This is a genomic window from Bradyrhizobium sp. MI1.3, from assembly GCF_055811695.1.
This window is the reverse complement of sequence record NZ_JBVVPQ010000026.1, coordinates 1-56,131: the sequence shown is the minus strand read 5'-3', so window position 1 is coordinate 56,131 and position 56,131 is coordinate 1. Positions and strand designations below refer to the sequence as shown.

General features: G+C 64.2%; 51 protein-coding genes and 1 pseudogene (1 of these 52 cut by a window edge). 19 read left to right on the top strand and 33 right to left on the bottom strand.

Annotated features, from left to right (window positions below):
- On the bottom strand, positions 1-251 hold the 5' portion of the coding sequence (locus AC0L3A_RS20255; protein ID WP_007593979.1) for a hypothetical protein. 16 nt of this gene lie to the left of the window's left edge; 251 of the gene's 267 nt are visible here — the first part of the coding sequence; its start codon is at positions 249-251; its stop codon lies off the left edge, out of view.
- Positions 252-741: 490 nt separating this feature from the next.
- Between AC0L3A_RS20255 and AC0L3A_RS20250 the strand changes: the two genes are divergently transcribed.
- From AC0L3A_RS20250 to AC0L3A_RS20230, 5 genes are all read left to right on the top strand, one after another.
- Positions 742-1,788 (top strand): LysR family transcriptional regulator, encoded by a 1,047-nt coding sequence (locus tag AC0L3A_RS20250; protein ID WP_007593980.1) that lies wholly within the window; start codon positions 742-744, stop codon positions 1,786-1,788.
- A gap of 29 nt (positions 1,789-1,817) precedes the next feature.
- Positions 1,818-2,189 (top strand): helix-turn-helix domain-containing protein, encoded by a 372-nt coding sequence (locus tag AC0L3A_RS20245; RefSeq protein ID WP_026233304.1) that lies wholly within the window; start codon positions 1,818-1,820, stop codon positions 2,187-2,189.
- Positions 2,190-2,563: 374 nt separating this feature from the next.
- Positions 2,564-3,913, top strand: a complete 1,350-nt coding sequence (locus AC0L3A_RS20240) for a L,D-transpeptidase family protein (RefSeq protein WP_219682744.1) — start codon at positions 2,564-2,566, stop codon at positions 3,911-3,913.
- 111 nt (positions 3,914-4,024) lie between these two features.
- Positions 4,025-4,846: an enoyl-CoA hydratase gene (locus tag AC0L3A_RS20235; RefSeq protein WP_354163189.1), complete on the top strand. Its 822-nt coding sequence runs from the start codon at positions 4,025-4,027 to the stop codon at positions 4,844-4,846.
- A 191-nt stretch (positions 4,847-5,037) separates the two neighbouring features.
- Positions 5,038-5,319 carry a hypothetical protein gene (locus tag AC0L3A_RS20230; protein ID WP_007593987.1) on the top strand — a complete coding sequence of 94 codons (282 nt, stop codon included), beginning with the start codon at positions 5,038-5,040 and terminating at the stop codon, positions 5,317-5,319.
- A 28-nt stretch (positions 5,320-5,347) separates the two neighbouring features.
- Here AC0L3A_RS20230 and AC0L3A_RS20225 read toward each other — a convergent pair whose 3' ends face one another.
- From AC0L3A_RS20225 to AC0L3A_RS20215, 3 genes are all read right to left on the bottom strand, one after another.
- Positions 5,348-6,427: an isocitrate/isopropylmalate dehydrogenase family protein gene (locus tag AC0L3A_RS20225; protein WP_007593989.1), complete on the bottom strand. Its 1,080-nt coding sequence runs from the start codon at positions 6,425-6,427 to the stop codon at positions 5,348-5,350.
- Positions 6,428-6,557: 130 nt separating this feature from the next.
- Positions 6,558-7,625, bottom strand: a complete 1,068-nt coding sequence (locus AC0L3A_RS20220; protein WP_007593991.1) for an alcohol dehydrogenase — start codon at positions 7,623-7,625, stop codon at positions 6,558-6,560.
- Positions 7,626-7,782: 157 nt separating this feature from the next.
- Positions 7,783-8,979 (bottom strand): CaiB/BaiF CoA transferase family protein, encoded by a 1,197-nt coding sequence (locus tag AC0L3A_RS20215; protein ID WP_473255069.1) that lies wholly within the window; start codon positions 8,977-8,979, stop codon positions 7,783-7,785.
- A 195-nt stretch (positions 8,980-9,174) separates the two neighbouring features.
- Here AC0L3A_RS20215 and glgA point away from each other — a divergent pair, with 195 nt between their 5' ends.
- A complete protein-coding gene (glgA, locus tag AC0L3A_RS20210; protein ID WP_219682748.1) occupies positions 9,175-10,590 on the top strand; it encodes a glycogen synthase GlgA in 1,416 nt (471 codons plus the stop codon).
- A 143-nt stretch (positions 10,591-10,733) separates the two neighbouring features.
- Here glgA and AC0L3A_RS20205 read toward each other — a convergent pair whose 3' ends face one another.
- The 3 genes from AC0L3A_RS20205 to AC0L3A_RS20195 form a co-directional block, all read right to left on the bottom strand.
- On the bottom strand, positions 10,734-11,684 hold the full coding sequence (locus AC0L3A_RS20205) for an oxygenase MpaB family protein (RefSeq protein WP_354127766.1): 951 nt from the start codon (positions 11,682-11,684) through the stop codon (positions 10,734-10,736).
- Positions 11,685-11,778: 94 nt separating this feature from the next.
- A complete protein-coding gene (locus AC0L3A_RS20200; RefSeq protein WP_473255068.1) occupies positions 11,779-12,924 on the bottom strand; it encodes a patatin-like phospholipase family protein in 1,146 nt (381 codons plus the stop codon).
- A 69-nt stretch (positions 12,925-12,993) separates the two neighbouring features.
- Positions 12,994-13,809 (bottom strand): 3-hydroxybutyrate dehydrogenase, encoded by an 816-nt coding sequence (locus AC0L3A_RS20195; RefSeq protein ID WP_354163356.1) that lies wholly within the window; start codon positions 13,807-13,809, stop codon positions 12,994-12,996.
- Positions 13,810-13,982: 173 nt separating this feature from the next.
- Here AC0L3A_RS20195 and AC0L3A_RS20190 point away from each other — a divergent pair, with 173 nt between their 5' ends.
- Positions 13,983-14,870 (top strand): LysR family transcriptional regulator, encoded by an 888-nt coding sequence (locus AC0L3A_RS20190; protein WP_007594001.1) that lies wholly within the window; start codon positions 13,983-13,985, stop codon positions 14,868-14,870.
- Between the two features lie 24 nt (positions 14,871-14,894).
- On the opposite strand, the gene AC0L3A_RS20185 is transcribed toward AC0L3A_RS20190, so the two are convergent.
- Positions 14,895-15,611: a peroxiredoxin-like family protein gene (locus tag AC0L3A_RS20185; RefSeq protein WP_473255066.1), complete on the bottom strand. Its 717-nt coding sequence runs from the start codon at positions 15,609-15,611 to the stop codon at positions 14,895-14,897.
- A gap of 80 nt (positions 15,612-15,691) precedes the next feature.
- Entirely contained in the window at positions 15,692-15,976 is a 285-nt protein-coding gene (locus AC0L3A_RS20180; protein WP_007594003.1) for a hypothetical protein, read from the bottom strand.
- A gap of 242 nt (positions 15,977-16,218) precedes the next feature.
- Between AC0L3A_RS20180 and AC0L3A_RS20175 the strand changes: the two genes are divergently transcribed.
- Entirely contained in the window at positions 16,219-16,701 is a 483-nt protein-coding gene (locus AC0L3A_RS20175; protein ID WP_473255065.1) for a cupin domain-containing protein, read from the top strand.
- 100 nt (positions 16,702-16,801) lie between these two features.
- Entirely contained in the window at positions 16,802-18,004 is a 1,203-nt protein-coding gene (locus AC0L3A_RS20170) for an MFS transporter (protein ID WP_473255064.1), read from the top strand.
- On the opposite strand, the gene ccoS is transcribed toward AC0L3A_RS20170, so the two are convergent.
- The 10 genes from ccoS to AC0L3A_RS20120 form a co-directional block, all read right to left on the bottom strand.
- Positions 18,001-18,168, bottom strand: a complete 168-nt coding sequence (ccoS, locus tag AC0L3A_RS20165; RefSeq protein WP_007594007.1) for a cbb3-type cytochrome oxidase assembly protein CcoS — start codon at positions 18,166-18,168, stop codon at positions 18,001-18,003. The genes AC0L3A_RS20170 and ccoS overlap by 4 nt on opposite strands.
- On the bottom strand, positions 18,168-20,360 hold the full coding sequence (locus AC0L3A_RS20160; RefSeq protein ID WP_473255063.1) for a cation-translocating P-type ATPase: 2,193 nt from the start codon (positions 20,358-20,360) through the stop codon (positions 18,168-18,170). Before AC0L3A_RS20160 ends, ccoS begins: the two co-directional genes overlap by 1 nt.
- A gap of 11 nt (positions 20,361-20,371) precedes the next feature.
- On the bottom strand, positions 20,372-20,857 hold the full coding sequence (locus AC0L3A_RS20155) for a FixH family protein (protein ID WP_219682755.1): 486 nt from the start codon (positions 20,855-20,857) through the stop codon (positions 20,372-20,374).
- 15 nt (positions 20,858-20,872) lie between these two features.
- Complete coding sequence (gene ccoG / locus AC0L3A_RS20150) at positions 20,873-22,339, bottom strand: cytochrome c oxidase accessory protein CcoG (protein ID WP_007594014.1); 1,467 nt, start codon at positions 22,337-22,339, stop codon at positions 20,873-20,875.
- A 111-nt stretch (positions 22,340-22,450) separates the two neighbouring features.
- Positions 22,451-23,326, bottom strand: a complete 876-nt coding sequence (gene ccoP, locus AC0L3A_RS20145) for a cytochrome-c oxidase, cbb3-type subunit III (RefSeq protein ID WP_473255061.1) — start codon at positions 23,324-23,326, stop codon at positions 22,451-22,453.
- Between the two features lie 6 nt (positions 23,327-23,332).
- Positions 23,333-23,497 (bottom strand): CcoQ/FixQ family Cbb3-type cytochrome c oxidase assembly chaperone, encoded by a 165-nt coding sequence (locus AC0L3A_RS20140; protein WP_007594016.1) that lies wholly within the window; start codon positions 23,495-23,497, stop codon positions 23,333-23,335.
- Positions 23,498-23,509: 12 nt separating this feature from the next.
- Positions 23,510-24,244 (bottom strand): cytochrome-c oxidase, cbb3-type subunit II, encoded by a 735-nt coding sequence (ccoO, locus tag AC0L3A_RS20135; protein WP_007594017.1) that lies wholly within the window; start codon positions 24,242-24,244, stop codon positions 23,510-23,512.
- Positions 24,245-24,254: 10 nt separating this feature from the next.
- Positions 24,255-25,904 (bottom strand): cytochrome-c oxidase, cbb3-type subunit I, encoded by a 1,650-nt coding sequence (ccoN, locus tag AC0L3A_RS20130; protein WP_007594018.1) that lies wholly within the window; start codon positions 25,902-25,904, stop codon positions 24,255-24,257.
- Between the two features lie 344 nt (positions 25,905-26,248).
- A complete protein-coding gene (locus AC0L3A_RS20125) occupies positions 26,249-26,674 on the bottom strand; it encodes a CBS domain-containing protein (RefSeq protein WP_007594019.1) in 426 nt (141 codons plus the stop codon).
- Positions 26,675-26,712: 38 nt separating this feature from the next.
- Positions 26,713-27,546: a universal stress protein gene (locus AC0L3A_RS20120; protein WP_473255060.1), complete on the bottom strand. Its 834-nt coding sequence runs from the start codon at positions 27,544-27,546 to the stop codon at positions 26,713-26,715.
- 205 nt (positions 27,547-27,751) lie between these two features.
- Here AC0L3A_RS20120 and fixL point away from each other — a divergent pair, with 205 nt between their 5' ends.
- From fixL to AC0L3A_RS20100, 4 genes are all read left to right on the top strand, one after another.
- A complete protein-coding gene (fixL, locus tag AC0L3A_RS20115; RefSeq protein ID WP_007594022.1) occupies positions 27,752-29,269 on the top strand; it encodes a sensor protein FixL in 1,518 nt (505 codons plus the stop codon).
- A gap of 3 nt (positions 29,270-29,272) precedes the next feature.
- Entirely contained in the window at positions 29,273-29,890 is a 618-nt protein-coding gene (fixJ, locus tag AC0L3A_RS20110; RefSeq protein WP_007594024.1) for a response regulator FixJ, read from the top strand.
- A gap of 58 nt (positions 29,891-29,948) precedes the next feature.
- Complete coding sequence (locus AC0L3A_RS20105; RefSeq protein WP_035993149.1) at positions 29,949-30,371, top strand: response regulator; 423 nt, start codon at positions 29,949-29,951, stop codon at positions 30,369-30,371.
- A gap of 103 nt (positions 30,372-30,474) precedes the next feature.
- Positions 30,475-31,176: a helix-turn-helix domain-containing protein gene (locus AC0L3A_RS20100; protein WP_473255059.1), complete on the top strand. Its 702-nt coding sequence runs from the start codon at positions 30,475-30,477 to the stop codon at positions 31,174-31,176.
- A gap of 39 nt (positions 31,177-31,215) precedes the next feature.
- Here the strand turns inward: AC0L3A_RS20100 and AC0L3A_RS20095 are convergent, their stop codons facing one another.
- Genes AC0L3A_RS20095 through AC0L3A_RS20080 form a run of 4 tightly spaced genes read right to left on the bottom strand, consistent with a single transcriptional unit; the run spans position 31,216 to position 37,121 of the window.
- Entirely contained in the window at positions 31,216-32,529 is a 1,314-nt protein-coding gene (locus AC0L3A_RS20095) for an MFS transporter (RefSeq protein WP_219682760.1), read from the bottom strand.
- 23 nt (positions 32,530-32,552) lie between these two features.
- Positions 32,553-33,074 carry a PRC-barrel domain-containing protein gene (locus AC0L3A_RS20090; protein WP_219682761.1) on the bottom strand — a complete coding sequence of 174 codons (522 nt, stop codon included), beginning with the start codon at positions 33,072-33,074 and terminating at the stop codon, positions 32,553-32,555.
- 22 nt (positions 33,075-33,096) lie between these two features.
- On the bottom strand, positions 33,097-35,301 hold the full coding sequence (locus tag AC0L3A_RS20085; RefSeq protein ID WP_473255058.1) for an amylo-alpha-1,6-glucosidase: 2,205 nt from the start codon (positions 35,299-35,301) through the stop codon (positions 33,097-33,099).
- 56 nt (positions 35,302-35,357) lie between these two features.
- Positions 35,358-37,121, bottom strand: coding sequence for an ABC transporter ATP-binding protein (locus AC0L3A_RS20080; RefSeq protein ID WP_473255057.1), 1,764 nt, complete (start codon positions 37,119-37,121; stop codon positions 35,358-35,360).
- Here AC0L3A_RS20080 and AC0L3A_RS20075 point away from each other — a divergent pair.
- Positions 37,044-37,289, top strand: a complete 246-nt coding sequence (locus AC0L3A_RS20075; RefSeq protein ID WP_354127791.1) for a hypothetical protein — start codon at positions 37,044-37,046, stop codon at positions 37,287-37,289. The genes AC0L3A_RS20080 and AC0L3A_RS20075 overlap by 78 nt on opposite strands.
- A 110-nt stretch (positions 37,290-37,399) precedes the next feature.
- Positions 37,400-38,470: a glycosyltransferase family 4 protein gene (locus AC0L3A_RS20070; RefSeq protein ID WP_007594036.1), complete on the top strand. Its 1,071-nt coding sequence runs from the start codon at positions 37,400-37,402 to the stop codon at positions 38,468-38,470.
- Positions 38,471-38,603: 133 nt separating this feature from the next.
- Here the strand turns inward: AC0L3A_RS20070 and AC0L3A_RS20065 are convergent, their stop codons facing one another.
- The 6 genes and pseudogenes from AC0L3A_RS20065 to AC0L3A_RS20040 form a co-directional block, all read right to left on the bottom strand.
- Positions 38,604-40,538 carry an alkyl/aryl-sulfatase gene (locus AC0L3A_RS20065; protein ID WP_473255056.1) on the bottom strand — a complete coding sequence of 645 codons (1,935 nt, stop codon included), beginning with the start codon at positions 40,536-40,538 and terminating at the stop codon, positions 38,604-38,606.
- A gap of 66 nt (positions 40,539-40,604) precedes the next feature.
- The gene (locus tag AC0L3A_RS20060; RefSeq protein WP_473255055.1) at positions 40,605-41,771 is read right to left on the bottom strand and encodes a diguanylate cyclase domain-containing protein; all 1,167 of its coding nucleotides are present in this window, start codon (positions 41,769-41,771) and stop codon (positions 40,605-40,607) included.
- A 119-nt stretch (positions 41,772-41,890) separates the two neighbouring features.
- Positions 41,891-43,183: a TRAP transporter large permease gene (locus AC0L3A_RS20055; RefSeq protein ID WP_311985860.1), complete on the bottom strand. Its 1,293-nt coding sequence runs from the start codon at positions 43,181-43,183 to the stop codon at positions 41,891-41,893.
- A gap of 210 nt (positions 43,184-43,393) precedes the next feature.
- A pseudogene (locus AC0L3A_RS20050) lies at positions 43,394-43,867 on the bottom strand (TRAP transporter small permease); the annotation flags it as partial.
- Between the two features lie 151 nt (positions 43,868-44,018).
- The gene (locus tag AC0L3A_RS20045) at positions 44,019-45,032 is read right to left on the bottom strand and encodes a DctP family TRAP transporter solute-binding subunit (RefSeq protein ID WP_473255054.1); all 1,014 of its coding nucleotides are present in this window, start codon (positions 45,030-45,032) and stop codon (positions 44,019-44,021) included.
- Between the two features lie 210 nt (positions 45,033-45,242).
- On the bottom strand, positions 45,243-46,013 hold the full coding sequence (locus AC0L3A_RS20040) for a methyltransferase domain-containing protein (protein ID WP_007594041.1): 771 nt from the start codon (positions 46,011-46,013) through the stop codon (positions 45,243-45,245).
- A gap of 168 nt (positions 46,014-46,181) precedes the next feature.
- Between AC0L3A_RS20040 and AC0L3A_RS20035 the strand changes: the two genes are divergently transcribed.
- Positions 46,182-46,925, top strand: a complete 744-nt coding sequence (locus tag AC0L3A_RS20035) for an SDR family NAD(P)-dependent oxidoreductase (RefSeq protein WP_473255053.1) — start codon at positions 46,182-46,184, stop codon at positions 46,923-46,925.
- A 40-nt stretch (positions 46,926-46,965) separates the two neighbouring features.
- Here AC0L3A_RS20035 and AC0L3A_RS20030 read toward each other — a convergent pair whose 3' ends face one another.
- The 3 genes from AC0L3A_RS20030 to AC0L3A_RS20020 all read right to left on the bottom strand — a co-directional run bounded on the left by AC0L3A_RS20030 (position 46,966) and on the right by AC0L3A_RS20020 (position 49,837).
- Positions 46,966-47,937, bottom strand: a complete 972-nt coding sequence (locus AC0L3A_RS20030; RefSeq protein WP_219682770.1) for an ABC transporter substrate-binding protein — start codon at positions 47,935-47,937, stop codon at positions 46,966-46,968.
- A gap of 192 nt (positions 47,938-48,129) precedes the next feature.
- Positions 48,130-48,408 carry a hypothetical protein gene (locus AC0L3A_RS20025; protein WP_473255052.1) on the bottom strand — a complete coding sequence of 93 codons (279 nt, stop codon included), beginning with the start codon at positions 48,406-48,408 and terminating at the stop codon, positions 48,130-48,132.
- A gap of 367 nt (positions 48,409-48,775) precedes the next feature.
- Complete coding sequence (locus tag AC0L3A_RS20020; RefSeq protein ID WP_473255051.1) at positions 48,776-49,837, bottom strand: isocitrate/isopropylmalate dehydrogenase family protein; 1,062 nt, start codon at positions 49,835-49,837, stop codon at positions 48,776-48,778.
- A gap of 169 nt (positions 49,838-50,006) precedes the next feature.
- Between AC0L3A_RS20020 and AC0L3A_RS20015 the strand changes: the two genes are divergently transcribed.
- Entirely contained in the window at positions 50,007-51,395 is a 1,389-nt protein-coding gene (locus AC0L3A_RS20015; RefSeq protein WP_007594048.1) for an MFS transporter, read from the top strand.
- A gap of 4 nt (positions 51,396-51,399) precedes the next feature.
- Here the strand turns inward: AC0L3A_RS20015 and AC0L3A_RS20010 are convergent, their stop codons facing one another.
- Complete coding sequence (locus tag AC0L3A_RS20010; protein WP_219682773.1) at positions 51,400-53,019, bottom strand: B12-binding domain-containing radical SAM protein; 1,620 nt, start codon at positions 53,017-53,019, stop codon at positions 51,400-51,402.
- Positions 53,020-53,278: 259 nt separating this feature from the next.
- On the opposite strand from AC0L3A_RS20010, the gene AC0L3A_RS20005 reads away from it, so the two are divergent.
- Positions 53,279-53,728: a (2Fe-2S)-binding protein gene (locus AC0L3A_RS20005; RefSeq protein WP_007594050.1), complete on the top strand. Its 450-nt coding sequence runs from the start codon at positions 53,279-53,281 to the stop codon at positions 53,726-53,728.
- A gap of 11 nt (positions 53,729-53,739) precedes the next feature.
- Positions 53,740-55,926: a xanthine dehydrogenase family protein molybdopterin-binding subunit gene (locus AC0L3A_RS20000; protein ID WP_473255050.1), complete on the top strand. Its 2,187-nt coding sequence runs from the start codon at positions 53,740-53,742 to the stop codon at positions 55,924-55,926.
- Positions 55,927-56,131: the final 205 nt, after the last annotated feature.

Genomic DNA, 56,131 nt, shown 5'->3' with positions numbered 1-56,131 from the left:
AGCAGCGGACGCCGGGGCTGGTCCTGCGTCTGCTTGGAGGGGGGCTGCGGTTCGTTCGTGGCCGTCCGCAGCATTTCGTCGCACAGTGCCTTGAGATCGGCACTGTCAATTCCTTTGAGTTTCATCCGCACGTCCAGGATGACAATGGACAGCAGCTCGGCCGACTCGCGGCTGTTGCTCTCGTTGAGCACCCTGCGGCACTCTTCGAGCGTTTCCAGCACCGACTGCAACTGTTCGTCTGAATGCGACACGGCGTTCTTTCCGCTAATTCGGCCTGTGAGACGTGGTTGTGACGACCCTTTTGGCCCCCATGGAGCGTTGAGGATAACACGAGGCCGCTGCGCCCCCGAACAGGATTTCAGTGTGTTTCTGCCTTGAAACCGCGGTTCCCGCGCGTATCGCGTCGCCCCGCCGACCGTCGTCGAAACGCTCAGTCGTAAAACGCCTGGCGTGCTGCAATCGATCCATCGCGGAACGCGGCGCCGGGTCTCGCCCATGGACGTTCATCGCGGACAGCGCCGACGATCCCGCAGCCATGTCACGGCTCACAACGGAACTCACGCCACACCCCTCATACGGGCGATGGTTTGCCCGATTCCCAGCCCTTGTTCCCAGCCCTGGCAGCACCGGAATACCACCTGCGGCGTAGTAAGGATGACGTTCAAAACTCGTCGTTCCCCAACCCGCAGTGGTTGTGGTTTGCGCCAGATTCTGCCAGTTTAGCGACCCGAAGGGACTTGTATGCACTCCTTGGCGGAAAGGGGCGTTCCACTGCAGGAACGCCCAAAGACAAACATCAGCGGCCTGTCGGACTGGGATGCGGCGCGCATTTTCCTGGAAGTCGTCCGATGCGGAAGTTTCCGTTCGGCGGCCGAGCGCCTGTCGCTGTCGATCAATGCCGTCCGCCGCCGGATCGATGATTTCGAACGCCAGACCGGCACCACCCTGTTCACCCGCGACGTCCACGGCACTCATCTGACCGACGAAGGCGCGCTGGTGGTCTCCGCCGTCGAGCAAATGGAGGCGGCCGCGTTCGACGTGCTGCGCACCAGCGATTCGACGGCGAACGCCCTGTCCGGCGAGGTCCGCGTCGCCGTCACCGAGGGACTGGGCACATTCTGGCTCGCCCCGCGACTGGTCGAATTCCAGCAGGCCTTTCCGAAGATCCTGGTCGACCTGCACTGCGCGATGCGCTCGGCCGACGTCTCTCGCCATGAGGCCGATGTCGCCATTCACCTGTCGCGGCCCTCCGCGCTCGACGTCAAGCTGGTGCGCCTCGGCCGCATGCATCTGATGTTCTGGGCCTCCGAGAAATACATTTCAAAACATGGCGCGCCGCGTTCGGCGATGGAGTTGATCAAGCACCGCCTGGTGCTGCAGTTCGCCGACCAGCTCGACGCCAAGCAAACTTTCGAGAGCTTCTTCCCCGGCGTTCCGGAGCGTGACCTTCTGGTCATGAAGACCAACGTCTCGAGCGCCAATTACTGGGCAGTCGCGAATGGTGCCGGAATTGGCGTATTCCCGAGCTACGCCGTTGCGCTTGGCGGGAAGTTGATTCCACTGGAGGTCGAGCTGAACAGATCGCTGGATATCTGGTTGTCCTACCACCCTGGTAGCGGCCGGATTCCGCGAGTGCGGCACATGATTGACTGGCTGATCGAAGCCTTCAATCCGGCGCGTTTCCCGTGGTTTAAGGAAGAGTTCGTGCACCCGCATGAATTCAAGGACGAGTATATGGGCGAACCCCTGACCCACCTCTTCGGGGGGTTTTCAACCGAAGACCGATGAGAAAAAAGATGAAGACAGCGGCGAAGAGAATGAAGCAGCGCAGTGCCGGCAAGCCGGACATTGAGTTGGGCAAGCGAATCCGTCTGCGGCGCGTCGAGATGAAGGTCTCGCAGGCGGAGCTCGGCGAGAAGCTCGGCGTCAGTTTCCAGCAGGTCCAGAAGTACGAGAAGGGCGTCAATCGCGTCGGCGCGGCCCGGCTCCAGCAGATCGCCACCGCCCTCGATGTGCCGGTGACCTTCTTCTATGACGGCGACAACAAGGCGCGCGAAGTCGAGAGCCTGCTCTTCCTGGACTCGGCCTTCAGCCTCCGCCTGCTGCGCGCCTACAGCAAGATCAAGGACCAGACGGTGCAGCGTCAGCTCGTCTCTCTGATGGAATCGATCGCGGCGAACGAAGCCTGAGCCGATCGGCGTTCGCGCCTTTCCGCCCGATGTTCAATCCGCCGCGTCACGGGGACGCGGCTGGATTGGACGAGACCCGGACGAGATCTATCCGGCCCGCGCGCTCGCGCAGACTTCTCGGGGCGGCATCACCGCCCCTTTTTGTTGACCATTTTTCCCGCCGTCGCCCGCGGTTTTCGCGAACCGATTCCGGCCCTGTCGCGACCCAATCCAGAGACCGCCGTCCGACGTGCGGGGCTCGTGATGCGCCGTGCTTAAGGGAGCCGCAACCGGGAGGCGCTAGCCTCTCGCCGATTTCTCGAATCAGCACGACCACCGGAATTTCCGACGCGATCGCCCGTCCGGGCCTCGCTCTCATGGGGAATATGGGACACATGTCGAAACGCCATGCGATGATCATTGCCGTCGGCATGCTTGCGAGCGCCTCCGCGCTTGCGCAGACCGAGACCATTGGGCAGGCCGGGCCTAAGCCGGCGACTACGGCTGGCACCGTGCCGGCCGCCGCCAATCCGGCCCACGCAGCCGCCCCGAAAACCGCCGCGCCGGCATCCGCTTCGACGGCAGAAAGCCGCTCGGCCGCGGCGCTCGCGCTGACGCATGAGCCGACCTATGACGAAGGATCCGCCCAGCGCATCAAGGATGCGGCACTGAGCTATTCCGATCTGGCCGTGCGCGGCGGCTGGCCGGCCATCCCGGCAGACGCCAAATTCGCGCCCGGCGCCCAGGGCGCCAATGACGATCTCCTGCGCAAGCGGCTGATCGTCTCCGGCGATCTTGCCGCCGACAGGGCGAGCGGCGCCTTCGACCAGGATCTCGCCGACGCCGTGAAACGCTTCCAGGCCCGCCACGGCCTTGCACCAACCGGAACGATGACACCACGCACGATCGCGGCGATGAACGTGCCGGTGCAGACGCGCATCCGGCAGCTGGAGGCTTCGCTGCAGCGGCTCGAGAACATGAATTTCGGCTTCGGCCAGCGCTATGTCGTGGTCAACATCCCCGCCGCCTTCGCCGAAGCCATCGAGAACGACGTCGTGGTGAGGCGCTATCGCGTGATCGTCGGCAAGACCGAAAAGCCCTCGCCGACGCTGACGGCCCAGATCAGCAGCGTCGTCCTCAATCCGACCTGGACGGTGCCTTCCTCGATCGCCAAGACCGAGATCTCCGCGCATATGCGCAAGGATCCTACCTATCTGTCGCGCATGCACATGGAGGTGCTCGACGCCCACGACAATCCGATCGATCCGAATTCGGTTGACTGGTCGGGCACGCATACGCCGAATTTCACCGTGCGCCAGCACAACGGCACGTTCAACGCGCTCGGCGCGGTCAAGATCGACATGCCGAATTCCTATTCGGTCTACATGCACGACACCAACCAGCGCAATCTGTTCAGCGATGATTACCGCTTCGATTCCCATGGCTGCTCGCGCGTCGACAATGTGCGCGATCTCGCCGCGTGGCTGTTGAAGGACCAGCCGAAATGGAGCCGCGCCGCAATCGACGCGGAAATCGCCAGCGGCCAGCATCTCGACGTCGCCATGGTGAAGAAAGTGCCGGTGGCCTGGATCTATCTCACGGCGTGGATGACCAAGGACCAGACCGTCCAGTTCCGCAACGACGTCTATAGCCAGGACGAGCAGCTGCTGGAGGCGACCGCCGAAGAGGCGGCCTTCTTCAGCAATGCCGGCAGCCATCCGCTGACCGCGCATATGACGAGATAGATCGCGCCATGCAATCGCGGCACAGGCGGCTGCAAGGCCACCTCCGTTGCCGCGGTTGACCCTGGCCTCGCCCCGGCCGAACATTGCGCTTCGCCAACGAAAGCGAGCGCGATGTCCGACATGTCTAGCACGACCGAAATTCCTTACGCCGACGGCAAGATCCTCAAGCACATAGCCGGTGGCGTCGGCGTGATCACCTTCAACAATCCCGACAAGCGCAATGCGATGTCGCTGGAGATGTGGGAGGGATTTGGCGAGGCGCTGACAGCCTTACGCGATGACGCTGCCGTGCGCGTCGTGATCCTGCGCGGCGGCGGCGGCAAGGCGTTCGTGTCGGGCGCCGACATCAGCCAGTTCGAGAAGGCACGCCATAACGCCGCCGCTTCCGAGGAATATGGCAAACGCAGCGCCGCCCAGCGCGCGCTGCTCGCCGATTATCCCAAGCCGACCATTGCCTGCATCCAGGGCTTTTGTCTCGGCGGCGGCATGCAAGTGGCGATGCTCGCGGACATCCGCATTGCCTCCCATGGCAGCCAGTTCGGCATTCCCGCGGCGAAGCTCGGCATCGCCTATGGCTATGACGGCTTGAAGCACCTGGTGTCGCTGGTTGGCCCGTCCTGGGCCCGGCTCCTGATGTATACGGGCATGCGCATCGATGCGTCGGAAGCGCTGCGCATCGGGTTGGTCGAGCGCGTGGTTCCGGAGGATCAGCTCTGGGGCGAGACCATGGCCATCGCCGAGACGATCTCGCAAAATGCGCCGCTCGCGATCAAGGCTGCCAAGCTCACCATCGCGCAAGTGTTGAAGGACGAAAGCGGGCGCGACATGGACGCGATCAAGGCGGCCGGCACGGCCTGCATGGACAGCGCGGATTTTCGCGAGGGCCGGCAGGCCTTCATGGAGAAGCGCAAGCCGCAGTTCCAGGGACGGTGATTCCGTTATCAGCGAGCAAAATGAAAAACAATCCAGAGTGCCTCTGCCTGCTTCGTCGCTTTGGCTCTTCGCGATGACGGCCGCCAACGTGAACATGCATTCACGAAGATTAAATTCCCACGCCGCTGCAACACCATAGCAACCAGCTGATTTGCTGGAAGTTCTCTCGCCATCAAACGAGGGAGATTGCGATGAAACTCAAATTTGCTGTTGTTGGTCTGGCTGCCCTGGGCGGCGCAACGCTCGCATCAGGACAGGCGCTCGCAGCGATGCCGAACGGCATTCCGCAGGCCGACCGTATCGCGAGCGGCCCGGCAGCCGACGTCGATCAGGTGCGCTGGGTCTGCAACCCCTGGGGTCGCTGCTTCTGGCGTCCGAACTATTATGGCGCCTACGGCTTTTACGGCGGCCCGCGACGCTTCTACGGCGGCCGTCCGTGGGGCTGGGGCCATCGCCACTGGCGTCGCTGGTGAACTACAAGGGGCCGCGAGGCCTCTCTTCCTACAAAGCCGCGAGCACCGCCTTCGTGATGTCGGCGGTGCCGTTGCTGCCGCCGAATTCCATCGGCTTCAGGCCGCCGGCATAGACCTTGTCCACGGCGCGCTCAATTTGTTCGCCGGCCTCAGCCGCGCCCTCGACGCCGTGCTTGTCGGCGAGCCAGTCCAGCATCATCGCGGCCGACAGGATCATCCCGGTGGGATTGGCCTTGCCCTGCCCCATGATGTCGGGCGCGGTGCCGTGGCACGGCTGGAACACGGCGTATTTGTCGCCGATGTCTGCCGACGGCGCCATGCCGAGGCCGCCGATCAGGCTCGCGGTGATGTCGGAGACGATGTCGCCGAACATGTTCTCCATCACCATCACGTCGAAATCCCAGGGACGCTTCACCAGCATCGCCGAGCAGGCATCGACATAGAGCCGGTCGGTCTTCACCTCCGGATGACGCTTGGCGATGTCGTCGAAGATGCCGCGGAAGAACGCAAAGGCCTTGAACACGTTCGCCTTGTCGACGCAGGCGAGCGCGCCGGGCTTGCCGCGCGCCTTGCGCCGTTCGGCGAGGCGAAACGAGAACTCGAACAGGCGCTCGGACGTCTTGCGCGTGATCACCATGGTCTCGCGCGCCTCCTCATGGGTGACGACGCCCTTGCCCATCGAGGCGAACAGGCCTTCGGTAGACTCCCTGATCACGACGAGATCGATGCCGCGCTGGTCGGCGCCGACTATCGGGCTCGGTACGCCCGGAATGAGCCGCGCCGGGCGCACACCGGCATAGAGATCGAAGATGAAACGCAGCTCGATCTGCGGCGCGATCTCGGTGTTGTCAGGGTAGCGCACCGACGGCAGACCGCAGGCGCCGAGCAGGATCGCGTCCGCCTCCTCGCACAGCTTGATGGTGGTATCGGGCATCGACTTGCCGGTGGCGAGATAATGATTGGCGCCCGCCGGCGCCTCGGTGAAGCGGAAGCTCAGGCCGGATTTCGTCTCGATCTTGCGCAGGACTTCGATGGCCGGCGCCATGACTTCGGGACCGATGCCGTCACCGGCGAGCACGGCAATGTGGAAGGCGTTATTTGCGGACATGGGGCTTCCGAATGAAGGAGAGAGAGACTCGTCATTGCGAGGAGCTCTTGCGACGAAGCAATCCAGACTGTTCCGCGGAGGGATTCTGGACTGCTTCGCTGCGCTCGCAATGACGGAGGATAGACCGAGGCTACGGCGTCAGCACCGTGCGGCCAACCACCGCGCCCTGCTGCAGCTGCACCAGCGCGTCGTTGGCCTTGGCGAGCGGCTGCCGCGTCACGGGGATCGGCGCTATGTTCTTCGCTCGCACGAGGTCGAGCAACTCCTGCGTCTCGCGCAAATTGCCGACATAGCTGCCCTGGATCGTCACCGCCTTGATCGGAATCAGCGGCAGCGCCCAGGTCGCGCCGCCGCCGAACAGGCCGACGAGCACGAGCTTGCCGCCCTTCGTCAGGCAGTCGAAGCCGAGTTGGGTGGTGGCGGCGTTGCCGACGAGATCGAGCACGGCGCGGATGGGACCACCGGCTTTCTTGGCAAGCTGCTCCAGCGCGTCGGGCGTCTTGGGATCGACGGTCGCGAGCGCGCCGGCTTGCTCCGCGGCTTCGCGCTTCTTCGCGTCGATGTCGACCATGATCGCGCCCTTGCCGCCCATCGCCTTCAGCAGCGACAGTGCCATCAGGCCAAGTCCGCCGGCACCGAACATCACGATCGGCGTGTCGAAGTGCTGCTCGAGCTTCTTCAGCGCGCTATAGGTCGTGACGCCCGAGCAGGCGTAGGGTGCGGCCGACGCGGGATCGAGGCCTCTCAGATTGAGCAAATAGCGCGGATGCGGCACCAGCATGTGGTCGGAATAGCCACCGTCGCAGTAGACGCCGAGCGAGCGCGGCGTCAGGCACATGTTCTCATCGCCGGCGAGACAGGTCGCGCATTTGCCGCAACCGATCCAGGGATAGACCAGCCCGACATCGCCGATCTTCACGTCGCCCTGGTCCGACGACTTCACGTTCGGGCCGAAGGCGAGGACCTCGCCGACCGTCTCGTGCCCCATGGTCAGCGGCAAATTGATGCCGCGGTCCTTCAGCGAGAGCGGCTTGCGGCCGTGGCCGAGATCGTAGCCGCCTTCCCAGATGTGAAGGTCGCTATGGCAGACGCCGGCGGCCTTTACCTTGATCAGCACCTGCGTGCCGGACGGCTGCGGCGTCGCCTCGTCGAACTCCTGCAGCGGCGCCTTGAAGTCGGCGACCTTGAAACTTTTCATCGGTGTCCTCCCGGATACTTTTCTTGTCGCCGCCACCATGGCATGGGCGGCAGGACGAGACAAACTCGACCTGTCTAGTGTGGGCTGGTGGATCATGGCAAGCCGGCCACGCGGAAAGCCGCATTGCTCGCTGCACGAAGCTGTCCGTCAGACTTCGTCAGCCTTGCGCGGCTGTTTTGCCTGACGGAATTGGTCCACCGTCGGTGAGCCCGATCTCCGCGCGCAGCCCGTCGGTGTGCTCGCCAAGAACGGCCATCGTCTTGCCCGGTGTCGTATCGGCACCGGTCATCCGGAACGGCAGATTGAGGACCTGGAACGAACCGCCTTCATCCTCCACAGACGAGAGCGCCTCACGGTGCGCGAGCTGCGGATCGGCCAGTGCTTCGGACACAGTGCGGTAGGCCGAGGCCGGCACGCCGGCCGCACCTAGCGCGACAAGACAGACATCGGTCGAGAGCTGCCGCGACCAGGCCTCGACACCGTCCATCAAGTCGGCCCAATGATCGCGGCGCGCCGCGTAGGCGGCGAAGCGCGGATCGGAAATCCAGTCGGGGCGGCCGATCACGCCCATCAGTCCCTGAAACGTCTTCTCGCTCGCGACCGTGATCATGACATAGCCATTGGCCGTCTCGGTCGGCCCGAACATCGGGCGCGGCGGCGGCTTCACCGCGAATTGCGAACTCTGCAACTCCGTCAGCGTCAGCGTCAGCATCGATTCCAGCATGGAAACGTCGATGTGCTGGCCGAGCCCAGTCAAGGTGCGCTGGTAGAGCGCCGACGCGATCGCGCCAAACCCGTAGGTGCCGGTGACGACGTCGGCATGGTAGATGCCGCAATAATCCGGGCGGCTGCGGCCGGGCTGGTAGGCGAGATGCGCCATGTCGTAACCGGAGGCTGCATGGATCACCGGCGCATAGGCCGGCAGCTCGGCCGACGGGCCGCTCTGGCCGTAGCCGGAGATCGAGCAGTAGATCAGCTTCGGATTGACGGTGCGTATTCTGTCATAGTCGAGCCGCAGCCGATGCATCACGCCGGGGCGAAAGTTCTCGACCAGGATGTCAGCAGTCGCGGCCAGCCGGCGGACCGCCTCCTTGCCGTCCTCGGACTTGAGGTCGAGCACGACGCTCTTCTTGCCGACGTTGAGCTGGCCGAACACGGTGCTGCAGCCCTTGCGCAGCGGCGGCCGGGTCCGCATCGTCTCGCCGCCGTCGGTCTCGATCTTGATGACCTCGGCGCCCATGTCGGCCAGCATCCGCGCACAATGGGGACCGGCGATGGTGGTCGAAAAATCCAGGACACGGAGGCCGGCGAAGGCCTTTGTCGTGGTCCCCTCATGCTTATCTGATAGCTGCATGCCTGCTTGCGTCCTTGAGTCACTTAGGAACTTATCGAAGTTCTCTGTTGTTGGTGCGCCGACCCTAGAGGGCGGCGGCTGAGTAGGAAAGTCTTTAGCGAACAGACACGTCTCGCGGGCGGCTTTGGGAATTCCGGGGCAACTGGACCCGTTCTTGCATAGCAGCAATCGGGCTCCGGCAGAGGGCAGCAGTTCTTGAGGGTCTTGTTCGTTACGACAGAAATGGACGACTTTGTCCGCGTCGGCGGACTTGGAGCCGTTTCCGCTGCACTCCCCCGAGCCCTCCGTCCTTTCGCCGACATCCGGGTCATGTTGCCTGGCTATCGCGACATCATCGAACAACTCACGCATATTCAGATCGTTGGCCGCTGTCCGGCGTTCGCGGAGATGCCGGCCTGCTCGCTCGGCCGCGCCGCGACCAAGGACGGTCTGCCGGTCTATGTGTTGTTGTGTTCGCAACTCTACGACCGGCCCGGCAACCCCTATGGCGACGAGTCCGGGCGCGACTGGCCCGACAACGACATCCGTTTCGCTCGCTTTGCCTCGGCCGCCGCTGAGCTCGCGATGGGCACGCTGGACAAGGATTGGGCAGCAGACCTGATCCATGCCAATGACTGGCAGGCTTCGCTCGTGCCGGCCTACCTCGCTTGGCGCGGCTCCAAGCTGCCGTCGATCCTGACCATTCATAACCTCGCCTATCAGGGCCTCTTCCCGAAGGACTCGCTGCGGCGGATCGGCGCACCGGAGAGCTCCTTCCATATCGACGGCGTCGAGTTCTACGACCAGCTCTCCTTCCTCAAGGCCGGGCTGGTCTACGCCTCGCATCTCACGACAGTCAGCGGCACCTATGCGCGGGAGATCACCACGGATGAATTCGGCTGCGGTCTCGAAGGCCTGCTTCGAGTCCGCTCCGACGCGGCCGAGCTCACCGGCATCCTCAACGGCATCGACGAGAGCTGGGACCCGCGTTCCTGCGCCCAGCTTGCCCAGCAGTTCGGCGCCGGCGACTGGATAGGCAAGAAGGCCAATGCGGACTATGTGCGCAAGCAGTTCGGGCTTGCGGTGTCGCGCGGCCCGATGTTCGGCATCGTCGCCCGGCTGGTGCACCAGAAGGGCATCGATCTCGTGCTGGCGGCGGCCGACGAGATCGTCGATGCCGGCGGGCAGATCGTGGTCACCGGCTCCGGGGAGCCGGCGCTCGAGCAGGCGCTGATCGACGCGCATCGCCGGCGCCCTGACGCGATCGGGGTCGTGATCGGCTTCAACGAGGCCCAGGCGCGCCGCATCTTCGCCGGCAGCGATTTCACATTGATGCCGTCACGCTTCGAGCCCTGCGGGCTCAGCCAGATGTACGCCCAGCGCTTCGGCTCGCTGCCGATCGGCCACCAGACCGGCGGCCTCGCCGAGACCATTACCGACGGCGAAACCGGCTTCCTGTTCTCAAAACCCTCGCACGAGTCCTTCCTCGGCGGCGTCCGCCGGGCGTTCTCCGCCTTCGTGGCACAGGACCAGCTCGACACCATGCGTCGCAGTGCGATGGGACGGTCGTTCTCCTGGAGCATCCCGGCCGGCAGCTACAACGCGCTGTACCGGAAGCTGGCGGCGGTGTGAGCGCGCGGCGACGGCGTGTCCTTCGCGCTCCGTCCTTGCGAGCGTAGCGAAGCAATCCAGACTGTTTCCGTGGCAGCAGCCTGGATTGCTTCGTCGCAAGGGCTCCTCGCAATGACGGTGGTTTGTGGCAACGGCGGAGGACTTCACCCCTTCCGGCGCTGATCCATCTGCGACCGTCCGATCCAGGCACGGTTAAGGCACCGCGTCATCCAGTCCGGCTGCAGCTCGCCGCGCAGCCTCGCCTGCGCTTCCTGGTAGGGACCGACATAGCGCAAGCGATCCGGCAACTTCGGGTAGACGCGTCGGATCCATTGCAGCGCGTTGTCGGCTGACCTCTTCTCGCGCTCATCAAGCTCGAACCCAAATCCCACACCCAGGCGTTCCGGCAGCAGGCTTGCCGTGAGCGCGCGATACCAGCGCGGCGGACGCAACCACGGGCGCGCGCCACCAAAGATTTGCGCGGCGATCTCGCGCGCCGCCGGACTGACAGTCAGCGTATCCGAGTGCGTCATTGCCGCGGTGTAGGCCGCAAAGCCTGACCAGTCCGCGGGCAGATCGTGTGCCGTCAACCCGAACAGGGCACCGAACAACCGACTCTCGGCCCAGTAGCGTTCGCGTTCCTCCGCCGAAAGCGGCGGCAAAACCAGATCATGCGACATCAGCGCGGTCTCGACCAGCGTGGCATGAACCCAGCGCAGCGACGGGATGTCGTTGGCACAGTAGCGCGAGCCTGCCGCGAACGGACCGACGGTCTCCGGCATCTCGCCGACGATCATGCTGTGGCGCCGGTGCAGTTGCCGCGACGACAACAGCGCGCGGTCGAGCGAGCCGAACACCATGGCAAAGACGATGTCGAAGGTGCGATGAAATCGTCCGATCGGATCGGCCAAGGTTTTCGAATGCTCGGCGATGGCAGCAGCGACCCAGGGATGCGCCAGCTGCAGCAACAGCGCACGACCGGCGCCGAGAAAGATCACGGCCTCGCGGTCGATCTGCCAGGTCATCGTGTCAGGGCCGAACACACCAGCAACCGGTCCCGCCATATCAGCACGAACCTGATCGAGGGCAGATTCCAGATCTCTCTCAGCGACCAATTGCAAGGCCTCGCGACGAAGACAGCGGGCGACAATAACCCGGACGGCCTTCCCGTGAAATCGTCACTGCGAGAAACAATGACGGACGAAGCCCTCACTCCGCCGCAATCGGCATGACGTCCATATGTTCGTGCAGCACCACGCCCGCAAGCGGATCGAACTCGCCAACCCAGGGCCTTCGCTCCAACACGGACTTTGTGTGCGAATAGCCGGCATCCCAGCGCCGCATGATGCCGGACGGACTGAAGTCGATATCCTTGGTGTGGTTCTCGCGATCGAGCTGCGGCGCAAGCAGGCGCACGACATGCATGCGTGTCGGGCAACCATAGCTCGCCAATTCACGAACCGCCGGATCGCTGCGCTCGCTCTCGGGCAGTCGCGCGGCGAGCTGGTTGATGACATGGCGCAGGCGATGGGCTTGCTGCTGGCGCGTGATCTGGCTCGCGATGCGGCTGGAATACTGCACGTCCTTGTGCCGGTTCAAGACCTCCGCCATCGTGGTTGGCTCGGCGCCGACGGGATTCCACAAATGCACGGCGAAGATCAGCGAATTTTTACGCGGATTATCATCAAAGACCGCCTCGGTCGGCGTGTTCGACAAAATACCGCCGTCCCAATAGAGCTCGCCATCGATCCGCACGGCCGGAAACGCCGGCGGCAGCGCGCCTGACGCCATGACATGCTTCACCGTCAGCTCACCGTCGCGGCTGTCGAAATAGCGCATCTGGCTGTTGCGGACGTGAGCGGCGCCGACCGTCAACCGTGGCGCACAGCGATTGATCCGGCCGAAATCGACGAGCTCGAGCAGCGTCCGCTCCAGCGGGGCCGTCGAATAGAAGCCGGCGTGATCGGCTCCGAGGGGATAGGAATCGCCCGCATGCGCCAATGGATTGGGACGGAAGAAGCCGGGAATGCCGTGGGTCACGGTCGACCAATAGGCGAGCTTTTCGTTGAAGTCGGGAAACGCGGTGCGCAGATTCCAGACCGGATTCTGCTCCATTCGTTTCCAGAACTCCTTCAGGCGCTGCAGCCGCTGGTCGGGCGCGTTGCCCGCAATGAGGCAGGCATTGATGGCGCCGATCGAGGTGCCGATGATCCAGTCCGGCTCGATGCCGGCCTCGTGCAGCGCCTGGTACACCCCGGCCTGATAGGACCCGAGCGCACCGCCGCCCTGAAGCACCAGCACCACCTGGCCGGGCAGATCCTTCGACACGCTGGTATCGGGCTTTACGCCGTTCATATCCTGCTCCCTGAGAGCCCGTATCCTTGCCATGTTCGTTCCTCGCGATGTTTTGTTACGCGCTCGCCTTCAATGCGCGGTCCAGCCTCCGTCGACGGGCAACGCAATCCCGGTGATCGTGGCCGCCGCGTCGGTCGACAGGAATACGCTGAGCGCACCGAGCTCCTCGACGGTCGAGAAGCGCTTGTTCGGCTGTTGCGCCAGCAGCACGTCGCGGATCACCTGGTCGCGCGAGATCCCGTGCGCCTTGGCCTGTCCGTCGATCTGCGCCTCGACCAGCGGCGTATAGACATACCCGGGACAGATCGCGTTGCAGGTGATGCCCTCTTCTGCCGTCTCCAGCGCAGTCACCTTGGTGAGCCCGACGATGCCGTGCTTGGCCGCGACATAGGCCGCCTTGAACGGTGAGCCGACCAGGCCGTGCGCGGAGGCGATGTTGATGATCCGCCCGAACCCGTTCTGTCGCATTGCGGGCAGCGCGAGCCGCGTGGTGTGGAAGGCCGACGACAGATTGATCGCGAGGATCTGGTCCCATTTCTCGACCGGAAACTGCTCCAGCGGCGCAACGTGCTGGATGCCGGCATTGTTGATCAGGATATCCAGCCGGCCAGCCTGCGCGACCGTCGCCGCGATCATCTCGGCGATCGAATTCGGCCTGGTCATGTCGGCCGGCGAAAAACTTGCCTTGACGCCGAACTCGGCCGCGATCTGCTCGCGCGTCCGATCGAGCTCGGCCGCCACACCAAGGCCGTTCAGCACGATGTCGGCGCCGGCCGCGGCAAGTGCCCGCGCGATACCGAGGCCGATGCCACTGGTTGACCCCGTGACCAGCGCAACCTTGCCCGCGAGCGCCCGGGCGGCGGACGTCTGCGGCTTGACGGACATATTCACTGGCAAATCCTCCGACGACTGGTGTTGAGCCGACTGTGAAGCATCGCCCGGTTTGACGGAAATGCCCGTTAGCTTCCGAAACCATGCCCGGGCGCTATTGCGGCCGGGATGTCATTCCCCGCCCCGATCGGCTAGCCTCCGCCTGGTCTTGCTGGAGAGCCGATCCAATGGAAATGCATCAGGTCCGCTATTTCCTCGCGGTGGCGCAGCTCTTGAACTTCACGCGTGCCGCCGAGGACTGCAACGTGACGCAGCCTTCGCTGACGCGCGCGATCAAGCAGCTCGAGGCCGAACTCGGCGGCGATCTGTTTCGCCGCGAACGGCCTGCGGCACAATTGACCGAGCTCGGCCAGCGCATGCATCCGCTGCTGAAGCAGTGTTTTGATGCGGCCACCGGCGCACGCTCGCTGGCCTCCTCTTTCCGCAGCGGCGAGATCGGCGCGCTTCGCGTCGCGCTGACGCATTCGATCGATCTTTCGCTCCTCATCCCGCATCTCAACCAGATCAAACGGCAGTTCAACCGGCTCGAATTCCGCTTCCTGCGCGGCTCGAGTCGTGAAGTGGCCGACTTGCTGAAGAAGGGCGAGGCCGAGCTCGGGATTGCCGCCGACATCGACGAGGCCTGGGAGCGGCTCGATGTCTGGCCGCTGTTCACCGAGAGCTTCGAGCTCGTGGTCAGCGACGGACACCGGCTCGCAGGCCGCAGCAGCATCGAACTGGACGATTTGCGCGCGGAGCAGCTGCTGAGCCGGACGTTTTGCGAGCATTCCGCCCGTATCTCGGCGAGCCTGCGCGAGCACGGCATCGCGGTCGAACAGGGTCACGAAATCTCGAACGAGCGCGACCTGATCGAGCTGGTCGAGGCCGACATCGGCATCGCCATGGTGCCGCACACCTCGCCCGTTCCGGAGACGCTGACGCGCGCTGCGGTCGCCGGGCTGGACGCCCGTCGCACCGTCAGCCTCTACGGGGTGGCCGGCCGGCAGCGTACGGCGGTGGCCAACGCCGTGATGCGCATGCTGCGCGGTGCGGATTGGCGGGAGATTGCGGGTTAGCGGCGACGCTCGCTGCCGACCCTTTTAGGCTTCCCTGCTCGCGCCTTCCAACGCCTCAAGCAGATCATCGATCTCCATCCGCTTGCGGAAGTCCGGATCGACGAAGCGGGCTTTCACGAGACCGTCGCGACCAACGACAAACACGGCCGGGATCGGCAGCATCCAGCCATCATTGCCGTGGAATTTCGCCATGTCCTGGTAGGACAACAGGCTCTGGATCTCGGCACCTAGCCAGATCGCGAGATTGAGCGACAGCGCATAGCCGTTGTCGAGGTCGGTCAGGATCGGAAATGGCGCATCAGCTTCCGCTTTGAGCTGCTGGGTATATTCCTGCGTCTCCGGCATGACCGCGAAGATTCGCGCACCCATGGACTCGATGCGATCAAGCGCCTGGACCACCGCGCGAACATTGAGCCGGCAATAGGGGCACCAATGGCCGCGGAAGAACATCACGGCGACCGGGCCGCTCTCCAGCAGCGAGGACAGCGCGACGAGACGCCCGCTTTCGTCCGGCAACATGAACGGCGGCATCGCCTCGCCCGGACGCGGCGCGGTGTCGCCGCCGCCGTTTCCATTCAACCTGGTCACCAGATGATCGACTGCCTCGCCATAGGCCGGGAACACGTCGCGGCTGGCGTCGGCATAGGCGCGGAGCTGCTCGTTCAGCGTGCCATCCATGTCACGGCAGCGCTGGAAGGCGAGTTTGAGCCGCTCGGCATCGGCCGGCGAGAGAGAGGTCATCTTGCGCTCCAGCGTTCAGGGGACGAATATTAGGTGCCCGATCCGGCCGCCCGCAAGGGGCGGCCGTCATGCGCACGCGATCAGTTCACGTAGAAATTGCCGGTCGGGTCCAGCCGCCCCGAGGTGGAATACAGCGATCCGTTGTCCATGAAGAAGACGGTGTTGTCAGGGACCTTCTTGGCGCTCTTCATCATGGCCTCGTGGTTCTTCTCCGCCGGGGCCATGGCCATCGCCGACATCTTGCCGGGACCGCCATACATGTAGGCCATGCCGGCCTTGAAGTCCCATGTGGCCTCCGAGAAGGCCGATGTGGCGATGACCGCGAACGCAGCCGTGGCAATCAAGGTCTTGGACAATGTCGTCATGAGATGCTCCTCCGGATTGACGTGAACGCCCGCCAATCGGGCGCCCTGCCATCGAACGCCAATCGCTGGGAAAGCGGAAATGCCGATCCCCAATCGGTTCGATAGCGAGCGCGTATCGGGCCCGATAGCGCCGGTCTATCGCAGCGAGAGCGAAAGAGCATTTCAGAACGAGCACTCTTTCGACGAAAGTCCGGACATAGCCGGCGACCATTGCGGTTGCGGCCAACACAGGAGACGTCCCGATGTTCAAGCATCACACCTTGTCGCGCGCGGTCTGGCCCGGCCTTGCCATCCTCGGCGTATTGACACTCTCTGCGCAGCCAGTCTCCGCCGGCGAATGCCCGGCCGACAAGATCAAGCCGAACGCGCAGCAGATGGTCGACTACAAGCCGGTCGGCGTCACCGACGTCACGCTCGGCGCCATCGACCTCGGCAAGCAGCCGGCACACATCGAGGGTCGCGAGCTGCGCTTCCGCAAGCTGACCATCGAGCCCGGCGGCATCGTGCCCTGGCACAGCCATGACGACCGCCCTGCCCTGATCTTCGTGCAGCAAGGCGAGATCGTCGAACACGCTTCCAACTGCGTCGATCCGATCGTGCACAAGGCCGGCGACATCCGCCCCGAGGTGTCCGGCACCTCGCACTGGTGGAAGAACCTCGGCAAGGAAACGGTCATCGTCTATGTCGGCGACGTCCGCAAGGACCCGCACGACCACAACATGTAACGGGTGCGCGACCCCAGCGCACGCGTGGCGGAATGTGGCGCCCGGGATCCCCATGCTGCCCCGCATGCGGGCGCCACATTCATCACAAGGAAGGCCTGCCATGACCGATCTTTCCGCGCCGATCAAACCGACCGCGATGACGATGGACGCGCATTCACCAGGTCTCGCGCTTCGCTCCCTCGTGATCGGCCTCACTGCCTTCCTCACCGTCGTCGACCTGTTCGCGACACAGGCAATCCTGCCTTCGCTGACACGTCACTACGGTGTCACACCAGCGGCGATGAGCTTGGCGGTCAACGCCAGCACGTTCGGCATGGCCGTCGCAGGCCTCGTCGTCGGCTTTCTCAGCCCGCACATCGACAGGCGGATCGGCATCCTGCTCAGCCTGACCCTGCTCGCGATTCCGACGAGCCTGCTGGCGACTGCGCCCAATCTTGCCGTCTTCACCGGCCTGCGGGTCGCGCAGGGCCTCTGCATGGCATCCGCCTTCGCATTGACATTGGCTCATCTCGGCGAGCAATGCAGCGCAATGGATTCCGGCGGCGCCTTTGCCGCCTACATCACGGGAAACGTCGCCAGCAATTTCGTTGGCCGGCTGGTCTCGGCCGCGATCGCCGATAGCCTTGGCCTGGCATGGAATTTCTATTTCTTCGCAGTCCTCAATCTCGCTGGCGCGGCACTGGTCTATTTCACCATTGCGCGCGTACAGCCGACGCGTGCAACGACGTCGACAGCATCGGCGTTTGCCGCGACGATCGCGCAGTGGCAGGACCCAGGGCTCCGTGCAGCCTACGGCATCGGCTTCTGCATCCTGTTCGCATTCATCGGCACCTTCACATTCGTCAATTTCGTTCTGGTTCGCTCACCGCTGTCGCTGGGCATGATGGACCTCGGCTTCGTTTACTTCGTCTTCCTGCCTTCGGTGGTCACGACGTTGCTGGCCGGCAAAGTGGCGTCGCGCCTCGGAACGCGTCCGACGATCTGGGGCTCGCTCGCGACCGCCGGGATCGGCTTGCCGCTGATGCTGGCCCCACACCTGGGCGCGGTCCTCGCCGGGATGGTTCTGGTCGGAATCGGCACCTTTTCCGCGCAAGCGGCTGCGACAGGATTCGTCGGACAGGCTGCGGCTGAAAACCGCGGCATCGCCAGCGGCACCTATCTCGCCTGCTATTTCTGCGGCGGGCTCATCGGCACCGCCGTCCTCGGCCGGCTGTTCGACGCGTATGGCTGGCATGCCTGCGTGGCCGGGGTGGGCCTGGCGCTCGCGGTCGCGGCCCTGCTGACGCTCGCCTTGAAGCGCTAGCGCTTGGCCGGCGCTTCCTGCGGCGGCTCGTCGTCGGCGATGGCGCGCCAGGCGGCGCCGTCGAGATCGTCGTACTGGCCGCTCCGGAGCGACCAGAGGAAGGCGGCGAGACCGGCGAGACCGAGCATCAGCGCCAGCGGCACCAGGATGACCAGGATTTCCATCACGCGATCTCCCGCGAGGCGCTGCGCGCGCGCAGCGAATTCAGCATCACCAGGATCGAGGATCCGCTCATGGCGGCAGCCGCGATCAGGGGCGTCACGACGCCGCTGATCGCCACCGGCACCGCGAGGACATTGTAGCCGATCGCAAGCCAGAGATTTTGCCGCATCAAGTGCAGCGCCTTGCGCGAAGCGTCGATGGCGGCGACGACCGGGGCCAGCGGCCGGCCGAGGAAGACGAGATCGGCGGTCGCCTGGCTCAAATGCGCGGCCGAGATCGGCGACATCGAGACGTGCGCTGCCGCCAGCGAGGGCGCATCGTTCATGCCGTCGCCGACCATCAGGACCTTCATGCCCCTCTGCTTCAAGACCTCGATCCGCGCGATCTTGTCGGCTGGGGTCACCCCGGCGCGCCATTCCGAGATGCCCAGCGCGTGGGCCGCCGCGATCACCGCCGGTTCACGGTCGCCGGAGAGAATCTCGATGCCGATATTGCGCGCCTTCAGCGCTGCGATCACAGCCTGCGCATCGGGACGGAGGCCCTGGCGCACAGAGAGGATGAATTTATCGCCGCCCTTGCTGAAAGCCACGACGGAGGCTTCGGGATCGAGATTTGTCACGACGGACACCAGCGTCTCGGCGCCGCAGAAGGACGGACGGCCAAGGCGAATCTCGATGCCATCGACCACAGCGCGCACGCCCTGGCCGGCTTCCTCTACCGCGCTGACGATCGGCGATCTGGCGTCGGAGGCCTGCGCGACGGCGGCGGCGACCGGATGATGGCTCGACAGCGCGAGCCGTCCGGCAAGCTCGAAGACATCAGCGGGGATATCGGCGGCGTTCATCACGTCGAGATCGGGCAGCGTCAACGTCCCGGTCTTGTCGAAGATGACGTGATCGGCTTCTGCGAGACGCTCGATGGCATCGCCCGAATTGAGCAGTACGCCCGATCTGAACATTGCGCCCGAGGCGATCGTCTGCACCGTCGGAATGGCGAGCCCGAGCGCGCAGGGACAGGTGATGATCAGCACCGCGACGCCGGTCACGATCGCATCATGCCAGCCGGCGCCCGCGATGACCCAGCCGAGGATGGTGACGAGCGCGGTGGCATGCACCACGGGCGCATAGAGTCGCGAGGCGCGGTCTGCGAGCCGCATGTAGCGCGAGCGCGCCTGCAGCGCGTTGTCGAGCAGCCGCGTGATCTCGGCGAGCAGCGTCGCCTCGGAGGCCGCCGAGACCCGCACCCGCAAGCTGCCCGAGATGTTCATCGATCCCGCATAGACCGGCGTGCCCTGGCCTGCCGTGACGTAGAGCGTCTCGCCGGTGATCAGGCTCTGGTCGATTTCGGAACGGCCCTCGATCACGGTGCCGTCGACCGCGCAGCGCTCGCCGGGTCGCAGCAGCACGATGTCGCCGGGATAGATCGCGGCCACCGGCACTTGAGATATCTCGCCAGGCCCGACGAACTTGGCCGCGGTCTCCGCCTTGAGCGCGGCGAGATTGCCCGCGACCGCGCGGGTCCGCCGCCGCACGTTCTGGTCGAGGAAGCGGCCGACCAGGAGGAAAGTGAGCAGCATGATCGCCGCGTCGAAATAGGCATGCTCGGCGTGATGGATGGTTTCGACCACGGACATGCCGAGCGCCAGCGTCACGCCGATCGAGATCGGGACGTCCATATTGGTGGTCTTGGCCGACAGCGCGCGCCAGGCCGAGCGGAAGAACGGCTGGCCGGCATAGGCCGCCGCCGGCAGTGCGATCAGCGCCGATAGCCAGTGGAAGAAATCGCGCTGCTCCGGCAGCATGTCCGAGACGTTGCCGGACCACACCGGGATCGATAGCATCATCACGTTCATGGTGGCGAACGCGGCGACGCCGAGGCAACGCAGCAGGAAGCGCGATTCGGCGACCTCGGTCGCCTCCGCGCTCTCGGTCTCGTAAGGATAGGCCTTGTAGCCGAGCTCTTCGAGGCGATCGATGAAGCGTGCCGGATCGAGCGTGCCCGCCTTCCATTCCAGCGCAACGCGCCGGTCGGTGAGGTTCACGCGCGCCAGCGTGACGTCGGGAATCGCGGACAGCCCGCGCTCGATCTTGGCCATGCATCCGGCGCAGTGAACGCCCTCGACCGCGAGATCGATGTGCTGGACGCCCTCGCCCGCAGTCCGGACGTAATGCGAAAAGTCGCGCGAGACGTGCATGGCAAAATCCTTCAGTTCAGGATCACGCGGTTGCGCGACATGAACACGCGCGCTCCCCGCGTCTCGCCCTCGATCACCAGGTCCCACTGGCCCGGTGCGACCGATGCGGCATTGCCGCGATAGAGCCCGATGCCGGCCTCCGAGAGCTCGATTGCGAGATCGGCGCGCTTGTCGGTCGGCCGCTCCAGGCGGCCGCCGAATTTCAGTCCGGCGATCGGCTGGCCGCTCGCGTCGCGCGCCTCGACCTGAAGCACGGCGCCACCATCGGCGCGGCGCTCGACATGGGCATTGACCTTCCATTTGCGCGCGGCCTGGTCCTGCGCCGCCGAAATTTCGCGATCATAGGTCAGGCCCGCGGCATAGGGACTGTCGACGTCCGTGCCTGGCAGCGTCGCGATCGCGAGCTTCATCATGGTCACGTTGACGCCGATCACGACGCCGAAGAAGGCGACCAGCATCAGAAACACCTTGGTTCCGGTCAGCGGCTTGGTTGCCATGGCGAACTCCTGATCCTAGGGCGCGACGAAATTGTCGGTGGCGCTGGCGACTTCGCCGAGACCGATATCGGTGACGTGAAAGCGAACCGGGATCGACTTTTCCGGATTGCCCTCGACCGGCGCGGTCACGAGCACCCGCAGCTCGCTGGTGGAGTCGCGCGGAACCACGATCATCGGCCGGTCCTGCGTCACGGAATCGATCCCGATGACATGGATCGTCGCATTAACCGGACCGCTCGCGTCGATCGCAATGACGCGGTCGTAGCCGCTCTTGTTGAGCAACCGCACCGTGTAGGCGTTGCGGACCGAGCCGTCGCTGAGCCTGACCGCGACCGGGTTGCGGTCGTGCAGCACGTTGACGTCGAGGAGGCTGCGGGTCGCCAGCGTATAGATCATGATGCCACCGACCGCCGCGATGATCGCGCTGTAGGCGACGGTGCGAGCCCGGACAATGCGGTAGACCGGCGCCTTGCCTTCCTGGCGGCGCTGGATGTTGACGTCGTTGTCGTAGCCGATCAGCCGCTTCGGCCGGCCGATCTTGGTCATCACGTTGTCGCAGGCGTCGATGCAGAGCCCGCACTGGATGCATTCGAGCTGCGGTCCATTACGGATGTCGATGCCGGTCGGACACACGGCGACGCATTGATAACAGTCGACGCAGTCGCCGACTTGCTCGCCGAGCGCGCGCAGCTCGGCCGCCTTCTTGACCGACGTACGCTTCTCGCCGCGATCGTAACGATAGGTCACGTTGAGCGCCCATTCGTCGGTGAGCGCGGCCTGGATCCGCGGCCACGGGCACATATAGGTGCAGACCTGCTCGCGCATGAAGCCGGCGAGCACGTAGGTCGTCGCGGTCAGGATGCCGATCCAGATATAGGCGATCATCGGCGCCTGGAAGGTGACGAGTTCCCTGACCAGCGTCGGTGCGTCGTTGAAATAGAGCACCCATGCGCCGCCGGTCCACCACCCGATCAAGAGCCAAATCGAATGCTTGAGCACGATCTCGGAGATGCGCTCCAGCTTCATCGGGTCGGACGATTTGTCCTTCTTCATCCGCTCGCGCCGGTCGCCCTCGATCAGACGCTCGACCGCATAGAACAGGTCCGTCCACACGGTCTGCGGACAGAGATAGCCGCACCAGATGCGGCCGCCGACCGAGTTCATCAGGAATAGCGCCACCGCGGCGACGATCAGCAGGCCGGTGAAGTAGTAGACCTCCTGCGGCCACAGCTCGATGAAGAAGAAATAGAAGCGGCTGTTGGGAAGATCGATCAGCACCGCTTGGCTCGGAGCACCGAGGCCGCGGTTCCAGCGCACGAACGGCAGGAAGTAGTAGACGCCGAGGCAGAACGCCATCAGGCCCCATTTGATCCGGCGGAAGGTGCCGGAGATGCTCTGGGGATAGACTTTCTTCTGGGCCACATAGAGCGGCCCGTTGTCATCGTCTAATGGGAGCTCTTTTGGGTTCACGGTCCTGTTCATCGCCTGCAGCTTTTCGGGAGGTGCGATAAAACCTAGACCCGACGCCGCCGCGTCAGTTGATCCAGCGCAAGCGGGAGCGTTTTTTGTTCGCCCCCGCTTGTTCCCAATTGGCTATTTTCCGCCGCCCAGCGAGTGGACGTAAACTGCCATCGCCTTGATGGTGGCGGGATCGAGCCGCCCTTCCCAGGCCGGCATCACGCCCGCGCGGCCCTGGCTGATGGTCTCGATCAGCGTCGCCTCGTCCGAACCATAGAGCCAGATCTTGTCGGTCAAATTGGGGGCGCCCATCTCCGGGTTGCCCTTGCCGCCGTCGCCATGGCAGGCGACGCAATTCTCCGCGAAGATCTTCTCGCCCTTGGCCGCGTCATAGCCCTTGCGGGTCGGAAGGCCCGACAGTGCCCGGACATAGTTGGCGGCCGTGACGATCTCCTCCGGCTTCAGCACGCCGTCCTTGCCGAATGCGAGCATCTGGCCTTCATGCGTCTTGGCGTGGCCGGAACGTGCGCCGAACTGGATGGTCTGCATGATCTGGTCGAGCGTGCCGCCCCACAGCCAGTCGTCGTCGTTCAGGTTCGGATAGCCCTTGGCACCCGCGCCGCCTGAGCCGTGACACGGCGCGCAATTGTCGCCGAACACGGTCTTGCCCTTGGCGCGGGCGAGCGCTAGCAGCGCCGGGTCCTTCTCGATCTCGACGAGCGAGGCCGCGCCCAAGGCAACCATCTTGGCTCCGCGGATCTTCTCGAGGTTGGCGAGCTCGACCGCGACGTCGGCGCGCGTCGAGTAGCCGAACAGGCCCGTGGTATTGCTCGAGATCAGCGGCCAGGCCGGATACACGATCCAGTAGCCGACCGCCCAGACGATGGTGAGGTAGAAGGTGATTACCCACCAGCGCGGCAGCGGCGTGTTGAGCTCCTTGATGCCGTCCCACTCATGTCCGGTCGTGGACCTGCCGGAGACGGGATCGATGTCGCTATGATGATCGGTCATGATCTCTTACTCCTCCCGCAACGGCAGGTGTGCCGCTTCGTCGAAAGCTGCCTTGTTACGGGGCCAGAATGCGTAGGCGATGATCGCGACAAAGATCGCGACGAACACCGGCGTCCAGATCGTGGTCACGAGACCGGACGCGAGATTGTCGAGGGTCAGGATGGCTTTCATCGTTGTGCCTTCTCAGCGAAGATTGGCTTTCTCGTTGTAGATCTTGAAGTCGACCAGCGTGCCGAGCATCTGGAGATAGGCGATCAGCGCGTCCATCTCGGTCGGCGTGCCGGCCTTGCCGTCGAAGTTGCGCACCACGGCCTTTGCGTAGCGCTTGGTGAAAGCGTCGGAGCCGGCATTGTCAGGATCGGCCTGGGCCTTCATGTCGGCGCCCGCATTGGCGATCTGGTCGTCGGTGTAGGGCGTGCCGACGGTCCGCAGCGTGCGCATGTGGTCGGCGATCGTGTCCGGATCGACCTCGGTCTGGCTCAGGAACGGATAGCCGGGCATCACCGACTGCGGCACGATTGCGCGCGGGTTGGTCAGGTGGGTGACGTGCCAGTCGTCGGAATATTTGGCGCCGACGCGGGCAAGATCGGGACCGGTGCGCTTCGAGCCCCACTGGAACGGATGGTCGTACATGCTCTCGGCGGCCAGCGAGAAATGGCCGTAGCGCTCGACCTCGTCGCGCAAGGGCCGGATCATCTGCGAATGGCAGAGATAGCAGCCTTCGCGGATGTAGACGTTGCGCCCGGCGAGCTCCAGCGGCGTATACGGCCTGATCCCGTCGACCGCCTCGATCGTGCTCTTGAGGTAGAACAGCGGGGTGATCTCGACGAGACCGCCGATCGCGATCACCAGCAGGATGCCGACGATCAGGATGATCGAGTTCTTTTCGAAGATTTGGTGGCGTGTCCAGAACGACATGGAAAACTCCTCATTCCGCCGGCTGAAGAGCGACGGGCATCTGGACTTCCTGTTCGCCGACGCGAACGGTCATCCAGAGATTGTAGGCCATGATCAACGCGCCGATCAGGAACAGCCCGCCGCCGGCAGCGCGGATGATGTAGAAGGGATGCATCGCTTCGACGGTCTCGATGAAGGAATATTCGAGGAAGCCGAGCGAGGTGTAGGCGCGCCACATCAGGCCCTGGAGGATGCCGGACACCCACATCGCCGAGATGTAGAGGACGATGCCAAGCGTCGCGATCCAGAAGTGCCAGTTGACGAGCTTAAGGCTGTAGAGGCCCTTGCGATTCCAGATCCAGGGCACCAGGCAGTAGAGCGCGCCGAAGGAGACGAAACCGACCCAGCCGAGCGCGCCGGAATGCACGTGGCCGATGGTCCAGTCGGTGTAGTGGCTGAGCGAGTTGACCACCTTGATCGACATCATCGGGCCTTCGAAGGTCGACATGCCGTAGAAGGCGACGGAGACCACGAGCATGCGCAGCACGGGATCGGTGCGCAGCTTGTCCCAGGCGCCCGACAGCGTCATCAGGCCGTTGATCATGCCGCCCCAGGACGGCATCCACAGCATGATGGAGAAGGTCATGCCGAGCGTCTGGGTCCAGTCCGGCAACGCCGTGTAATGCAGATGGTGCGGGCCGGCCCAGATGTAGAGGAAGATCAGCGCCCAGAAGTGGATGATCGAGAGGCGGTACGAATAGATCGGCCGCTCGGCCCGCTTGGGGATGAAGTAGTACATGATGGCGAGGAAGCCGGCGGTCAGGAAGAAGCCGACCGCGTTGTGGCCGTACCACCACTGGAACATGGCGTCCTGGATGCCGCCCCAGGCGATGTAGGATTTCGAGCCGAACACCGAAACTGGCAGAGCCGGGTTGTTACCGAGATGCAAGACCGCAATCGTCACGATGAAAGCGAGATAGAACCAGTTCGCGACGAAGATGTGCGGTTCCTTGCGCTTGATGATCGTGGCAAGGAAGACCAGCAGATAGGTGACCCAGACGATGGTCAGCCACAGATCGGCGTACCATTCCGGCTCGGCATATTCCTTCGACTGGGTGACGCCGAGCAGATAGCCGGTGCCGGCGATCAGGATGAAGAAATTGTAGCCGACGACGACGAACCATGGCGCGAGATCGCCTGCAAGCCGAACGCGGCAGCTCTTCTGGACGACGTAGAAGGAGGTCGCGATCAGGACGTTGCCGCCGAAGGCAAAGATCACTGCGGACGTGTGCAGCGGACGCAGGCGGCCGAAGCTGGTCCAGGGCAGATCGAAGTTCAGCGCCGGCCACGCCAGTTGCGAGGCGATGATGAGGCCGACGAGAAAGCCGGCAATGCCCCAGAACATCGCCATGACGGAGGAGAACTTGATGGGGCCCATGTTGTAATTGGGCCGGCCGCTGATCTCTGCAGGCGGCAACGCCGCCGGTCGATCGAGATAACGGTTGATGATGCAGAAGACCGCCGCGAGGCTCGCCGCCGCGCTCAGCGCGGCATGGAAGGCGAAGGGCGCATCGAGCGCCTTGGCCGAGGCAATCACGCAGAGGAAGGCGGTGACCGCGAACACGACAGCCAGGCCGCTTTCACCTGACGTCATGGACTTGGAGATGGAGGGCTGGCTCATGCGGATTCTCTCTGAAAGAACACAGGGCCAGAAACCACATTCGCCCTCGCGGGGAATTGATTGAAATCAAGCTATGTGGATTTCTGTTAATGTGAGGCGGTTGTTAAAGTGCCCTATCCCCTTGTGGGAGAGGGCAGCGAGGACCATGCCGCGCACTCACTTGGGTGAGGGGTTGGTCCCGCACGAAGACTCTTTCGGTGGAGAAAACCCCTCATCCGGCGCCATAGCCGAAGCTTCGCTTCGGCGTTCTTAAGAACGGCGGCCGAAGGCCGCCTATGCCACCTTCTCCCACAAGGGGAGAAGGGAAGAAAAAGACTCTCCCGTAATTATGGAGCCGACAATTCTCACTCCCGCGCCGTCGCCTTGAGTGCCGTGATGACGTCCTCGCGCGCGACGATACCGACCAGCTTCTGCGCGCCGTCGAGCACGATGATGCTCCTGATGCGGTGCTCGACCATGATCTGGAGCACGCGCGTCAGCCGCGTGTCGGGGCTGACATAGATAAAGTCGGGCGTCATGACGTCGCCGATTTTGCGGCTCATCAGGTCGTGGTAGCGCGGCAGCATCTGGCTCGGCGTGAAGGCGAAGCACTTCAGGATGTCGAACTTGGTGACGATGCCGACGACCTGCCCGTCGTCCTCGACGGGATAGGAATTGAAATCATCGCGTTCGAACATCTCGCTGAGCGCGAGCAGGTCGAGGTCGCGCCTCACCGTCCTGACGTCGTGCGTCATGTAGCCGTCGACGGTCTGTTCAAGGAATCTGTACACGGCGCGTCCTCTTTGATTCGTCTTGCATCGCTCCCGCGTCAGTGCGACAGCAGCACGCAGCGGGCAGATTGAGTGACCAGATATTGGGTGACGCCGCCGAGGATCAGTTCGCGGAAGCGCGAATGACCGTAGGCACCGGCGACAATCAGACTGGCGCCGACATCGCCGGCAATTTTCTCCAGTTGCCCGGCGACGGTTTCGTTCCGGGCCGCTTCGGAAACGCGCGCGATCGCGGTCACGCCGTGGCGGGCAAGCCACGCCGTCACGTCGGTTACGCCAGCGACCGCGGCAGGGCGGTCGTCGTCGCCTTCGGGAATTGCGAGGACGGTGACCTCCCTGGCCTTGCGTAGTATCGGCAGCGCATCGGCGAGCGCCCGCCGCGCTTCCGGCGTATCCTTCCACGCGACCAGGACGCTGCGCAGATCGAGCCAGTTGACCCCGTCAGGCACGACCAGGATCGGCCGGCCGGCCTGCATCACCAGATCCTTGGGGCTCGCGAGCGCGAAGGCGTCGGAGAAGGCCGGGCTCTGGCCGCCGGTGACGACGATGTCGGCGCAACGCGCCTGAGTGAACGTAAAGCGCGCCGGGAAATCCATGGCGCTGCGCCATTCCACATGTCCGCCGCGATTCCGGATCGCGGCGCGGAATTGCGCCTCGAGCTCGCCCAGGCGTCGCTTGACCGAGGCTTCCCCCTCATCGATCAGTGCCTGCGCTGCAGTGCCATCGCTGAAATAGAGCGGCGGGGCGAATTGCGCCGAAGCAACGCCGATGATCGACGCCTCAAATCGTTCGGCAAGCTCGCCCGCGACCTGAAGCCGCGCCTCGTTGGGCTGATCGAGCGCCAGGCTGACCATCACGGTCGCGTATGTCATCGAGATTCTCCGAAGCAATGGGCTTTGATCCGATCGTAAGCCGGCCGCTGCCTGGCAGGATGAGATAGATCAAAACCTTGGATCACCGCGCCGGCCTGAAATCTGCCAATGGTATAAGACATCGGAACTTGCCTCTGGCCCCTCCTTGGGTACATTGCCGACGGTAACGCTGTGCGGTTCCCCGCATCAGAATGGGAGTGATCGTTTGGCGCCGACCCGTGTGATTCATCCGCAAGATGACGGCCGGGGCGAACATTTCCGCGTTCGAATCGAAGGATTTGGCGTCGGGACCTGGGATCTCGATCTCACGACACTGGAATTGGAGTGGTCGGAGACGGCCAGAAGCCTATTCGGAATCGAATCTGGCCAATCGGTGAGTTACGCGCTGTTCCTGTCCCGGCTGGAGCCGAACGACCGCGAGCGGATCGAGATCGCGATCCGGCGCGTCTCCGAACGGGGCGGCAGCTTCGACGTGTCGTTCAGGGTCGCGGGGGCGTCGGGCAGAGCGCAGTGGATTCGCGCCCGCGCGGGGCTGATTCGAGACGACGCCGGCGCCGCTCGACATCTCAGCGGCATCTTTCTTGACGTCGATGAGGAGAAGCAGGTCGAGGAAACCCTGCGCACCCGCGAGAGTCACCTCCGCTCGATCCTCCAGACGATTCCCGATGCCATGATCGTCATCGACGGCCATGGCATCATCCAGCTCTTCAGCACGGCGGCGGAGCGCCTGTTCGGCTGGGTCGAGTCGGAGGCGATCGGGCAGAACGTCCGCATCCTGATGCCGGAGCCCGACAGCTCACGTCACGACGGCTACATCGCGCGCTACCGGACCACCAGCGACCCACACATCATCGGCATCGGTCGCATCGTGACCGGCAAGCGCCGCGACGGCACGACCTTTCCGATGCACCTGTCGATCGGCGAGATGCAGTCGGGCGGCGAGCCCTATTTTACCGGCTTCGTCCGCGATCTGACCGAGCATCAGAAAACCCAGACGCGGCTCCAGGAATTGCAATCCGAGCTCGTCCATGTCTCGCGATTGAGCGCGATGGGCGAAATGGCGTCCGCGCTCGCCCACGAGCTGAACCAGCCGCTGGCAGCGATCAGCAACTACATGAAGGGGTCGCGGCGGTTGCTCGCCGGAAGCCAGGATCCGAATGCGCCGAAGATCGAGAGCGCGCTGGACCGCGCCGCCGAACAGGCGCTGCGCGCCGGCCAGATCATCCGGCGCTTGCGCGACTTCGTCTCCCGCGGCGAATCGGAGAAACGGGTCGAGAGTCTGTCCAGACTGATCGAAGAGGCCGGCGCCCTCGGGCTGGCAGGCGCGCGCGAGCAGGATGTGCAGCTCCGTTTCGGCCTCAATCCAAATGCCGATCTCGTGCTCGCCGACCGGGTGCAAATCCAGCAGGTGCTGGTCAACCTGTTCCGCAACGCGCTGGAAGCGATGGCGCAGTCGCCACGGCGCGAGCTCGTCGTCACCAACACCCGCGCCGCCGACGACATGATCGAGATCGAGGTCTCCGACACCGGCTCCGGCTTCCAGGACGACGTCATGCCAAACCTGTTTCAGACTTTTTTCACAACCAAGGACACCGGTATGGGCGTGGGACTGTCCATCAGCCGCTCGATCATCGAGGCTCACGGCGGCCGGATGTGGGCCGAGAGCAACGCATCGGGTGGGGCGACATTCCGCTTCACGTTGCCGGCAGCCGACGAGAACTGATCCATGACGACCAAGGGAATCATCTACGTCATTGACGACGACGAGGCGATGCGGGATTCGCTGAATTTCCTGCTGGATTCAGCTGGCTTCGGCGTCACACTGTTCGACAACGCGCAGAGTTTTCTCGACGCCCTGCCCGGCCTCGCCTTCGGCTGCGTCGTCTCCGACGTGCGGATGCCCGGTATCGACGGGATCGAGCTTCTCAAGCGGCTGAAGGCGCAGCGCAGCCGGTTTCCAATCCTGATCATGACCGGCCATGGCGACGTGCCGCTCGCGGTCGAGGCGATGAAACTCGGTGCCATGGATTTCCTGGAAAAGCCGTTCGAAGATGACCGCCTCGTCGCCATGATCGAATCCGCGATCCGCGAGGGCGAGCCGGCGGCCAGGAACGAGGCCGTGGCCCAGGACCTCGCCGCTCGCGTCGCTTCCCTAAGCCCCAGGGAGCGCCAGGTCATGGAGGGGCTGATCGCGGGCCTCTCCAACAAGCTGATCGCCCGCGAGTACGACATCAGCCCGCGCACCATCGAGGTCTACCGGGCCAACGTGATGACCAAGATGCAGGCCAACAGCCTGTCGGAGCTGGTCCGGCTGGCGATGCGCGCCGGAATGCTCAACGATTGAAGTCACCAGGATTGAGGCAAGTCAAAACCGGTCGCTCGCCCTGTGCTACCAGATCGGAATGATTGCGATCAGCTCCCATCCTGAGCGGCTCCCGATGTCGTCACCCGCGAAACCAACCGTCTATGTGGTGGACGACGACGCTGCCGTGCTGGGCTCCCTGCGCTTCCTGTTGGAAACCGACGGCTTTGCCGTGCGGACCTTCAGGAACGCCACGGCGCTGCTCAATGCGGCGAGCCCGTCCGGTGCAGACTGTTACGTGATCGACTACAAGATGCCCGATATCAACGGTATCGAGCTGGCCGGGCGGCTGCGCCTTTCCGAAGGCGGTACCCCGGTGATCCTGATCACCGGCTATCCCGACCCGAATATCTCGGCCCGGGCGGCGGCCGCAGGCGTGAACGAGGTAATTCTGAAGCCGCTTCTGGACGAAAACCTGGTCAAACGCATTCGCCACGCCATCCAGAACCGGGTCCATAGCTGACCTACGGGATTCTACGTAAGGCACCCCCCTTAAGATATCTCGCGAAATTTTCGAGGCACCCGATACCGCGTACCAAAGCGTCATCACAACGGAGATGGCGCAGATGCTGACCCAGACGATCAACACCCAGGCGATCAAGACCCAGATCAACGGCAGCAAGATCGCCCCGGGCCATCCCGTCTCCGACCAGTTCGGTGCGATTGCCGGCCATGTCGGTCTCGTTGCCACCGAGTTCTCCTACCGCAAGGAAGAGGAGATCTATGGCGAGGACGAGCCGGCCGAGTATGTCTATCAGGTCGTCACCGGCGCCGTGCGCAGCTACAAGCTTCTCTCCGATGGCCGCCGCCAGATCGGCTCCTTCCACCTTCCCGGCGACGTATTCGGCCTCGAATCCGGCACCACCCACCGCCTTGCTGCTGAAGCTATCATCGACACCACGGTGCGCCTCGTGAAGCGCGCGAGCCTCGAGAAGGCCGCAGCCACCGACGTCCAGGTCGCCCGCAAGCTCTGGGCCATGACCGCCGGTGAGCTTCGCCACGCCGAAGACCACATGCTGCTGCTGGGCCGCAAGACCGCGATGGAGCGCGTCGCAACCTTCCTGCTCGAAATGGACCGCCGCCTCGCGGTTGCCGGCATGATGGCGCTGCCGATGTGCCGCCGCGACATCGGCGACTATCTCGGTCTCACGCTCGAGACCGTCTCGCGCGCGCTGTCACTGCTTCACGCCCAAGGCATTCTCGGCTTCTCCGGCGCCCGCCAGATCGTGTTGCGCAACCGCGCACGCCTGCACAATCTCGACGCCTGATCTCCTCTCTCCCACCCGCTCATGGCCGGCTGAATTGGTTCAGCCGGCCATTTCTTTTGCTGCGATCATGCCCTTGCGCCGCGTCTCCGGCATCACAAGCAGAATAAGCAGAAGTCCCGTCGCCGCGACGCCGGACAATCCGGTGAACGCCATGGCATTGCCGAATTTATCGCTGACATAGCCGCCAAGCGCGGTGCTCATCGACGCGCCGATGCCCATCGCCGTGCCGACGATGCCCTGCGCGAGGTTGAAATGGCCGCTGCCGAAGGCGACGTCGGCCACGATCAACGGGATCATCACCGCGAACACCGCCGCGGTGAGGCCGTCGAACACCTGCACCAGCACCAGCAGATACGGATCGCGCACGGTCGCGAACAAGAGACCGCGAATCGTCAGCGCCGCGAATCCGATCAGCAGCAGCGGCCTGCGGCCCCATGCTTGCGCCTTGCGCCCTACGCTCGGCGACAGCAGCGCCACGATCGCCTGCGGCACGACGATGCAAAACGCGACGAGCACCGTCGCCCACTCGCTCGATCGCGCCGTCACCGCGCTTGCCATCAGCGGCATCATCGAGGCGTTCGCGAGCTGCAACAAGAGCACGCTGAGCGCGAAGACAATGAGCGGCCGCTGCCGGATCAAGTGCCAGATATTGGTGTCGCCGCGATCCTCCGCCTCGCGCGGCATCTCGCCGTGACAGCGTGCGATGTCGACCTCGTGCTCGCGGATGCGAGAGAGGGCGATCAAGGTGGGGATTGCGAGCAGGAAGGTGACCAGGAACACCGAGCGGCTCGACAGCAGATAGCCGGCCGTTCCCATCACCGCGGCCGCAACACCGTTGCCAAGCGAGGCAAAGCGCGCGTTGCGGCCAAGACGCTCGCCGATCGCGAGCGGGCCGACCAGACCGAGACTGATTGCCGCGATCGCCGGTCCGAGCACGCAGCTCGCGGCGGCGTGCAAGGTGGCCGCAGCCACCACCACGGGGAAGATCGGCATCGCCGCATAGGCGAGCGCGCAGCAGCCGATGGTGGCGATGGCGAGGCCTGCGACCAGTCGCTCGGATTTCGCGGCATCGATGATGGCGCCGCCCGGCATCTGGCCGATCAAGGCAACGATGCCGCCGATCGACAGCACGAGGCCGATCTCGACCTGGGTCCATTTCTGGGTCGTCAGATAAACCGCGATGAACGGCCCGAATCCGGTCTGCACGTCGGCGAGGAAGAAGATGAACCAGTCGAGGCCGCGCAGACTCTGGCGCGACGGCGCCGGAATGCCGGCAGGCGACGGCGTGGAAACGTTGTCCTGCTCAACGCGGCCCTCGCGATCCGCATGATTCGGCTTCCTCGACAACAGCACCGGCGGCCATCCCTCCCCGCGCCTCACTGAACAGCTTGCAGCGGCTGCAGGCTGCCGGACGCGCCGAGCACCACCATCGGCGTGTCCTCCTTGTATTCCGGCGCGGCTGCGACCTGTGCCTTGGTCAATTCCAGCGTGATGCTGTCCTTCTTGTTGACGATCTTGCCGAACCGCATCGCGTTCCAGTCCACCACGATCTTGCGGCTGCCGACGCCGAGGAAGCCGCCGAAATCGATCACGGCGGCGCGCACGTGCCCGCTCCGATCGACGATGACGTCGACGATGCGGCCCATGTCCTCGTTCGCCGCGCTGAGCACGTCACGGCCAAGCACACCGTGCGCATCGCTCGCGCCGATGATCGTGACCGACGGTGGTGGCGCGGCATTCTTGGGCGTGACGGGGACCGATGACGCCGGCGGCTGCGCCGTCGGCGGTGCATTCGCTTCAGTCGCGGGTGCGGGCGACTCCTCCGCGGCACGTGACACGGCGAGCGTCATCCCGCAGACGATCACGACGCCCAGGGCCAACCATCCGGCGGTACGCATGCACCCTCCTCCCGGCGCGCCGCTAGCGCGCCAGCACGATCGAGACCTGGATCTGGCCACGCGTGCGCAACACTTCCAGCGCCACGTCATCGCCATGGCGGCTGACGCGCAGGTCCACGCTGGACTCGCCCAGACGCAGATCGCGCAAAATCACCTCGTGCAGAAACGCCGGCAGATGCGGATTGCGCAGCCGGATCTCGCCGCGGTCCACGTCGAACTCGATGCCCAGCGCCGCCTCCAATAGCGTGAACGCCGTTGCGCTGGCCCAGGCCTGCGGCGCGCAGGCGACCGGATAGAGCGTCGGGCCGCGCCGCTTTTCGCGCCGGAAACCGCAGAACAATTCGGGCAAGCGGCGCAGGTCCATGTAAGTCGCGGCGTCGAACAATCCCTTGAAGACATGCGCGACCGAATGCTTGAGCCCGTAGCGCGCGAGCCCGAGCGCGATCAGCGCATTGTCGTGCGGCCAGATCGACCCGTCATGATAGGACATCGGGTTGTATCGCACCTCGCCGACAGCGACGGTGCGGATGCCCCAGCCCGAGAAGAAATGCGGCCGCATCAAATCGGCGGCGACGAGGCGCGCGCGGTCCTCGCGGATCATGCCGCTGAACAGGATCTGGCCGGCGTTCGAGGTCCGCACCTTGCAGGGCCGCTTCTTGCCGTCGAGCGCAAGCGCATAGGTGCCGAGCTCCTCGCACCAGAACGCGGTCTCGAAACGCTCGGCCAGCGCCTTGGCTTCGGCCTCGAGCTTCCTGGCGAGATCAGGCTTGCCGAGCCGGAGCGCGCAGCGCGCGGCGAGCCGCTTGGCGGCAAAGACGTAACCTTGCACTTCGGCCAGCGCGAGATTGCCTTCCGCAAGCTGGCCATCGGCATGGAAGATCGCGTCGTAGGAATCCTTCCAGCCCTGGTTGGCGAGGCCCTTTTCCGTGGCGCGCTGATATTCGACGAAGCCGTCCTTGTCGGGGTCACCGGGGCCGTCGATCCAGGCCAACCCCGCTTCGATGGCCGGCCACAGCTCGGTCAATGTCTTCTCGTCGCCGGTGCGTTCGAAATAGCTTCCTGCCAGCAGGACGAACAAGGCCGTGGAATCGACGCTGCCGTAATATTGCGCGAACGGTACCTCCCGCAGCGCCGCCATCTCGCCGCCGCGCATCTCGTGCAGGATCTTGCCCGGCGCGGCATCGGCGAGCGGATCGACCGCCTTGGCCTGGAAATGGGCGAGCCGCCGCAGCACGCCCTTGGCGATCCGCGGATCGACCCACAGCATCTGCAACGCGGTGATCAGCCCGTCACGGCCGAACGTCGTCGAGTACCAGGGAATCCCCGCATAGGGATAGCGGCCTTGCGGCGTCTCCGTCATCAGCATGTTGAGGTCGGCCATGGCCTGGCACAGCACCTCGTTGAAGATGTTGTTGGAGGTCTCGATGCTGGCGGCGCCCATCGTCGATCGGCGCATCTCGCGGCGGTGGGCGAGCAGGCTTCTGAAAAAGCGCGCCGGCTTCTCCGCGACCGGCCGGTTGCAGGATACGGCCACGAACAGGGATTTCGACTCATGCGGGTCGAGTTCGAGCTGCCAGGTCGCGGCGTTCACCGACAACTTGGTCGGGCGCGGATCGAAATGCAGGCCCGTGGTGCGCTCGGCGTCATCAAGACCGCGGTAGTCGAACAGCACGTCGGTCGGTGCCAACAGCCGGCTCGAGCCGATGCCGCGGCGCGGGCGCCGCTCGCCGCGGACTTCGAACAGATCGGCGAAGTCGTTATCGAACAGCAGCGTCAGCGCGAAGCCGGCCGGGCGGTCGCCGTGGTTCTGCACGCCGATGCGCTGATAGGCGGTGCCGCGCCACAGGAAGATCGTGCGCACGATGTGCAGCAGGTCCTTTTGCAGCACGAGGCTGCCCTGCCGGTAGATGTCCGGATTGGTGAGATCGACGGTCAGGGCTGAATTGTCGTCGCGCAGGTTCGAGCCCAGCAGCAGCGGCTGGAGATCGTCGAGCACGAGCTCGAGCCTCGCAAGGTAGCGCGTGTCGTGGTGGAACAGGCCATCGGGCCCGCCAGCCGAAGCGCCGATGTCGCCATGGCTGTCGAGCACGATAAAGGTGTCGTCGTGCTTGAGCGAACGCCGCGGCCGCGCCGACGGTCCCGTCATCGGAATATAGAAAGGCTGCTCCGCGACCTGGTCCACGGTCCGCGTCACGGAGACGAATTGGGTAACGGCTTCAGCCGACATCAGCAGCTCCCCTGCGCTTGTTTCGACACGCAACCGACTCGAACGCGACTGTTGGTTTACGCGGCGGCTTGGGCGAGCCGGCTCATTTCCTGCGTGACCAGCTCACGATAGGGACCGTGGCCCTGCATCAGACGCTCGGGCGACCCGTCCTCGATGATCTTACCACCCCTCAACACGACCACGCGATCGAAATTGCGCAGGGTCGCGAGGCGGTGGGCGATCGCGATGACGGTGCGGCCGCGCATCAGCCGCGACAACGCCTCACGGATCGCCTCCTCGGATTCGCTGTCGAGCGCGGCGGTCGCCTCGTCCAGCAGCAGGATCGGCGCGTCCTTCAGGAAGGCGCGCGCGATCGCGATGCGCTGGCGCTGACCGCCGGACATCTTGACACCGCGGTCGCCGACCATGGTGTCGAGACCGCCAGACAGGCTTTCGACGAAATCGCAGCGCGCCGCAATCGCGGCACGCAGCACCTCGTCGTCGGTCGCGTTCGGGCGGCCATAGCGGATGTTCTCGCGAATCGAGCGGTGGAACAGCGAGATGTCCTGCGGCACGACGGAGATCGCCTCGCGCAGACTCTGCTGCGTCACCTTGGAAATGTCCTGGCCGTCGATGGTGATGCTGCCCTCGTCGGTATCGTAGAAGCGCTGGAGCAGCGTGAACAGCGTCGACTTGCCGCCGCCGGACTGGCCGACCAGGCCGACGCGCTGGCCGGGTTGCAGGCGCAGGCTGAAGCGCTCGAAGATCTTTTCGCCGCCGGGATAGCCGAAGGTGACATTGTTGAACGCGATCGCGGCGCCGCTCTTCACCAGCGGCTCGGCCTCGGGGTGGTCGCGTAATTCATGCGGCACCAGCAGCGTGGCGATCGCCTCGGTCAGCCGCGCAACGTGCTGGGTGACGTCGACCAGCGCCACCGCGAGATCGCGCGTCGCGTTCAGAATGGAGAGACCGAGGGTGCAGACCAGCACGACGTCGCCCGTGGTCGCCCGGCCATCCTGCCAGAGCATGATCGCCCAGGCCATCAGGGCAATCGTGAGCACGACAGTGACGCCGGCATGGATAAGCCGCAGCTTCTCCAGATAGCGCAGGCTGCGGCCGCGCGCGGTGAGCTCCCGGTTCACAGTCGCGTCGAACCGCTCATGCTCGTGCCCGATGCCGCAGAAGGCGCGCACCAGCGGCATGTTGCTGATGACGTCGATCATCTCGCCGTCGACGACAGCGGCCTTGTCGGCGAAGTCGTCATGCAGCGGCTTTCCCGCGGCAGCGAGACGGAACATCGCAAGCACCATCCCGCCGGCAATCACCATCAGGCCGAGTGCCATGTAAGGGCTGACGGTTCCAATCAGCGCGATGGCCGCAACCGTCGCGATGCACGGCGGCAACACATTCCAGACGAACATGTTTTCGACCGTGAACACCGCATTCGACGTCGCCGTGATGCGGCTCGTCAGCATGCCGGGCATGCGGTCGGAGAAGTAGCTCGGCGCGTGGCCGGTCAGATGACGAAATATGTCACGACGTAAATCACCCGTGACACGGACGAAGGTGAAGCTGGCCGTCCAGCTCGCGATCCGCCAAAGGAAATTGTCGGCGGCGATCAGCGCCATGAGGAAAATGAATGCCAGCCATACGTTCCCACCATGCGAAGCGCCGGCCGACAGACTGTCGACGAGGGATTTGACGCCGTACTGCGTGCCTACGGAGCAGGCAACGGCCGCCACCACAGCCGTCAGGATCACAAGATGCGACGCGAGCCGACGCCGAAGATAGCGCAAAACAAAGGCAAACGGCCGGTGCGCATACCCAGAAAGATGATCCATGTGACTATTGACCCCGTCGTGATGATTCAAACTTTTGTTGTTAGCCGACTGAACATCGACCACTTCGCCTCGGTTCCCGGGCACACTCATCACGACATGCGGATGCGGGCGTTCTGCGAAGATGTGATGGCAGCATCGCGACGGGCATCCGACGTGTCGAATAAGTAACGTTCGGAAGGAGGAACTTCGCAAGTGCGGGAACGTTCCCTTGACTGGCGTGCCGGTGCTGAACAGGCGGGGGCTTTCTACAATCATGATCGCACAGAGGAGATGGTGAGATGCGCATCGCGCAGGTAGCTCCGTTGACGGAGGCTGTTCCACCCAAGCTGTATGGCGGCACCGAGCGGGTGGTGCATTGGTTGACGGAAGAGCTGGTGGCCCTTGGGCACGATGTGACGCTGTTCGCGAGCGGCGACTCGCAAACCTCGGCAAAGCTGGATGCGCTGTGGCCGCGGGCGCTCCGCCTCGACGGTTCCGTGCGCGATCCCAATGCGCTGCACATGGTGATGCTGGAGCGGGTGCGGCAGAAATGTGACGACGAGGAGTTCGACTTCCTCCACTTCCATCTCGATTATTATCCGTGGTCGCTGTTCTACCGGCAGCCGACGCCGTTCCTGACCACGCTGCACGGCCGGCTCGACCTGCCGGAGCATCAGCCGGTCTTCAACACCTTCTCGAAGGTCCCCGTCATCTCGATCTCGAACGCGCAGCGCCGGCCGGTGCCGCAGGCCAATTGGGTGAGGACGATCCACCACGGCCTGCCCGAGAACCTGCTGACGCCGAAGCCGGCGAAACAGGAATACCTCGCCGTGCTCGGCCGCATCGCGCCGGAAAAGGGCGTCGACCGCGCCATCAAGATCGCGACGCATTGCGGCATTCCGCTCAAGATCGCCGCCAAGGTCGATCGTGCTGACCAGGATTACTATGACGAGCTGATCCGGCCGATGATCGAGAACAATCCGCTGGTGGAATTCATCGGCGAGATCAGCGATCACGAGAAGTCGGACTTTTTGAGCGGCGCGCTCGGCCTCTTGTTGCCGATCGACTGGCCGGAGCCGTTCGGCCTGGTGATGATCGAAGCCATGGCCTGCGGAACGCCGGTCATCGCCTTCAACCGCGGCTCGGTGCCGGAGATCATCGACGAGGGCCTCACCGGCTTCGTCGTCGAGGACGTCCTCAGCGCAGCCGGCGTCGTCGGTCGCCTGTCGCAACTCGACCGCTCCGTCATCCGCAAGCAATTCGAGACGCGCTTCACGGCGCGGCGGATGGCGCTGGATTATCTCGCGGCCTATCGGAGCCTTGGCGAGGAACAGGCGCCGCGGATCAAGCTGGTGAGCAGCGCGGAGTAGCCGCTGTCATGCCCCGCGCTGGCGGGGCATCCAGTACGCCGCGGCAGCAGTTTGCTCACGCAACTCCCGCCGCGGAGTACTGGATCGTCCGGTCAAGCCGGACGATGACAGTGGGAACGCGGTGACGGCTGCCCTACCTCACCACCGCCCGCTTCGGCTCGACGATCTCGAACATGCGCGGGAATTCGTCCATCAGGCCCATCAGCTCGGCCAGGCGCATCGGGTTGCCGGCGAATTTGACCTTGCCGGCGGTCACGGCCTCCGGGAAGCTGGTCAGTTTTGCGATCACCTCATCGAGCGTCGACCGCGCGAGCGTGAAGCTGGCATCGGCATTGTCCGCCTGCATGCCCTCCGTGTAGGTGAGCGCGCAGTTCTCCAGATTGAGCACGAAGGTCTCGCCGGTGTCGGAGAAGCTCCAGTTCAGCACGATGTGCTTTCCTTCCGCCTTGGGTCCGTTGAGGCGGATGCCGAGCACGTCCCAGAGCTGTGAGGTACGCAGCGCCGCCAGCGTCTCGCGCGGCATCGGCGGGCGTGCCGGCACCTTCGGCATGCCCTGGCGCAATTCCTGCGCGCCGAACAGATAGGCATTGCGCCAGGTCGCGCTTTCAGCGGCATAGCCGAGCTGCTCCAACGTATCCGCCAGCAACGCACGCGCAGCCTGATTGTCCGGCTCGGCAAAGACGAGATGGCCGAGCGCCTGCGCCACGAAGCGGAATTCGCCCTTGTCGAAATCGACACGCGCCCGCGCGAGGATGGCGTCGGCGCCGCCCATGTACTCGACATATTTCTTGCCCGACTCCACCGGGGGCAGCGGATCGAGATTGACCGGATTGGCGTCGTACCAGCCCAGGTATTTTTGATAGATCGCCTTCACATTATGCCGGATGTGGCCGTAATAGCCGCGGCCGTGCCAGGCGCCCTCGAGGCTGTTGGGCAGCTGGATCGTTTCGGCGATCTCGGCCGCGGTGAGGCCGTGGTTCATCAGGCGGATGGTCTGGTCATGCGCGAACTTATAGAGGTCGCGCTGCTGGCGGATCATCGTGCCGATGCGTTCGTGTCCCCACACCGGCCAGTGATGCTGGCCGCACATCGCCTCCGCCTTGCCATCCCAGAGCTGCAAGGCCTCGCCCAGATATTTCGACCAGGCCAGCGCGTCGCGCACGTCGGCGCCGCGGAACGGCAGCAGATTGTGGAAATTGTGGGTGCAGTTCTCGGCCAGGTTCAACAGCTTGTAGCGCGGGATGAAGAAATGCATCTCCGCCGGCGCTTCGCTGTTCGGCGCCATCTGGAATTCGAATTCGACACCGTCGATCACGCGACGGTCGCCGGTCGCCATGATCAGATTGGTCGGCCGCAGCAGCGCCACCGAACCTGCCGCCATCGACTTGCCGAGGCCGCAATCGACCTGCCCGCGCACGCCCTTGGCGAGGAGCGGCCCGAACTGGTATTGCGCCCGGCGCAGCATCGCAGGTCCTGCGATGATGTTCTCGGAGACGGCATGCTCCATGAACAAGTTCGGCGCGATGATCGGCACGCGGCCGGTCGCGAGTGCATCCTCCTCGAGCACGCCGCGCGCGCCGCCCCAATGGTCGGTGTGGGTGTGGGTGAAGATCACGGCCGCGACCGGTCGCTGGCCGCGATGCTTGTAGTAGAGATCGAGCGCGGCGCGCGCGCCCTCGATCGAGGTCAGGGTGTCGACGACGATGACGCCGCTGTCGCCTTCGATCAGCGTCATGTTGGCGATGTCGAGCCCGCGCACCTGGTAGATTCCGGGCACGACCTCGAACAGGCCGTGTTGCATGTTGAGCCGCGACTGCCGCCACAGGCTCGGATTGACCGTGGCTGGCGCCTCTTCAGTCGACAGGAAGCCGTAAGGCTCGAGGCTCCAGACCGTCCGCCCTTGCGGATTGGTGATCTCCGCGTTCTCGATCGTGCCGAGGAAGCCGCGCGCGGCGTCGTCGAAATCCCGCGTGTCGGAGAACGGCAGCGCGTTCAGCATCGCTGTTTGCTGCGCGATGACGGATGGCGTTGCGCCCTTCGGCGTGTCGCTGGCTTCGATGCTGCTCATAATGCCCTCCCGGCTCGTCTCTTGGGAGGCATCTAACCGCATCTCGATTGCGGTTCCAACAAGTCCTTACGCAGCCAAACCTCCGGCCACCGGCTTACCGGAGGCGCGCATGTCCGCCGTCCGCAGCTCCCGCGCCAGCACGTAGCCGCCGCCGTCCTGCTTGGCGCGGTACATCGCCCGGTCGGAGCGCGACAACAGCCCCTCCACCGTGCGCCCATCCTGCGGCGCGACAGCAACGCCGACGCTGACGCCGAGCCCGATCACCTGCCCGTCGACATCATAGGGCGCGCTGAGCGATTGCACGATCCGCCGTGCCATCGCTTCCGCATCGGTCGCCGCGCGCTGCACCAGGATGAACTCGTCGCCGCCCATCCGGACCACGAGATCATGAGCTGCGGCAAGCGCCTTGAGCCGCCCGGCCACCTGCTTGAGCAGCGCGTCGCCGACTGGATGGCCGAACCGGTCATTGGCCTCCTTGAAGCGGTCGAGATCGAGCGCGTGGACGGCGATCATGCTGGAATTTCCGTCCGCCAGCATTCGCGGCAGATCCTCCGCCAGCACCGAGCGGTTAAAGACGCCGGTCATCGAGTCCGAGCGCGCGAGCCGCTCGAACTGTCGCTTGAGCGTGATCTGGCTGATCGAGGCATTGAAGCTCAGCCGCACCATCTCGAAGCTGGCGGCCACATACATCAGGATGAGGAGCCCGAGCCCGACATGGCGCAGATCGGGCTGCATGAACGTCACGATCGCGGCGGGCGCGGCGATCGCGACCAGATCGAGCAGTGCTGCGACCGGGCGCAGTGCCAGCCGCGCCACCACGCCGGCACCGAAGCCGAAACCGATGCCGACCGCCATCACGCAGCAGAGCGCGTCGCCGAGCACGATGCTGCGCGCGGCAAACACGCCCAGTACCAAGGCGGTGATGACGGTGCCGGCAATGTACCGCCGTTCCCAGCGCGCGGCCTCGGCCCGATCCAGCCGCGACGGCTGCGTGAGGCGACGGCGGAACGCAGCGATTTCGGACAGACGGATCATGGCCACGACGACACCGGCGACCGTAAGGGCTGCCGTGACCGCGTCACCGGTCTCGTAGGTTGTGATCGCGCCGACCATCACCTGGCAGACGGCGGCGAGAATAGTAGGGATCGTCGTGCCGTGCAGGCCCGTGATCACTTCCATGTAGACGGCATCGGAAATCGACGCCCGTCCGGATTCCATTCTATTGAACAACATGCCAGCCTCATCCGCTCGCATGGTCCTACCGCACATCTGTAAAAATGTGTGCATCGCACAGCGGTGGCATTTGAACGAGCGGATTTACCGCGCGTTAGCCATGCATCGCCTGAGCTCGGCTACATGCCGAGCAGCCTCGGCAGCCACAGCGACAGACCGGGCCAGTATGTCACGACCACCAGGAATCCCAGCATTGTCAGCAGCCATGGCCACACCGCAACCGTGAGCTCGGTGATGCCCATCTTGGCGATGCCTGAGGCGACGTAGAGATTGAGGCCGACCGGCGGATGGCACAGCCCGACTTCCATGTTGACCGTCATCAGGATGCCGAAATGGATCGGATCGATGCCGAGCTTGATCGCAACCGGAAACAGGATCGGCGCCATGATCAGGATGATCGAGGACGGCTCCATCACGTTGCCGGCCAATAGCAGCAGGAGATTGACGACGAGCAGGAAGCCGATCCAGCCGAGGCCCTGGTCGATCATCCATTGCGCAAGCGCTTGCGGCACGTTCTCGTAAGTCATCAGGAACGAGAACAAGACGGCGTTGGTGATGATGTAGAGCAGCATCGCCGAAAGATTCGCCGATGACAGCAGCACCCGCGGCACGTCTCGCAGCTTCAAATCCTTGTAGATGAACACTGCGACGATGAAGGCGTACACCGCGCTGACGGCGGCAGCTTCGGTCGGTGTGAACAGGCCGCTGTAGATGCCGCCGATCACGATCACGATCAGCAGGATACCCCAGATCGACTTGCGGAGCGCATCGAAGCGCTCGTAGAGGGTTGCTTTCGGCATCCTCGGATAGTCGTTACGCCAGGCTCGATAGAACGTCGTGGCGCCGAGCAGCATGGCGAGCACCATTCCCGGCACAATGCCGGCGATGAACAGCTTGCCGACGGAGGTGTTGGTGGAGACGGCGAAAAGAACCATCGGAATCGATGGGGGAATGAGAATTCCCAATGAGCCCGAGGTCGTGATCACGCCCGCCCCGAACCTCTTCGGGAATCCCTGCGCGACCATCGCGGGCAGGATCACCGATCCGATCGCCACCACGGTGGCCGGCGACGAGCCGGAAATCGCGGCGAACAGCGCGCAGGCGACCACGCCCGAGAGCGCAAGGCCGCCATACCAATGGCCGACCAGCGACGTCGCGAACGTGATCATCCGGCGCGCCACGCCGCCATGGGTCAGGAAGTTGCCGGCAAGGATGAAGAACGGGATCGCCATGATCTCGAAGCTCTCGATGCCGGTGAACAGCTTCAGCGCCACCGATTCCGTTCGCACGTCGGTCAGCGTGAACATGAAGCTGAGCACGGTCAGACCGAGCGCGATCGAGATCGGCATGCCCGTGAGCATCAACGACAGCAGAAGGCCGAAAACCACGGCGACACGGAGGCCCTGCGGCAGCGTGATCACGTGCGCCGAATGGGCGAAGCACACGGCGACGATCAGGACCGGCAACAACATCAGGACCCAGCCGAGCGGGCTGCGTTCGTCGCGGACGACCTGACTGCGCGTGACCGGGGCCGGATGGACCGGGTCTATTTCGACGCCCTCGACGCCGGCCATGTCGTGATGCGGCAGCTCGCCGGTGTGATAGAACGACCAGGCGACCTGCAGGAAGCGGAAGCACATCAGCCCGGAGCCGAGCGGGATGGTGAGATACACCAGCCACATCGGCGCTTCGAGGTCGTTGGATTGCTGGCCGGTCTGCCACATCTGGCCGACGAACGCGGCCCCGAAATAGCACACGATGGCCGTGAAAAGGGCGCCGCACATCAGGCCGAACGTGATGACGCGGCGGCGCGATCCGCCGGGAAGGACATTGACCAGGACGTCGACGCCGACATGGATGCCGGTGCGCACCCCGTAGGCCGCACCGAACTTCGCCATCCAGATGAACATGTAGATGCAGAGTTCCTGCGCCCAGGACAAATCGAGAGCGGCAAGCCAGACGAACGCGGCTCGCGCGGGGACGGCCAGCAAGGCCAGGTTGCGCGCCTCCGCCCATTTGGCGATGTCGATCGACAGCCCGGCGCCATATCGGTGCAGCACGGCAACGAAGATGAGCAATGTCGCGGCCGCGATCATCGTCGCGATCAGCCATTCCTCGAGATGATCGAGCACACGATTCAATGCACGCAGCAACTTGGTCCCCTCAGCTTGGCTCATCATTCAAGAGCAACGGCCGGGAGTGCGATCACCCCCGACCGTTCATGGTTGTTCTTATAGCGCGCCGGCGTCAGTTCATCTTGACGTCGAGTTCCTTGGCGAGGAGATCGAGCACCTCCTGCCCGACCCGCCCCTTCGCCCATTTGTAGGTCGGCTGCATCGCTTCCTGCCACGCCTTGCGATCGGCGTCAGTCAGATAATGCAGCGTGGTCTTGCCCGTCTTCTTGATCTCGGCCAGCGCATCCTCGTTTTCCTGGCGCGCGATCGAGTTGGTGTAGTCGGTCGCCTCGTTCATCGCCTTCTCGAGCTGGGCGCGGATATCGGGCGGCAGGCCGGACCAGAATTTCGAATTGACGATCACAGCATATTGCAGGTGCGCGTGATAGGACACGGTGATGTCCTTCTGCACCTCGTAGAATTTCTGCGTCAGGTAATTGGAGGCGGTGTTCTCGCAGCCGTCGACCACGCCTGTCTGCAAAGCCTGGTAGACTTCGGAAAACGCCATGATCTGGGGGATCGAGCCCATGATCCGGAGATATTGGTCGGCGACCTTCGATCCGGAGATGCGGAATTTGAGACCCTGGAAATCGGTCGGCTTCATCAGGGCACGGTTGGCGGAGAGCATGTGGAAGCCGTTGTCCCAATACGCGAGCCCGGTAATGCCCTTGGTCTCGAGCTTATCGAACAGCCACTTGCCGATCGTGCCCTTCATCGCGTTGGAATAGGTTTGATCGTCCTTGAACAACCATGGCAGGTCGAGCGCCTCGAACTCCTTGATACCGAGCGGGGCGAACTTCGCGGTCGAGGGCGCGAGCATGTGCACCGAGCCGAGCTGCAGCGCCTCGATCTCCTCCTTGTCCTTGTACAGCGTGGAGTTCGGGTAGATTTCGACCTTGACCTTGCCGTCGGTGTACTTCTCCGCGAGTTCCTTAAACTTCAGGGCGCCCTTGCCCTTAGGAGTGTCGTTGGCAACGACGTGGCTGAATTTGATGACGATCGGGCTCTGGGCCTGGGCCAAGACCGGAGACAAGACGGGACTCACGAGAACAGCTGCGGCGGCGACCGCAAGAAGCAGCTTGCGCATGAACGAACCTCCCAACAACCTCTAAAACCGGGTCTTTTTTGTTTTCCGATTTCAGTACTGACAGCAATCCGCCACCCGAACAACTAGACCTAAGCCCAATTTGCCGCAGCCACGCTACCTTCAAACTATCTTGGCGGCTGCTGAATGCGCAACCCGGCACCTGCTGCTGTTCCCGGAAGCGAGCGCTTATGTCGCATTGCGGCAGTGCGATCAGCCGTTGCGCTGGGCGACCATGAACAGACGTCGGAACGGAAACAGCGTCTGTCCCGCGGCGTTCTTCGGATAGGCTTTCGCGACCCGCATCCCATAGGCGGCTTCGAACGCTGCCTTCTCGTCGCCCTGCAGGATGTCGAGATAGCGCGTCAGCCAAGTCCCCTTGGTCCACTCTTTCACGGGATTCTCGCCTTCCAGCACCTGCAGATATTCGGTCTCCCAGATGTCGATATTGGCCGACATCGGAGCAAGAAGACCGTGATAATAGGCCGGCGCTTCGACCGGCGGCGGCGTGACGAGATGCTCGACCTTGGACCGCCAGGGACCGTTCAGCGCCGTCTCGCCAATCAGCACATGCGAGGGCGCCAGAAAGTTGCGCGGCATCTGCACAGCGAGCATTCCGCCGGGCGTCACTTTCTCCATGATCGACGGAAACAGGGCCGCATGATTGGGCAGCCAGTGCAGCGCGGCATTGGAATAGACCACGTCATATTGCTTCGTCGGGCGCCAATGGCCGAGATCCTCGTGCGACCATTCCACGTCCGGCGCCGCCTTGCGGCCGGCGGCAACCATCTCGGCTGATCCCTCGACACCGGTCACCGTCGCGTCCGGCCAACGCTCCTTGATCAGCCTGGTGACGTTGCCGGCGCCGGCACCGAGATCGGCAACCGCACGCGGGCCAGAATCCGGAATCCGCATCAAGAGGTCGACGGCGGGCCGGAGGCGGTGCCCGGAGAATTTCAGATATTGCTGCGGATCCCAGACCATCGCTCGGCGCCTTTTCTTTTTCGTGTTTCCTTCAACGCGGCTCTTGGTTACCACTGCTCGTCCCGGTCGGGCAAATCAGGCTGACGGGACAGGGCAGGAAACGAACAGAAAAACGAACAGCCAAACGAACAGCGACAAGCAGAAAAGCAAACAAGAGGGCGTGTCACCATGGATCTCGGGCTCAAATCGAAAACCGCCGTCGTCACCGGAGCGAGCGTCGGCATCGGCCGCGCCATCGCCAAGGGCTTGGCTGCCGAAGGCGTGCGCGTCGTCGGCGTGGCACGGCGAACCGATCTGCTCGCCGAGTTGGTGACGGAAGTCGGTTCCGGTCTGATCACGCCATTCGAGCAGGACGTGATGGCCAAGGACGCGGCGGAGAGGATTTCGGCCTTCGCCGTGAGCGAGCTCGGCCATGTCGACATCCTCATCAACAATGCCGGCGGCAGCCGCCCCCTCCCCGTCGATGCGCCCGACAGCCAATGGGACGAAGCGATCGCGCTGAATTTCACCAGCTACCGCCGCATCGCGCATGCGCTGCTGCCGCAGATGATCGAACGCAAATGGGGCCGCATCGTCAACATCACCGGCAAGTCCGAGCCGGAAGGGCTCAACGCCGCGTTCGCCGCCAAAGCCGCCGTCCACGCCTGGGCCAAGGGCCTGTCGCGCGAGATCGGCGAGCACGGCATCACCATCAACTGCATCCCGCCCGGCCGCATCATGAGCGAACAGATCCGCCGCAACTACGCGCCCGATTATCGCGAGCGGTTCGCGGAGGAGGAGATTCCTGTCGGCTATTGGGGCGAGCCGGAAGACCTTGCGGCGTTGGCGGTGTTTCTGGCGTCCCCTGTAGCGCGGTACATCACGGGCACGGTGATCCCGGTGGATGGGGGGCTGAGGAGATATCAGTTCTAGAGCGAATTGGCTCGCCCGCTTGCCGAAGAGGCCGCCGCTGTTATTCGATCACGTCGTCCGCGCGCACCAGCAACGACGGAGGTATCTCCACGCCGAGTGCCTTTGCGGTCTTGTGGTTGATGACGGTCTTGAACTGCGTCGGCTGCTCGATGGGAATCTCGGCGGGGTTGGCACCCTTCAATATCTTGTCGACGAAAACAGCGGCGTGGCGGAACATTGCGGTGAAGTCCACACCGTATCCCATCAGGGCCGCCCCCCGGGCGGCGACAATGGGTGCGGCAACCGATGGCACCCGGCACTTGTCCACAATCGCGGCCACCATGGACGTGTTGGTGACAAACGCGTTTGCGTCCGTGATCACGAGGCCGTCCATCGGGTTAGAGCCGACGAGTGACAGCGCGCTTTCGAGATCGCCGGGAACGTCGACCTCGATAGGTAGTAGCTCCATCTTCAATGCCTGCGCCGCGTTCCTCATGGTGCTCATTGTAGCGTTGTTCAGTGGATTTCCTCGCTGCATGAGCACCCCCACGCGTCTGGTCGAGGGAGCCAAGCCTGCGAGAATCTCCAGGCGCTTTGCAGCCAGTTCTGTGAGGAAAAAGGTTTGCCCCGTGATGTTGCCGCCAGGATGAGCCATGCTGGCTGCAAGGCCTATGGTCACCAGATCGGGGCCCACGATCATTACGGTCGGAATTTTTGCCGTCGCGTTATGAGCGGCAAGAATCCCGGGGAATGTGGCTGTGACGAGAACGTCAATATCAAGAGCGACAAGTTCATTCGCAAGCGCCGGCAGCCTGGCGTCGTCGCCACCGGCGTCGCGATATTCGACATGAATGTTCGCGCCGTTAACCCAACCGAGATCGCTGAGCCCCTTGAGGAATGAGTCTACTTCCAAATTCCGCGGTGGGGGGAGGAGAAGGCCAATTCGGGGCATTCGCTTCACTTGCTGTGCTCGCGCTGCCAGAGGCAACGCAGACGCCACACCAACCAGAGTCAGGAATTCTCGTCGTTTCATTATCAATCCGATCTCATATACCCCGGCTGAGAACAGCCATTGTTCTACGTTGGTCCAAGCTGCACTGATGACCGGGTCAGATCAAAGGCGGCAGTCTGCACCGGAGGCGATGACTTCTGCTCTAGCCAGACTCCGGACCTGCCGATGCCGTATGCCAAGCGACGATAAGGGCCATAAGCGGAAGTGATCACATTAAACGGGGTAGCGCCATTTCAATGCGCGCCGCACGAACAAGAGCGCTGCTACCACGATCACCAGGACGACAAGATAGGCGGCAACAGCCCACCGCTCGTGTGGCAGGTAACCCGGAGCCAACATAAGCACCACTAGAACGCAAAGGAGCGCCGTTTGTGCGTAGAACAGCGGCGAGCGCAGCATTCCCGTCGGTTTCAGTTCCACAAGCCGGTCGCCAGCACGCGTCGCGCGACGGTAAACAAACACTAAGACTGCGAAGGCAACAATCCAGGCCATACAACCCAGCTAGCAGTTCAGAATTTATGATACCTCAACGTGCGGTGGAAAAGGCAACATATCCAGCCTAACGTCTGCAACGGGTCCAAAAGGTGAATGCCGGAGCTGCCCGCGTAGATCTGCTTCAGCACAGGAGCGGGCATCGCTCCTTCACGGGAAGCACACATGGTCTTTTGCGGACCGGTGCAATCCTGGCATCCTGCCAGTGTTTTGCCCGACAGGTCAACGTCATGGCCGCGGTGAATGTCGTCGCTGCGCGGTTCGGAAATCCCTTATTAATCAAGGGGCCGTCTACTGTGCATGGGGTTGTTTTCGCGTTTTTTGTTTTGAGCCTTTAAAAAAAACACGCAGGACCCGCAGGACCACCTCACTCCGCCTGCAAGATCTCTGCGATCGCGGCCCCCGCCGCGATGGTGCCGAGCTTGCCGCCGACATCGCGCGTTGCCCTGCCTTCGCCGATCGCTTTTGCCACCGCCACCTCGATCGCACGAGCGGCTTCCTCGTACCGTACCGCGCCGCTGTTCTCGCCGTGCCAGGCCAGCAGCAGGGCCGTCGACAGGACCAGCGAGACCGGATTTGCGACGTCCTGGCCTGCAATGTCAGGCGCCGAACCGTGCGCGGCCTGCGCCATGGCGTGGCTGTGACCGACATTGAGCGAGCCGCCGAGGCCGAGGCTGCCGGAAAGCTCTGCGGTGAGATCGGACAGGATGTCGCCGAACATGTTGGTGGCGACGATGACGTCGAAGCGGTCGGAGTTGCGTACAACATGCGCCATCATGGCGTCGACGAGGATGTCGTCGACGGCGAGGCCGGGATAGGCATTCGCCGCCTCGCGGCAGATGTCGAGGAACATGCCGTCGCCGAGCTTGAGCACATTGGCCTTGTGCACGATGGTGAGATGCTTGCGCCGCTTCATCGCCAGCCGGCACGCCGCATGCGCGATGCGTTCGCAGCAATGGCGCGTGATCCGGCGCAGCGAGATCACGACATCCGATGTGACCAGCATCTCGCCATTGCCCTGCTCCATGTTGCGGTCGGCGTAAAACCCTTCCGTGTTCTCGCGCACCACGACAAGGTCGAAATCACCGACCCGGCCGGACAGCCCCGCATAGGTGCGTGCGGGCCGGACATTGGCGTAGAGGTCGAGGTTCTTGCGGAAATACCGCGACGGGTTGATCTCGCCATGGGCCTCGTCCTTGAAGTCGAAAGTCGCGGTCGGCCCGAGGATCAGCCCGTCGGCGGCACGGACGATGTCGAGCAGCTCGGGGCGCACCGTCGTACCGAATTGTTTGAGGCTCGCATGGCCAACTGCGTGCTCCTCCAGCCGCAGATTGAGCTGGAAGCGCTCGGAGGCGGCACGCAACACGCCTGATGTCGCGGTCGTGATCTCGGGCCCGATGCCGTCACCGGGCAAAACGACGATGTGCATGGCGCTCCCCTGACATTGCAGCAGCTCATGCGATCATACGCCGGCGCCAGGAATCATCGCCCAGCCTTCGCGCATACACTGCATGCAAGCATATGCCTGTGGAAGGCGGCCGCGCCGTAGTACATGCCAAGTCCCCTGGAGCCGGCCGCCGGAGCAACGCGCTAACGCAATGACAATCACGTTACCCGCCGCCGCGCGCAAGCCCGACCACACCATTTCCGACGGCCTTCCGCCCGCACAGCGGCGCTGGGCCATTGCCGCGATCTTCACCGCGCTGGCCATGGCCTCGCTCGACACCGCGATCGCGAACATCGCGCTGCCCGCCATTGCCGGCGACCTGCATGTCAGCCCTGAGCAATCGGTCTGGGTGGTCAACGTCTACCAGATCGCGCTGGTGGCGACGCTGCTGCCGTTGGGAGCACTCGGCGAGATCGTCGGGCACCAGCGCATCTATCTCGGCGGCCTGATCCTGTTCACCATCGCCTCGCTGTTCTGCGCGGTGGCCTGGTCGCTGGAGAGCCTGCTGGTTGCGCGCACGCTGCAAGGGTTAGGTGCGAGCGGCATCATGAGCGTCAACACGGCGCTGGTGCGCTTCGTCTATCCCGGCCGGATGCTCGGCCGCGGCTTCGGCCACAACGCGCTGGTGGTCGCGACCGCCTTCACCTTCGGTCCCTCGATCGCCTCCGCCATCCTCGCGCTCGGCCCGTGGCCATGGCTGTTCGCCGTCAACATCCCGTTCGGCCTCGTCGCGATCGGCATCGGCTTTGCGATGCTGCCGAAAACGCCGCGCGCCGATCACGGCTTTGACTTCCTCGGCGCGATCCTGGCGTCGGCCTGTCTCGGGTTGTTCATCACGGGCATCGGCAGTGCTGCGCACAATCTGTCACCAGTGGTCGTGGGCATCGAGCTGCTCACGGCCCTGGTGCTCGGCTTCATCCTGACGCGCCGCCATGCCGACCATCCCGCGCCGATGCTGCCGATCGATCTGTTCAGTCGGCCGATGTTCGCGCTGTCGGCGGCGACCGCGGTATGCTCGTTCGCGGTGCAGGGCCTCGCCTTTGTCTCGCTGCCGTTCTATTTCGAGGACGTGCTGGGGCGTTCGCAGGTCGAGACCGGCTTCTTCATGACGCCGTGGCCGCTGGTGGTCGGCATCATGGCGCCGATCGCGGGGCGCCTCTCCGACCGGCACGCGGTCGGACTGCTCGGCGGCATTGGGCTCGTGATGCTCGGCCTCGGCATGGCGCTGCTGGCGATGCTGCCGGCCAATCCTGCGATCCCCGACATCATCTGGCGGATGGTGATCTGCGGCATGGGGTTCGGCTTCTTCCAGGCGCCGAACATGAAGGCGGTGATGTCGAGCGCGCCGCCACATCGCAGCGGCAGCGCCTCCGGCATCGTCGCCACCGCGCGCCTGACCGGGCAGACGACGGGGGCCGCGCTCGCCGCAGCCTGCTTCTCGCTGGCCGGTCACGACGGCGCAGTCGTGGCATTGGCACTTGGCGCCGGCTTCGCCGCGCTCGGCAGCGTGATGAGCTTTTTGCGGCTGGCGGTGAAGTAGACCGTCAGGCCAGATGCCGGGCCGCCGTTACCTCGACAGTCGCCACCGGAACGACCGTTTCCTCGTCGAGCGCAGCGAGGCGCTCATCGATGGCAGCGATGACCTTGCGCGAGAACGGCCCGAGATGCGCATAGGCCGCGATCATCTGCACGGCGATCCGCGCCGATGAGGTGTCGCGCTTGGCGCAGTTCATGAAGGTCTGCCACAGCGGCCCGCGCGCCTCGGGAAGGGCTGTGACCACCTTGTGCACCGTTTCCATCGCCCCGAGCCCGGCGCGGATATCGCCCTCGGCGAGCTCTTGGCGCTGCCTGGACCGGTCGAGCAGCGTCATCAGGCGATCAACGCGCCTTGCATAGGCCTCTGGGCTGTAGATGTGCTCCAGCACGCGCTTGTAGTCCGTCAGGATGTCGCGCAACGGGCGCACCGGATCGAAGTTGATCCCGGCGGTACACTGATCGGCGCCGATGGTCGGCGCCAAATCGTGGCCGGGGTGCAGCCGGCCTTCGCGCTCGAGGCGGCGCGTCAGCTGCGTGTTCGGCAAGGCATAGAGCAGGCCGACCATGCTGACCGGGATCGCCGCCTCTTCGATGAAGTCGATCATGGCATCCGCCATCGAGAGCTTCTCATTGTCGAAGCCGACGATGAAACCCGCGGTGACGAGCATGCCTGCGGCGTAGATCTTGTGGATGCTCTCGGCGATGTTGCGCCGCGTGTTCTGCTTCTTCCGCATCGCGACCAGCGTCGCCGGATCCGGACTTTCGATGCCGACGAAGATGGCGAAGAAATTCGCCTGACCCATCAGCTCCAACAGCTCGGGATCGTCGGCCAGATTGACCGAGGCCTCAGTCGACAATTCGAAGGGATAGCCGTGAGCACGCTGCCATTCGGCGAGCTGGGGCAGGAACAGCCGCAGCGACTTCTTGTTGCCGATGAAATTGTCGTCGACGAAGTCGAGATGGCCGCGGTAGCCCATGGCGTAGAGCCTGTCGAGCTCGTTCAGCATTTGCTCATTCGTCTTGGTTCGCGGCACCCGGCCATAGAGCTCGATGATATCGCAGAACTCGCAGGTGAACGGGCAGCCGCGGGAATACTGCACACCGAGATAAAGGTAGTCCTCGAACTTCAGCAGGTCGAAGCGCGGCACCGGCGTCTTGGTGACGTCGGCCTGGAATTTTGGCGCGATGAAGACGCCGGAGCGGGCGCCACTGTCCCAGGCCGCGACGAATTCGTGGAGAACGCTCTCGGCCTCTCCGAGCACCTGGAAGTCGGCCCTCTCATAGATATGGGGGCTTGAGGTGGGATCGGGACCGCCGACGACCACCGGCTTGCCCGCGGCACGGCAAATTTCGATCAGGCGCAGCGTGTCGGCCTGCTGCGGCATCATTCCGCCCGTGAAGACGACGTCGGCCCAGGAAAGATCCTCGTCGCTGAAGGCTTCCGTGTTGCAATCGATCAGCCGGACCGTCCAGTGCTCGGGCAACATCGCGGCAACGGTGATCAGCCCCAAAGGGGCCGCAGGGCGCTTCACGCCCAACACTTTGCAAGATTCGCCAAAGCTCCAGAAGGACTCTGCCGAGAACAGCGGATAGAGCATCAGGACTTTGCAAGGCTGCGGTACGTTCATGGAACCTCTTTTTGGCTGATTCCACTGTAGCAGAGCATTGTCGACTTGCACCCCGGCAAAAGAGACAAACTGTCGCTCCGGTTCCAAGGGCGTCTGCGCACGGAAGCCGGTAGACGTCGCCCCAAGCCGTGCCGCGGGCCGCCCAGGGAGCAAATCTCTGGCGGCTACCCCCCGGACTGTTGATTTGAACGTTTCCAATTTGCCGGACACATTGCGCCCCTGAGTCCAATCGGTGGATTGGGCCAATCAGGGGACTGCGATGGCAAACCTAACAATCAACGGAAAAACCTTCACGCTCGACGTCGAGCCGGATACACCCCTGCTCTGGGCGATCCGCGAGAATGCCGGCCTGACCGGCACGAAATATGGCTGCGGCATTGCACAATGCGGCGCCTGCACCGTTCACATCGACGGCGTCGCCACCCGCTCCTGCGGCGTTTCGGTCGGCGAGGCCGCAGGCAAGAAGATCACGACCATCGAAGGGCTCGCCTCCGGCAACGCACTGCACAAGGTGCAGGAAGCCTGGATTGCCCAGGACGTGCCGCAATGCGGCTATTGCCAGAGCGGCATGATCATGGCGGTGGCGGCGCTGCTGAGCGAGAAGCCGAAGCCGACCGACGCCGACATCGACGAGGCCATCACCAATATCTGCCGCTGCGGCACCTTCCAGCAGGTGCGCGAAGCGATCCACACGATCGCAAGCGCGTAAGGAGCCGCCACATGAACAAGCATGTCTCTCCCAGCATGAACCGCCGTGCCTTCGTCATCGGCACCGCCGCGGTCGGCGCAGGTCTCGCAATCGGCCTCGATATCCCCTTCGGCGGCCCCGCCGTGGTCCGCGCGGCCGACGGCTCCCCCGAGATCGGCGCCTGGGTCGTGGTCAGGCCCGACGACACCGTCGTCATCCGCATCGCCCGCTCCGAAATGGGCCAGGGCTCGCTCACCGGCCTTGCCCAGCTCGTCGCCGAGGAACTTGAATGCGACTGGTCGAAGGTCTCGACCGAATATCCGACACCGGGCCAGAGCGTCGCCCGCAAGCGCGTCTGGGGCGATTTCTCGACCGGCGGCAGCCGCGGCATTCGCTCCTCGCAAGACTATGTCCGCAAGGGCGGCGCCACCGCACGCGTGATGCTGATCCAGGCCGCCGCCGAGGCGTGGAACGTGCCGGCGTCCGAATGCACGGCCGCCAACAGCGTCATCACCCACACGCCGTCCGGCAAGACCACGACCTACGGCAAGGTCGCCGAGGCCGCGGCCAAGCTGACGCCGCCGGCCGAGGTCAAGCTGAAGGACCCCAAGGACTGGAAGCTGATCGGCAAGGGCGTGAAGCGGCTGGACACCGCCGAGAAGACCACCGGCACCATGATCTACGGCATCGACGTCAAGCTGCCGGGCATGCTGAACGCCGCGATCAAGGATTGCCCGGTGTTCGGCGGCAAGCTGACGAGCTATGACGAAGCCAAGATCACCGACATGAAAGGCGTCAAGAAGGTCGTCAAGGTCGGCGACACCGCGGTCGCGGTTGTTGCCGATACCTGGTGGCAGGCCAAGACCGCGTTGGAGGCGCTGCCGATCGTCTGGGACGAGGGCGACAACGCCAAGGTCTCGAGCGAGTCGATTGCAAAGTGGTTGGCCGAGGGTCTCGCCAACGACCAGCCGGCCTATGTCGGCAACAAGAACGGCGACGCCAAGGCGGCGATTGCCGGTGCCGCCAAGAAGATCGAGGCCGTCTACAGCTATCCCTACCAGAACCATGCCACCATGGAGCCGATGAACGCCACGGCGCTCTACACGGCCGACAAGTGCGAGGTCTGGTGCGGCACGCAGAATGGCGAGGCGGCCTTCGCCGCCACGTTGGAAGCGTCGGGCCTGCCGGCGGAGAAGTGCGACGTGCACAAGGTGATGCCCGGCGGCGGCTTCGGCCGGCGCGGCCAGACCGACTATGTCCGTCAGGCCGTCTTGATCGCCAAGCAGATGCCGGGCACGCCGATCAAGCTGTTGTGGTCGCGCGAAGAGGACATGGCGCACGGCAGATATCACCCGATCACCCAGTGCAAGATGACCGGCGCGTTCGATGCCGACAACAATCTGGTTGCGCTGCACTACCGACTGTCCGGGCAATCGATCCTGTTCTCGCTCCGCCCCGAAGCGTTGCAGAACGGCATGGATCCGGCCGCATTCCAGGGCGTCGCCCAGTCCGGCGAAGCCGCGTTCGGTTACTCGGTGCCAAACCTCCTGGTCGAGCATGCGATGCGCAACCCGCACGTTCCGCCGGGCTTCTGGCGCGGCGTCAACGTCAATCACAACGCGATCTACATGGAATGCTTCATGGACGAACTGGCCCAGGCCGCAGGCCAGGACCCGCTCGAGTTTCGCCGCAAGCTGATGGGCAATCACCCCAAGCATCTGGCGGTGCTCAATGCCGTGGCCGAGAAGATCGGCTGGAGCACCCCGGCGCCGCAGGGCATCTATCGCGGCATCGCGCAGGTCATGGGCTATGGCAGCTATGTCGCCGGCGCCGCCGAAATCTCGGTGACCGACGGCAACAAGATCAAGGTGCATCGTATCGTCGCTTCCACCGATCCCGGCTACGTCGTCAATCCGGCCCAGGTGGAGCGGCAGATCGCGGGCTCCTTCGTCTATGGCCTCTCCGCGCTGTTCTACGGCGGCTGCACCGTCAAGGACGGCAAGATCGAGCAGACCAACTTCGACACCTACAATTCGATGCGCATCAACGAGATGCCGAAGGTCGAATCGGTGATGGTGCCGAGCGGCGGGTTCTGGGGCGGAGTCGGCGAGCCGACCATCGGCGTCGCAGCGCCAGCGGTGCTCAATGCGTACTTCGCGGCGACGGGCAAACGCATCCGTTCGGTGCCGTTGCGCGACCAGAACATCACCTTCGCCTGAGACACGCCCCCGGGGGGGGGGGGGGGGGGGGGGGGGGCGCCCGCGGGGGCGCCCGCCGCGGGGGGGGGGGGGGGGGGGGGGGGGGGGGCGCCCCCCCGGGGCCGCGGGGGGGGGGGGGGGGCGGCGGCGCGGGGGGGGGGGGGGGGGGGGGGGGGGGGGGGGGGGGGGGGGCCCGCGGGGGGGGGGGGGGGGGGGGGGGGGGGGG

Bases quoted from the DNA above. Each gene is read 5' to 3' on its own strand.
- AC0L3A_RS20250 (WP_007593980.1), top strand. From the start codon at position 742: ATGCACTCCTTGGCGGAAAGGGGCGTTCCACTGCAGGAACGCCCAAAG.
- AC0L3A_RS20245 (WP_026233304.1), top strand. From the start codon at position 1,818: ATGAAGCAGCGCAGTGCCGGCAAGCCGGACATTGAGTTGGGCAAGCGA.
- AC0L3A_RS20240 (WP_219682744.1), top strand. From the start codon at position 2,564: ATGTCGAAACGCCATGCGATGATCATTGCCGTCGGCATGCTTGCGAGC.
- AC0L3A_RS20235 (WP_354163189.1), top strand. From the start codon at position 4,025: ATGTCCGACATGTCTAGCACGACCGAAATTCCTTACGCCGACGGCAAG.
- AC0L3A_RS20230 (WP_007593987.1), top strand. From the start codon at position 5,038: ATGAAACTCAAATTTGCTGTTGTTGGTCTGGCTGCCCTGGGCGGCGCA.
- AC0L3A_RS20225 (WP_007593989.1), bottom strand. From the start codon at position 6,427: ATGTCCGCAAATAACGCCTTCCACATTGCCGTGCTCGCCGGTGACGGC.
- AC0L3A_RS20220 (WP_007593991.1), bottom strand. From the start codon at position 7,625: ATGAAAAGTTTCAAGGTCGCCGACTTCAAGGCGCCGCTGCAGGAGTTC.
- AC0L3A_RS20215 (WP_473255069.1), bottom strand. From the start codon at position 8,979: ATGCAGCTATCAGATAAGCATGAGGGGACCACGACAAAGGCCTTCGCC.
- AC0L3A_RS20200 (WP_473255068.1), bottom strand. From the start codon at position 12,924: ATGAACGGCGTAAAGCCCGATACCAGCGTGTCGAAGGATCTGCCCGGC.
- AC0L3A_RS20195 (WP_354163356.1), bottom strand. From the start codon at position 13,809: ATGTCCGTCAAGCCGCAGACGTCCGCCGCCCGGGCGCTCGCGGGCAAG.
- AC0L3A_RS20190 (WP_007594001.1), top strand. From the start codon at position 13,983: ATGGAAATGCATCAGGTCCGCTATTTCCTCGCGGTGGCGCAGCTCTTG.
- AC0L3A_RS20185 (WP_473255066.1), bottom strand. From the start codon at position 15,611: ATGACCTCTCTCTCGCCGGCCGATGCCGAGCGGCTCAAACTCGCCTTC.
- AC0L3A_RS20180 (WP_007594003.1), bottom strand. From the start codon at position 15,976: ATGACGACATTGTCCAAGACCTTGATTGCCACGGCTGCGTTCGCGGTC.
- AC0L3A_RS20175 (WP_473255065.1), top strand. From the start codon at position 16,219: ATGTTCAAGCATCACACCTTGTCGCGCGCGGTCTGGCCCGGCCTTGCC.
- AC0L3A_RS20170 (WP_473255064.1), top strand. From the start codon at position 16,802: ATGACCGATCTTTCCGCGCCGATCAAACCGACCGCGATGACGATGGAC.
- ccoS (WP_007594007.1), bottom strand. From the start codon at position 18,168: ATGGAAATCCTGGTCATCCTGGTGCCGCTGGCGCTGATGCTCGGTCTC.
- AC0L3A_RS20160 (WP_473255063.1), bottom strand. From the start codon at position 20,360: ATGCACGTCTCGCGCGACTTTTCGCATTACGTCCGGACTGCGGGCGAG.
- AC0L3A_RS20155 (WP_219682755.1), bottom strand. From the start codon at position 20,857: ATGGCAACCAAGCCGCTGACCGGAACCAAGGTGTTTCTGATGCTGGTC.
- ccoG (WP_007594014.1), bottom strand. From the start codon at position 22,339: ATGAACAGGACCGTGAACCCAAAAGAGCTCCCATTAGACGATGACAAC.
- ccoP (WP_473255061.1), bottom strand. From the start codon at position 23,326: ATGACCGATCATCATAGCGACATCGATCCCGTCTCCGGCAGGTCCACG.
- AC0L3A_RS20140 (WP_007594016.1), bottom strand. From the start codon at position 23,497: ATGAAAGCCATCCTGACCCTCGACAATCTCGCGTCCGGTCTCGTGACC.
- ccoO (WP_007594017.1), bottom strand. From the start codon at position 24,244: ATGTCGTTCTGGACACGCCACCAAATCTTCGAAAAGAACTCGATCATC.
- ccoN (WP_007594018.1), bottom strand. From the start codon at position 25,904: ATGAGCCAGCCCTCCATCTCCAAGTCCATGACGTCAGGTGAAAGCGGC.
- AC0L3A_RS20120 (WP_473255060.1), bottom strand. From the start codon at position 27,546: ATGACATACGCGACCGTGATGGTCAGCCTGGCGCTCGATCAGCCCAAC.
- fixJ (WP_007594024.1), top strand. From the start codon at position 29,273: ATGACGACCAAGGGAATCATCTACGTCATTGACGACGACGAGGCGATG.
- AC0L3A_RS20105 (WP_035993149.1), top strand. From the start codon at position 29,949: ATGATTGCGATCAGCTCCCATCCTGAGCGGCTCCCGATGTCGTCACCC.
- AC0L3A_RS20100 (WP_473255059.1), top strand. From the start codon at position 30,475: ATGCTGACCCAGACGATCAACACCCAGGCGATCAAGACCCAGATCAAC.
- AC0L3A_RS20090 (WP_219682761.1), bottom strand. From the start codon at position 33,074: ATGCGTACCGCCGGATGGTTGGCCCTGGGCGTCGTGATCGTCTGCGGG.
- AC0L3A_RS20085 (WP_473255058.1), bottom strand. From the start codon at position 35,301: ATGTCGGCTGAAGCCGTTACCCAATTCGTCTCCGTGACGCGGACCGTG.
- AC0L3A_RS20075 (WP_354127791.1), top strand. From the start codon at position 37,044: ATGCGACGCGAGCCGACGCCGAAGATAGCGCAAAACAAAGGCAAACGG.
- AC0L3A_RS20080 (WP_473255057.1), bottom strand. From the start codon at position 37,121: ATGGATCATCTTTCTGGGTATGCGCACCGGCCGTTTGCCTTTGTTTTG.
- AC0L3A_RS20070 (WP_007594036.1), top strand. From the start codon at position 37,400: ATGCGCATCGCGCAGGTAGCTCCGTTGACGGAGGCTGTTCCACCCAAG.
- AC0L3A_RS20065 (WP_473255056.1), bottom strand. From the start codon at position 40,538: ATGAGCAGCATCGAAGCCAGCGACACGCCGAAGGGCGCAACGCCATCC.
- AC0L3A_RS20060 (WP_473255055.1), bottom strand. From the start codon at position 41,771: ATGTTGTTCAATAGAATGGAATCCGGACGGGCGTCGATTTCCGATGCC.
- AC0L3A_RS20045 (WP_473255054.1), bottom strand. From the start codon at position 45,032: ATGCGCAAGCTGCTTCTTGCGGTCGCCGCCGCAGCTGTTCTCGTGAGT.
- AC0L3A_RS20040 (WP_007594041.1), bottom strand. From the start codon at position 46,013: ATGGTCTGGGATCCGCAGCAATATCTGAAATTCTCCGGGCACCGCCTC.
- AC0L3A_RS20035 (WP_473255053.1), top strand. From the start codon at position 46,182: ATGGATCTCGGGCTCAAATCGAAAACCGCCGTCGTCACCGGAGCGAGC.
- AC0L3A_RS20030 (WP_219682770.1), bottom strand. From the start codon at position 47,937: ATGAAACGACGAGAATTCCTGACTCTGGTTGGTGTGGCGTCTGCGTTG.
- AC0L3A_RS20025 (WP_473255052.1), bottom strand. From the start codon at position 48,408: ATGGCCTGGATTGTTGCCTTCGCAGTCTTAGTGTTTGTTTACCGTCGC.
- AC0L3A_RS20020 (WP_473255051.1), bottom strand. From the start codon at position 49,837: ATGCACATCGTCGTTTTGCCCGGTGACGGCATCGGGCCCGAGATCACG.
- AC0L3A_RS20015 (WP_007594048.1), top strand. From the start codon at position 50,007: ATGACAATCACGTTACCCGCCGCCGCGCGCAAGCCCGACCACACCATT.
- AC0L3A_RS20010 (WP_219682773.1), bottom strand. From the start codon at position 53,019: ATGAACGTACCGCAGCCTTGCAAAGTCCTGATGCTCTATCCGCTGTTC.
- AC0L3A_RS20005 (WP_007594050.1), top strand. From the start codon at position 53,279: ATGGCAAACCTAACAATCAACGGAAAAACCTTCACGCTCGACGTCGAG.
- AC0L3A_RS20000 (WP_473255050.1), top strand. From the start codon at position 53,740: ATGAACAAGCATGTCTCTCCCAGCATGAACCGCCGTGCCTTCGTCATC.